This is a genomic window from Nonomuraea guangzhouensis (genome assembly GCF_019396345.1).
GTDB lineage: Bacteria > Actinomycetota > Actinomycetes > Streptosporangiales > Streptosporangiaceae > Nonomuraea > Nonomuraea guangzhouensis.
Map to the genome: position 1 here is coordinate 194,890 of NZ_JAHKRM010000016.1, position 57,082 is coordinate 251,971.

Consider the following 57,082-nt stretch of genomic DNA (forward strand, 5'->3'; position numbering starts at 1 on the left):
GACCAGCCCGAGGCCGGCCTCCATGGCCGCGTACACGTCCCCCGGCGCCGGGCGCTTGCCGCGCACGGTGACCTCGCCGGTGTCGTAGCGGTCGGCGCCGAAGATCGCCCTGGCCACCTCGGTACGGCCGGCGCCCACCAGCCCGGACAGCCCGACCACCTCACCGGCGCGCACCTCGAAGGAGATGTCCTCGAACACGCCCTTGCGGCCGAGCTTGGTGACCTTGAGCAGCGGCTCGCCCGCCCGGCCGCGCTCGCGCGGGAACCGCTGGTCGATCGGGCGGCCCACCATGAGGCGGACCAGTTCGTCCTGCGAGGTGTCGGCGGGCACCTCGGCGACGGAGCGGCCGTCGCGCAGCACGGTCACGCGGTCGCCGATCGCCGCGATCTCTTCGAGGTGGTGGGTGATGAAGACGATCGCCACGCCCTCCTCGCGGAGCCGGCGGACGATGGAGAACAGCTTCTCGACCTCGCCGGTGGTGAGCACCGCCGTCGGCTCGTCCATGATCAGGACGCGGGCCTGGAGGGCGAGCGCCTTGGCGATCTCCACCATCTGCCTGCGTGCGATGCCCAGCCGGCCGACGGGTATACGCGGGTCGCATTCCACGCCCACGCGCGCCAGCAGCTCCACGGCGTGCTCGTGCATCAGCTTGGTGTCGACGAAGCCGAACCTGCGCGGCGGCCGGCCCAGCGACAGGTTCTCGGCCACACTGAGCTCGGGCACCAGGTTGAACTCCTGGTAGATGGTGGCGATGCCGAGCCGTTGGGCGTCGCCGGCCGTGCGGATGTGCACAGGGTGCCCGTCGAGCAGCACGCGGCCCTCGTCGGGGTGGTAGGCGCCGGAGAGCATCTTGATCAGCGTGCTCTTGCCGGCGCCGTTCTCCCCCAGCAGGACGTGCACCTCACCGGAACGTACGGTCAGGTCGACACCATCGAGCGCCAGCACCCCCGGGAAGCGTTTACGCAGGCCCTCGGCCCTGAGAAGCTCCACCATCAGATGGTGTCCGCCAGCGCGACGAAAACCACCAAAAGCTCAGGTAGAACGGCAGGTCTTTACCAGGAAAGTACCAGTCTGGCGTGAACCGTCAGCCCCCCGCCAGCCTTGGTACGAGGCGGAGCGCGTTCCCCGTGTAGACCCGCTCCAGCACCTCACGCGGGAGGTCGAGCCCGGAGATCGTCCAGCGCCCCATCAACGGCGGTTCGTCCGGCGAGTGGGCGAACGCCTCGTCATCGGTCTCCATGAACCGGAAGTGGGTCCGGTAGACCTCCCGGTCCGGCGGGATCTCGTCGGTGCCGAACAGCACTCGGTCCGGGTGGCGCAGCATCAGCGCCCGCGTCGCCCTGGGCTGGCGGCCCAGCTCGGCGATGCGGGCGGCGATGTCGATGTGGAAGTTCGGGTACGTGTCGAGCAGCCGGCTCGCGAAGGCCAGGTTCTCCGGCCAGCAGCCCGCGTGCACGCCGATCACCGTGGTGCCGGGATGCTTGGCGATCATCGCCTCCATCGCGTCCATCAGCCGCGCGAACGGCGGGAACTCCGGCCCGGAGAAGTTCCAGTCCGGGCGGGCGGTCAGCTGTTCGAGCCGCTCGTTGCGCTCGTCGGCGGGCTCGAAGAAGGCCACCGGGTCGGCGGTGTGCAGCGCGATGGGGATGCCCGCCTCGCCGACGGCCGCCCACAGCGGGTCCAGTCGCGGGTCGTCGAGCATCACCAGCTCGCCGCGGGCGTCGCGGACCCGCAGGCCGACGTCCTTCCATACCTTCAGCCCCGCCGCGCCCTCGGCCACCGAGCGGCGTAACTGCGCGGCCAGCCGCTCGCCGAAGCCCGGTTCGGCGGTCTGTGCCCAGTCGACGTGGCAGAAGGTGGCGAACCTGCCGGGGTGGGCCGCGTCGTAGCGCTCGATGTTCGCGGCCAGCTCGGAGCCCCAGCGGCCGTCGAGGTTGACCATGCCGCGCAGGTTGAGCTCGTCCATCAGGTCGATCAGCGCCGGGACGTCCTCGACCATCCAGCCGCCGTCCTCGCTGAGCCACCGGCCCAGGTGGATGTGGGCGTCCACGGCGGGCACGGCGGCGCGGTCGACCTGGTGGACCGCGACCCGCAGTTGGGACACCGGCCGGTATCGGGACAACGGCGGGTCGGCGGGGCACATGGCTGCTCCTCGATCAGTCGCGGATGCCCGCGGGCAGCAGGTCGCCGTGGGCCGCGATCAGCTCGTCCACCAGCTCGCGGACCTTGCGGACCGGAAGCGTGGCGGCGGTGTTGGGGTCGAGCAGCGCGGCCTGGTAGACGTGGTCGCGCCGGCCTTCCAGCGCCGCCTTCACGGTCAGCTCGCTGACGTTCAGCATCGTCCGGTTGAGCGCGGCGACCTGGGCGGGCAGCTCGCCGATCCGCATCGGCTGCACGCCGGCCCGGTCGACGTAGCAGGGCACCTCCACGCAGGCCTCCTGCGGCAGGTTGGAGATCAGGCCGCCGTTGCGCACGTTGCCGTGGATCATCCTGCCGGTGCCGGTCTCCATGGAGTGGATGGCCAGCGAGGCCAGCTCCTCGCCGCGCTCGATCGGCACGCCGGTCCCGGCCGCCAGTGAGCGCTTGTACGACTCGTACTCGTCGAAGCCCTCCGCCAGCCACTCCAGGTAGATGTCGACCGGGATGCGGTAGCGCTCGACCTCTTCCTCGTGGGGCAGGAACCAGGGCAGGTACTCGGATCCATGCTCGCTCGACTCAGTCGGGAAGTAGCCGAAATTTCGGTATACCTCCACGCGGACGCGGCGGGCCAGCTCGGGATCTTCCTCGATCAGCGCGTCGAGCCGCGGGTACAGGTTCTCCCCGCCGCGCTCGAAGCGCAGCACGAAAGCCTGATGGTTCACCCCCGCCGTGACGAACGAGATCTCCTCCTCCGGCACCCCGACCATGCCCGCCAGCGTCCGCTGGGTGTCTCGCGCCGCGTGGCAGACGCCCACCACGTTGCGGAACGGCGTGCCCGCGTAGACCGCCCACGGGATCATCGACATCGGGTTCGTGTAGTTGAACAGGGTGGCGTCCGGTGCCAGCTCGGCCAGGTCGTTGCCGATGCCGACCATCACCGGGATCGTGCGCAGGGCACGGAAGATGCCGCCGATGCCGAGGGTGTCGGCGATGGTCTGCCGTACGCCGTACCGGGCGGGGATCGCGAAGTCCCGCTGGACGGCGGCCAGGCCGCCGACGGCGATCTCGTTGATCACGTAGTCGGCGCCGTCGAGCGCGGCCCGGCGGTCGGCGTGCGCCTCGATCTTCGCGCCGATGCCCAGCTCGCCGACCATCCAGGTGGCCATGGCCTCGGCGGTGGCCAGCCGGGCCTCGTCGATGTCGTGCAGCACGATCGTGGAGGCGGACAGCTCGGGGAAGGTCATGAGGTCGGACAGGAGGTTCTTGGCGAACGTGATGCTGCCGGCGCCGACCAGGACGATGCGGGCCATGGGTTTCTACCTCGATTCAGGGGTGAGCAGTGCCTTGATGGGAAGGGCTTGCCCGTGCATGAGCTGGGTGAAAATGCCGGCGCCTTCGTCGAGGGGGTAGCTGTCGACCCAGGTCAGGTCCCATCCGCTGACCAGGTCGATGGCGGCGGCGAAGTCGGTGCCCGTGTAGGCGAAGGAGCCGAGGACGCGTTTCTCGGTGCGTACGAGGTCGGCGGCGTCGAAGGCGGCGGCGGGGTCGGCCAGGCCCAGCCACACCGTCACTCCGCCGGGTCGTAGGTGGGCCACGGACTGCTCGCGGGTGGCCGGTGCGCCGACGGCGTCGAAGATGACGTCGTACTCGCCGGTCAGCTCGGTGCCGGTGGTGGTGGCGCCGAGCCGGGCGGCGGTGGCCAGCCGTTCGGGTGAGCGGTCGGCGACGTGGATGGACGCGGCCTTGCCGGTGTGGGCGGTGTGCAGGCAGGTGAGTCCGATGGCGCCGGCGCCGATGATGGCGACGCGGGCGCCGGCGGGATGGCCGGCCAGGCGCCAGGCGTGCACCGCGTTGGCCAGCGGTTCGATGATGGCTGCGGCGGTGGGGTCGATGCCGTCGGGCAGCGGGATGACCGAGGCGGTGGGGACGGCGACGCGCTCGGCGTAGCCGCCGGGGCGGTGGATCCCGATGATCTGCCGGTTCCGGCAGATGTTGGGCTGTCCCTGGGCGCACAGGTCGCAGGCGCCGCAGGACAGGATCGGGTTGATGACGACGGGTCGCCCGTCGTCCGTGTGGCCGGTGAACTCGTGCCCCATGATCAGCGGCGGTGTCCGGAAGCCGGGCCTCTTGACGCCGTGCAGTTCGCTGCCGCAGATGCCGGAGGCGGCCACGTGGACGAGCACCTCGCCGGCGCCGACCTCGGGCTCGGGCGCATCTTGCAGCTCCACCACACCCGGACCGGTGAACACCAGGGCCTTCACGCGAGCCCACCGATGGTCGAATGCTGGCGTCTCATAGAGCTCCTGTCTTGATCGCATTCTGTATCGTGGAATGCCATTCCGAATCAGCGATAGCAGATCATTGCGAGGGCGCGGATGTCAAGAGGCCAAGAGGGTCGAGGGTGGCTTTTCGCCTGTTTTGGGCTATTCCGAAGAATGGAACATCTCACCACAAAGCAGAATCATGAAACTTTCAGCGATATGCCGATACTTTCAAATGAGGCCACCTGGACTCTTGACCCTAAAGCTGCTGCTCCATAACGTCCCGATGGATCGAAACTTTCGGGATCGGAGGTTGGGCGCCTGTGTTTCTCTTCAGATCTCTCACCGCGGTGACGGCGCTGCTCGTCGTGTTCCTGCTGCCGACCACTCCGGCGGACGCGTCGGCGCCGCTGCGTGTGCACGCCGCCAGTCGCGGCAAGTTCATCGGCGCCGCGCTGGCCACCAGCCCACTGGCGAACGAGAGCCAGTACCGCACCATAGCGGCCACCGAGTTCAGCCAGGTCACCGCGGAGAACGCGATGAAGTGGGACTCGACGGAGCCGAGCCAGGGCCAGTTCAACTTCTCCGGCGCCGACCAGATCGTCACCTTCGCCACCCAGAACAACCAGCAGGTCCACGGGCACACGCTCGTCTGGCACAGCCAGACGCCCGGCTGGGTGCAGAGCCTCGGCGCGACCGCGATGCGCTCGGCTATGCAGAACCACATCAGCAACGTCGTCGGCCACTACGCCAACAACGCGACCGTGACCTCCTGGGACGTGGTCAACGAGGTCTTCGACGACAACGGCAACATGCGCACCTCGTTCTGGTACAACACGCTCGGCCAGAGCTACATCGCCGACGCCTTCCGCGCGGCCCGCGCCGCCGACTCCAACGCCCGGCTGTGCATCAACGACTACAACGTCGAGGGGATCAACGCCAAGAGCACCGCGATGTACAACCTGGTGTCGTCACTGCGCCAGCAGGGCGTGCCGGTCGACTGCGTGGGCTTCCAGGGCCACCTCGCGATCCAGTACGGCTTCCCGAGCCAGGTCCAGCAGAACATGCAGCGCTTCGCCGACCTCGGCGTCCAGGTCAGGGTCACCGAGCTGGACGTCCGGATGATCATGCCCCGCGACTCCACCAAGGACACCACGCAGGCCACCTACTACCGCGACGTGGTCAACGCCTGCCTCGCGGTCACCGCGTGCGCCGGGATCACGATCTGGGGCTTCACCGACAAGTACTCCTGGGTGCCCGACACCTTCTCCGGCCAGGGCGCCGCGCTGATCTACGACGCCTCCTACCAGCAGAAACCCGCGTACACCGCCGTACACGACGCGCTGGCCGGCGGCACCAGCACGGACACCACGCCGCCGACCACGCCCGGCACCCCGGCCGCGTCGAACGTCACCGCGAACTCCGCCACCCTGACCTGGACGGCGTCCACCGACTCCGGCGGCAGCGGCCTGGCCGGCTACAACGTCTACCGCGAGCAGGGCAGCACCGATCCACAGCTCGGGCAGAGCACCACCGCCTCCATCACGCTGACCGGGCTGAGCGCGGCCACCCAGTACCAGGTGTACGTACGAGCGCGCGACGGCGCGGGCAACCTGTCCGCGAACTCCGCCCTGGCCACCTTCACCACCACCACCGGAGGGGGCGGCGGCGGGCCGTGCACGGCGACCGGCACCGTGCAGACCCAGTGGGCGGGCGGCTACGTGGTGCAGCCGGTGACCGTCACCAACACCGGCTCCTCGACGATCAACGGCTGGACGGTCACCTTCACCCTGCCCGCCGGCCACACCCTGAGCGGGTCCTGGAACGCCACGCTGACCAGCAGCGGCCAGACCATCACCGCGAAGAACCTGGGCTACAACGGCACCCTCGCCCCGGCCGCGAGCACCACCTTCGGCTTCCAGGTCAGCCGCCCGTCAGGTGACACCGCGACGCCGTCCGGCTACACCTGCGCGTCACCCTGACCGCCTCGATCAGTGACGGGGGAGCGGCTCATCGGGTGCCGCGCCCCCGTTCGCACCGTCCAGACTCCGGTCACTGATCCACACCTCGGTTACCTGCCTGTTAGCGTTATCGCGGAGGTGGTGATCCGGATGGCTGGGGGATCGGACGGCAAGGCGCGCACCAGGCCCGCCGTGCTCGGCGACGTGGCCGCGCTGGCGGGCGTCTCGGCGATGACGGTCTCGCGGGTGCTCAACGCGCCCGACCGGGTACGCGCCGAGACCCGCGAGCGCGTGCTGGCCGCCGTGCGCGAGCTCGACTACTGGCCCAACTCGGCTGCTCGTCAGCTGGTCACGGGCCGTTCGGGCGTGCTCGGCGTGGTCAGCATCGACACCACCCTGTACGGCCCGGCCTCCACCCTCTACTGCATAGAGCAGGCGGCCCGGCTGGCTGGTTACACCGTGAGCATCGCCAGCCTGAGCCTGCTCAACCGCAAGTCGATCGAGGAGGGCGTGCACCGCCTCCGGACCCAGTCCGTCGACGGCGTGGTCATCGTCGCGCCCCACGAGTCGGCGGTCGACGGCCTGCGTTACCTGCCGCCCGATCTGCCGGTGGTGGCCGTCGACGCGGGCAAGGACGTCCCGGTGCCGGTGGTCATGGTCGACCAGCGGGCGGGCGCCGCGCGGGCCACCCGCCACCTGCTGAGCCTCGGCCACGAGACGGTCTGGCACGTGAGCGGGCCGGTCGACTGGATCGACGCCAGCGGCCGGATCGAAGGCTGGCGGGGCGTGCTGGAAGCCGAGGGCCGGCCGGTGCCCGAGCTGTTACGCGGCGACTGGAGTCCCCGCTCGGGCTACCAGCACGGCCGGATGCTGGCCGCCGACCCGTCGGTCACGGCCGTCTTCGTGGGCAACGACCAGATGGCGCTGGGCGTCCTGCGGGCGATGCGCGAGGCCGGGCGCCGGGTGCCGGAGGAGGTGAGCGTGATCGGCTTCGACGACATTCCGGAGGCCGCCTACTATTGGCCCCCGCTGACCACGGTCCGGCAGGACTTCCGCGAGGTCGGCAGGAGCGCCTTCCACCTGCTCCTCGACCGGATGGCGGGCGCGGAGAAGGAGACCCAGCGGCTGGTGGAGCCCGAGCTCGTGGTCAGGGAGAGCACGGGCGCCAGCCGTACGAGGTGATCAGCCGAGGCGGATCACGTTCCATGAGACAGGGGGCAGCAGCACGCGGAGCGGATCGTGCTGGATGTCCGGGTTCGGCCGGGGTGCGACGGTGTCCGGCGCCTCGGCCGTGTTGCGGGCGTAGACGTCGGGGCCCGACAGCGTGGTGGCCTCGACTATGCGGACACCGCCCAGCGAGCGCGCGTCGATCTCCAGCGACAACGGCTCGTCGGTCGAGCGGTTGACGGCGAAGATCACGGTCTCGTCGCCGGAGTGCGTGGCGACCGCGTGCAGCAGCGGCACCTCCCCATACTCCTTGGTGTCGTGGCTCGGCGAGGTCGTCTCGACGCGGAGCACGTCGCCGGCGGCGTGCCGGGACGCCTGCGCGAAGGGGTGGAAGGTGGTCTGCTTCCACGCCGACCCGCCGGGCGAGGTCATGATCGGCGCGATCACGTTGACCAGCTGGGCCAGCGAGGCGGACGTCACCCGGTCGCTGTTGCGCAGGAGGGTGATCAGCAGGCCGCCGAAGGCCACCGCGTCCGCCAGGTGATAGTGGTCCTCCAGCAGCGGCGGCGCGACCGGCCAGTCGCGCGGCGGCTCGGCGGCCTGGAAGCGGGACAGGTACCAGACGTTCCACTCGTCGAACGAGAGGTTGATCTTCTTGCGCGACTTCAGCCGGGCCCCGACGGAGTCGGCGGTGGCCACGACCGAGGAGATGAAGTACTCCATGTCGGTCGAGCAGGCCAGGAAGCTTGCCAGATCGCCGTCCTTCTCCTCGTAGTAGGCGTGGCAGGAGACATAGTCGACCACGTCATAGGTCTCCTCCAGCACCGTGGCCTCCCACGCGCCGAAGGTCGGCATCGACGAGCTCGAGCTGCCGCAGGCGACCAGCTCCAGCTCGCCGTCCATCGTGCGCATGGCGCGAGCGGTCTCGGCGGCCAGCCTGCCGTACTCGCGGGCGGTCTTGTGGCCGGTCTGCCACGTGCCGTCCATCTCGTTGCCCAGGCACCACATCCGGATGCCGTGCGGTTCCTTGGCGCCGTTGGCGATCCGCAGGTCCGACAGCGTGGTGCCGGACGGGTGGTTGCAGTATTCGAGCAGGTCCAGGGCCTCGGCGATGCCGCGCGTGCCGAGGTTGAGCGCCATCATCGGCTCCACCCCGGCCTTGCGGCACCAGCGGACGAACTCATCCACCCCGACCTCGTTGGTCTCGGTGCTGTGCCAGGCCAGGTCCAGCCGGCGGGGCCGCTCGGCGACCGGTCCGATGCCGTCCTCCCAGCGGTAGCCGGACACGAAGTTGCCGCCCGGATAGCGGACCGTGGACACACCCAGCTCGCGGGTCAGGTCGAGGACGTCTCGGCGGAAGCCGTCCGCGTCGGCGGTCGGGTGGCCCGGCTCGTAGATGCCGGTGTAGACGCAACGGCCCAAGTGCTCCACGAACGTGCCGAACGTACGGCGGCGTACCGGGGCCACGCGGAAGGCGGGGTCGATGGTGAGATGCGCTTCGTGCACTGTGCAGACTCCTCGGAAGTGATTCCTAAATTGTTAGCGCTCCCATAGGCCGGGTCAAGTGCTCTTGACAGCTCCGGTGTTACCGCAAACACTCGGGTAACCCGAAAAGAGGCTGCTCATGGAAGGTTCCTCATCCGTCTCCCGCCGCCACCTCCTCGGCGGTACTCTCGCCCTTCTCGGTGCCGGCGCCGCCGGCTGCGCGATCCCCATCGGCCTGGGCTCGGCCCAGCGCCGGGTCCGTTACTGGCACTTCCTCGGGGCCAGTGACGGCATCATCATGAACCGGATGGTCGGCGCGTTCGCCAAGGCCAATCCGGACATCTTCGTCGAGGAGAACGTGCTCGCGTGGGGCGAGCCGTACTACACGAAGATCGCGATGGCCGGAGCGGGCGGGCGCTCGCCCGACCTGGCCACCTTCCATCTGGCCCGCCTGTCCGGGATCGGCGCCGGCCGGATACTCGACCCGATCAACCTCGACCTGCTCGCCAAGAACGGCCTGCGGGCCGCCGACTTCAGCCCGCCCATCTGGGAACGCGCCCACATCGACGGCGAGCTGTACGCCGTGCCGTTCGACGCGCATCCCATGGTCCAGTACTACAACACCGACATCTCCCGAAAGGCCGGCCTGCTCGGCGCCGACGGCAAGCTGAAGCCGACCACCGGGACCGACGAGCTGCTGGCCATGCTGCGCACGGCCAAGAACACGCTCGGCGGCAAGCCACCGCTGGTCTTCGACATGCTCGGCCTGGGCACGGTCGGGCCGTGGCGGGTGTGGGAGTCCCTGTACGCGCAGAGCGGCGGCACGCTGGTGTCGGACGACGGCGCCCGGATCACCCTCGACGACGCCAAGGCGCTGGACGTGCTGCGGTTCATGCAGTTGCTCGGCAAGGAAGGGCTGTGCGGCACGCGCACCGATTACGGCGCGTCCGTGGCCGCCTTCACCAACGGCGAGGCGGCCTTCCTGTGGAACGGCGACTGGGAGACCACCGGATTGAAGGAACGCAAGACGCCGTTCAGCATGGCCCGCTTCCCCAACGTCTTCGGCAGCGGCGCGGCCCAGGCCGACTGCCACTCGTTCGTGCTGCCGCACCAGCGCAGCCGGGATCCGGAGACCGAGGAGGCCACCTACCGGTTCATCGCCTACCTGGTCAAGCACAGTGCCGACTGGGCGGTGGCCGGGCACGTGCCCGCCTACCTGCCCGCGCTGGAGGAGCCCTCCTACCTCGCGCTGCAACCGCAGTCGGAGTACCGCTCGGTGATCACCGAGGTCGCCCTGGATCCCAAGGTGTGGTTCGCCGGGTCCGCGTCTCGGTTGTGGATCGAGTTCGGTGGCGCGTTCTCGCCGGTCATCAGCGGGTCGAAGACGCCCGAGCAGGGCCTGGAGACGGCCAAGCAGGCGCTGCGCCGGCTCATGTCAGCCCCCAACCCCTTCCCCGTCAAGGAGGGATGATGGCAGCAACCGTCGCCGCCCCCGCCGCCACCGCTCCGGTCTCCCAGGCCCAGGTACGGCGCCGCTGGACCCAGCACGGGCTGCTGTTCGTCGCGCCCTTCCTGCTGATCTACGTCGTCTTCCTGGTGTGGCCGACCGTGCTCGGCTTCCGCATGAGCCTGTCGAGCGTCAACATCGCGGGCGGCAACAACGAGCTCGTCGGGTTCGCCAACTACGCCGAGGCGTTCAGCGACCCCAGGATGTGGCACTCGCTGTGGAACACGCTGGTGTTCACCGTGCTGAGCACCGTCCCGCTGGTGCTGCTCGGCCTGGGATTCGCGCTGCTGGTGCACAACCTGCGCTTCCTGCAGTGGCTGTGGCGGCTGTCGTTCTTCGGGCCGTTCCTGTTGCCGTCGGCCGTCATCGCGGTGCTCTGGCTGCAGATGATCTACCCGCCCGACTACGGCCTGCTCAACGGCACGCTGGGCACCGATATCCTCTGGCTGGGCGACCCGGACCTGGCGATGTGGTCGATGGTGCTGACCACCGTCTGGTGGACGGTCGGCTTCAACTTCCTGCTCTACCTCGCCGCCCTGCAGTCGATCCCCCAGCACCTGTACGACGCCGCCGCGATCGACGGGGCGACGGCCTGGACCAAGCTGCGCTCGATCACGCTGCCGCTGCTCGGCCGGACGACCGGGCTCATCGTGGTGCTGCAGCTCCTGGCGTCGCTGAAGGTCTTCGACCAGATCTACCTGATGACGAACGGCGGCCCCGAGGAGGCCACCCGGCCGATCATCGAGTACGCGTACGAGGTCGGCTTCTCCGGCTACCGCATCGGCTACGCGTCGGCCATCACCTACATCCTCTTCGTCCTGATCGTCATCGTGTCGCTGGGGCAGCTCCGGCTGCTCCGCAAGCGCGAGGAGGCCCTGTCATGACCAAGCGGTTCAGCCCCTCCCAGATCATCCTGCTGGTGATCGCGGCGGCGCTCGCCATCGTCTGGATCGCCCCGATCGCCTGGGCCGTCGCCACCTCGCTGAAGCCCGAGTCCGAGACCACCAAGCTCCCGCTCCAGTGGTTCGGCAGCGAGATCACCCTCGACTCCTACCGGCTGGTGCTGGCGACCGGCGGCATCGTCAAGTGGGCGATCAACTCGACGGTCACCGCGGTCGTCGTCACCTTCATGACCGTGCTGTTCTCGGCGATGGCCGCGTACGGCTTCGCACGCACGCAGTTCCGCGGCCAGCGGGTGCTGCTGGCGGTCATCCTGGCCGGGATCATGGTGCCGCCGCAGGTGCTCATCGCGCCGCTGTTCGCCGAGATGGTGTCGTTCGGGCTGGTCGACACCTGGTGGTCGATCATCCTGCCGCAGGTCGCGGCGCCGCTGATCGTGTACATCCTCTACAAGTTCTTCCAGGACGTGCCGCCGGAGCTGGAGCAGGCGGCCTTCGTGGACGGGGCCGGGCGCTGGCGGGTGTTCTTCACGATCGTCCTGCCGCTGTCGCGCCCGGTGCTCGCGGCCGTGTCGATCTTCACGTTCATCACGACGTGGAACAACTTCCTCTGGCCGTTCCTGGTCTCGACCGACCCCAACACGATGACGCTCCCGGTCGGCCTGGCCAACGTGGTGCAGGGCACGTTCGGTCTCCGGTACGCGCAGATCATGGCCAGCGTGGTGCTCGCCGGGCTGCCGCTGCTCGTGGTCTTCGTCCTCTTCCAGCGTCAGATCATCCGGGGAGTCGCCCATACCGGCCTCGCCGGTCAGTGACATCATGCCTAGCTATGCACTTCCAGCATTCGGACCAGATGTGGGCTGAGCATCCCGAACTCGCGGCCGGCGTGGTCTTCACCACGGGCATCACGCCGGACGCCGACACCGGTCCGCCGGTCGCCCGATTCGGCGCCACCGCCGAAGCCCGGCTGGCGACCGGCTCGGAGTCCGAGCTGCCGGAGATCCAGGCGTGGCGGCGGACCTTCTCGAAGATGGGGCTCAAGCCGACCCAGTACCGCTGCGCCTCGGAGGCGCTGCTGCGGCGCTTCAGGAAGGAGGGGGCGCTGCCCCGGATCCATCCGCTGATCGACCTCTGCAACGCGGTCTCGCTCGCGTACGCGATCCCGGTGGCCGTGTTCGACCTCGCGGAGGTCACCGGCAGCCTCGAGGTACGGCACGCGGCCGGCGACGAGAGCTACCTGACGTTCTCCGGCGAGACCGAGCAGCCCGAGCCCGGCGAGGTGATCTTCGCCGACGCCGCCGGTCGAGCACATGCCCGGCGCTGGACGAACCGGCAGAGCGGCCGCTCGGCCGTACGGGACAAGACCGCCACCGTGCTGATCGTCGCGGAGGCGCTGCACGACACGGCGGCGGACGACGTCCGCGAGCTTACCGCCGCGCTCGCGGACGAACTGGCCACCCTCTGGCCGGCGAAGCCGGAGACCGCGCTGCTCAGCCCGGCGGCGGCGAGGTTCGAGTTCCCGGCGGGCTAGCCGGTCACAAGAGCTTGTCCAGCGTGATCGGCAGGTCGCGGACGCGCTTGCCGGTGGCGTGGTGCACGGCGTTCGCGATGGCCGCCGCGACGCCCGTGATGCTCACCTCGCCGATGCCGAGCAGGCCCAGGGGCATGGTCGGGTCGGGCTCGTCCAGGTAGTGGATGTCGATCGGCGGGACGTCGGCGTGCACGGCGACGTGGTAGTCGCCCAGGCCCGGGTTCATCACGCGGCCGTTGCGCGGGTCGACCAGCGTCTCCTCCGACAGCGCCATGCCGATCCCCATCACGATGCCGCCCCGGAGCTGGCTGGCCGCGGTCTTCGCGTTGATCACCCGGCCCACGTCGAACACGCCGAGCCAGCGCGACACCCGCACCTCGCCCGTGTCCTGGTCGACGCGTACCTCGCAGAAGTGGGCGCCGCACGCGGCCTTGACCCAGCGCCGCTGGTCGCTGAGGAACTTCGCCATGAACCTGACCTGCCCGGCCACCGCCCCGAGGCCCGATTCGGCCCCGGCCACGCCCTCGACGTACGGCCGCCCTGCCCTGGACAGGATGGTCTCGTAGCTCTCGCCGGCGTCCGGCCGGTCGAGCCGGTAGAGCCCGCCGTCCCTGGCCTCGACCCCGGAGAGCCGCTGCCCGCGCAACGGTGAGTCGCCGGAGCGCTTGGCCAGGCCCAGCACCGCGCCCTTCAGCTTCTCGCAGGCCACCAGCAGGCCGGCCGCGATGCTCGCGGTCTGCGCGGAACCGCCCGCCATCGGCCCGGTCGGCAGGTCCGTGTCGCCGTACTCCACGCGGACCGCCTCATAGGGCACGCCCAGCTCGTCGGCGGCGATCTGCGCCTGCGCGGTCGCGCCGCCCATGCCCATCTCCTGGAAGCCGCAGCGCACCACGACCGTGCCGTCGGCCGAGAGCCGCGCGGTGACGTTGGCCGTGAACTGCACCGACGGGTGGTAGGCCGTGGCCACCCCCATGCCGACGAGCCACCTGCCGTCACGCATCGAGCCGGGCTCCGGCGTGCGCTCGGCCCAGCCGAACCGCTCGGCGCCCAGCGCGTACGCCTCGCGCAGCATCCGGTGCGCGAAGCGCTTGCCGTCGAGCGGGCTGCGCGCGGGCTCGTTGCGCATCCGCAGCTCGATCGGGTCGACGCCGAGCTCGCCGGCCAGCTCGTCGACCGCCGCCTCCAGCCCGAACGTGCCGATGGCCTCGCCGGGCGCGCGCATGAACGTGTTGGGGATCAGGTCCATCTCGACGAGGTTCTGCTGGACGAGGATGTTCTCGGCGTCGTAGAGGTGGCGGGCCGCGTTGGTGACTCCCTCGGGGCCGCCGCCCACCTTCCCGGACCTGGTGACGCTGGTGTGGATCAGCGCGGTCAGCCTGCCGTCCCGGTCGGCGCCGAGCGCGACGCGCTGGGCCGAGGGCGTGCGCCCGCCGACCGTACGGTAGACGCCCTCTCTTGTCAGCATCATCCGCACCGGCCGGCCGGTCGCCCGGGCGGCCAGCGCGGTCAGGATCGTGCCCGGCCAGACCAGGCCCTTGCCGCCGAAGCCGCCGCCGACGTACGGGGCGGTGATGCGGACGTTCCGCTCGGGGATGGCGAACCTGACGGCGAGGTGCTTGCGCGTCCACGCGATCGCCTGACTGGCCTCGTGGACCGTCAGCCGGTCGCCGTCCCAGACGGCCGTGGTCGCGTGCGGCTCGATCGCGTTGTGGTTGTGCGGCGGGGTGGTGAAGCGCAGGTCCACCGACACCGGTGCCGCCGCCAGCGCCGCCTCCGCGTCGCCCTTCTTGCCGCTGCCCGACCCCAGCATGCTGTTCTTCTGCGGCTTGGCGTTGGCCTGCTCCGCGGCGAAGTCCACCGCGGCGGGGAACTCCTGGTAGGTCACCTCGACCAGGGCCGCGCCACGCCGCGCCGCCTCCAGGCTCTCCGCGACGACGACCGCCACCGGCTGGCCGTCCCAGTGCACCTCGTCGGTGTTGAGGTAGTTGACCGACGTCGCGGAGACCATCGTGCTCAGGTCGAGCATGCTCTGCGCGGGCGCCGGCTTCAGCACGGGCGCGTTCAGGTGGGTGATCACCGACAGGACGCCCGTCACCGCCTCGGCCGCCTTGACGTCGATGCCGGTGATCCGGCCGCGCGCGACCGTCGCGTGCACGAGGGCGGCGTAGGCGAGGTCCGGGTACGGGAACTCGGCCGCGAACCGGGCCTTGCCCGTCGTCTTCTCCGGCCCGTCGACCCGGTCGATCCCCCGGCCCACGGCCCGCTCGCGCGGCGGGCTCTGCTTCTCAGTGGTGGTGGTCATGTCGTCCCCCTGTCGCTGAGCCGCCGCAGTGTCGCCACGATCGTCCGTTGGGCCAGCTCGATCTTGAAGGTGTTGTCCGGCCGGCCGACCGCCGGCTCCAGCTCCGCCTCCGCCGCCCGGCGGAACGACTCCTCGGTGGCCGGGGCGCCGAGCAGCGCCGCCTCGGCCTGGCGGGCCCGCCACGGCTTGGCCGCCACGCCGCCGAGCGCCAGCCGTACGTCCGTCACCACCCCGTCCGTGACCTCCAGCGCCGCGGCCACCGACACCAGGGCGAACGCGTACGAGGCCCGGTCGCGCACCTTGCGGTAGGCGGAGGGCGCCGTCAGCTCCGGCACCTCGACCGCGGTGATCAGCTCGTCCGGCTCCAGCGCCGTCTCCAGGTGCGGGGTGCCGCCGGGCAGCCGGTAGAAGTCGGCCAGCGGCACGCGCCGCAGGCCGCGCACGCTCTCCACCTCGACGATGGCGTCCAGCGCGGCGAGCGCGACGCACATGTCCGAGGGATGCGTGGCGATGCAGTCGTCGCTCACGCCGAGAACGGCGTGGTTGCGGTTGAAGCCGCCGATCGCGTCGCAGCCGCTGCCGGGCACGCGCTTGTTGCAGGCCGCCGCGCCGTCGTAGAAGTAGGGGCACCGGGTGCGCTGCAGCAGGTTGCCGCCTACCGTGGCCATGTTGCGCAGCTGCGCCGAGGCGCCCGCGAGCAGCGCCTGCGACAGCAGCGGATAGCGGGTCCTGATCACCCGGTCGGCGGCCAGGTGGCTGTTGCGCACCAGCGCTCCGACGCGCACGCCGCCGCCGGGCAGCTCCTCGATCTCGGTCAACGGCAGCCGGGTGATGTCGACCACCGTGTCGGGCTGCTCGATGTCCTCGCGCATCAGGTCGACGAGGTTCGTCCCGCCGCCGAGGAACTTCGCGTTGGGCTCCGCCGCGATCACGCGGACGGCCGTCGCCACGTCGGGGGCGCTGACGTACGAGAACGGCTTCATCGCGCCACCTCCTTGATGGCCTCGACGATCCCGTTGTACGCGCCGCAGCGGCACAGGTTGCCGCTCATGCGCTCCCTGATCTCGGCCTCCGACAGCCCGGTCGCTCCCCGCTCGGCGTCGGTGACCGCGCTGGGCATGCCCGCCCCGTGCTCGGCCAGCATGCCGATCGCCGAGCAGATCTGGCCGGAGGTGCAGTAGCCGCACTGGAAGCCGTCATGTTCGATGAACGCCTGCTGGAGCGGGTGCGAGACCCCCTCGATGGTGGTGATGTCGCGGTCCTCGTACTGCACCGCGAGAGCCAGGCAGGAGTTGATCCGCTCGCCGTCGGCCAGCACCGTGCAGGCACCGCAGGCGCCCTGGTCACAGCCCTTCTTCGTGCCGGTCAGGTCGAGCCGCTCGCGTAGCGCGTCGAGCAGGCTGACCCATGGTTCGATGTCGAGCGAGCGAGTTACGCCGTTCACCCGCATACGCAGCGTGACCACATGTCCCTCCGGGTGGGTTCGCGTCATATGGGGTGACGTTAACAGGACGGCGTAATCTTAACAAGAGAACGGTGTTTCGTTATCTTGCTCGTATGCTTGGCTCGGAGATGACACGATCGGTATTCGTTCGGGCCAGGCGCCCGGAGCACAAGCAGCAGCGGCGCGAGGCCATCCTCGCCGCCGCGCGGCAGCTTGCCATCGAGGTCGGGGTCCGCAACGTCAGCCTGGGCGGGGTCGCGACGGCGGTCGGGCTGGCGAAATCCAACGTAGTGCGATATTTCGGGACCCGGGAGGAGATCTACCTCGAACTCGCCGTCGAGGAGTGGCTCGACTGGTCGGACGCGGTCGTCGCCCGGCTCGCCACGGCCGCCGCGCCCGACGACGTGATCGCCGCGCTGGTCGACACCTTGACCGAGCGGCCGCTCTTCTGCGACCTGCTGGGCCACGTCTCGATCACGCTGGAGCACAACATCTCGGTCTCGGCGGCCCGCGCCTTCAAGCGCGCCATGATCGGTACGGTCGACGACCTCGGAGCGCGTGTCGCCCTGGCCTACCCCGGCCTGACCACCGGCGAGGGGGTCGAGCTGACCGGGGCGGCCGCCGCGCTGGCCGGCGTGCTCTACCCGATGGCCAACCCGCCGCCCGCCCTGCGGGAGCTCTACGCCCAGGACCCCGACATCGCGGCCCGTTGCCTGCCGTTCCAGCCCACCATGAAACGCATGCTCGCCGCCCTCGCCGTCGGGCTGCCCAGCCAGCGCTGACCGTACCCCCGGTCAGGGGGTGGCGAGGGCCTCGGTCGGGGAGAGGCGGGAGGCGCGGACCGCCGGGTAGAGGCCGGCGACGGCGCCGATGGCCAGGGTGGCCGCGAGCCCGCCCGCTGTCGCCCAGCCCGGGATCACCGCGGGCCAGCCCTGGTACAGCGCGTACCCCATCGTGACCCCGGTCCCGATGAGCACCCCGCCCGCCCCGCCGAGGGCCGAGAGCAGCAGCGACTCGGCGAGGAACTGCGTGCGGATCTGCCCGCGGGTCGCGCCGAGCGAGCGGCGCAGGCCGATCTCCGAGCGTCGTTCCAGCACCGAGATGACCATGGTGTTGGCCACCCCGACGCCGCCCACGAGCAGCGCTACCGCGCCGACGCCCAGCAGCAGCCCGGTGAACGCCTGGCTGGTCGCCTGCTTGGCGGCCAGCGCGTCGGACGGGCGCGAGACGTCGATCTCGTTGGGCGCCTCCGGATTGGCCGTGCCCGCCAGCACCGAGCGGACCGTCTCCAGGCTGGCCTCCTCCGTACGGGTGTAGAGGGTCGTCGGGTAGCCGTCGAAGTCCAGCTCGGCCGCCGCGACGGGCCAGCCGACCAGTACCGCGCTGTCCAGCTCCTCGGCGAGCGGCACCGGGTCGAGTATGCCGACGACCGTGAACCGCTTGCCGCCCACGACCACCTGCGTGTCCGGCCCCGCCGCGCCCACCCCGAGCCGCTGGGCCGCGCTCGACCCGAGGACCGCGGCCGGGTACCGCTCGGTGGCCGCGTTGAGCCAGGTGCCGCTGCGCAGCGTCGCGCCCACCGTGGCGGGCAGGTCGAGCCGGGCGGCGTAGGTGCTGAGGCCGTTGGTCTGCGCCTTGGGCACCTCTTCCGACCGGTAGACCTTGGCGTCGCCGACCTTCGCGGCCGCCGAGACGGCCTGGACCGGCCCGATCCGCTCGATCATCGCCTCCGCCTCGACCGGCATCTTGGCCTGTTCGCCCATCAGCGTGTGCCCGGAGGAGACGGTGAGCAGGTTGGTGCCGAGAGCCGAGAGCGTACGGTCGAGCTCGGCGCCCGACGAGGACGAGATGCCGACCACGCCGATCATCGCCGCGATGCCGATGGCGATGCCGAGCGCGGACAGGAACGCCCGCAGCGGGCGGGTCCGCAGGCCGACGGCGCCGACCCGGAGCACATCGCCCGGCTTCATCCTGGCCGGAGTCAGCTTCGGCAGTCTCGTGTGCTCGATGACGGCTGCCATCAGGCCACCTTCTCTTCGGCCGCGGAGTCGGAGACGATCTGGCCGTCGCGCATCCGTACCTGCCGGGGCAGGCTCGCGGCGATCTCCCGGTCGTGGGTGATGATCACGATGGTGGTGCCGGCCGCGTTCAGGTCGTGCAGCAGGTCCATCACCCCGGTCCCGGAGGCGGAGTCCAGCGCGCCGGTCGGCTCGTCGGCCAGGAGCAGCGGGGGATCTCCCGCCACGGCCCTGGCGATGGCCACGCGCTGCCGTTCGCCGCCGGACAGCTCGTGCGGCTCGTGGTCGAGGCGGTGGCCGAGCCCGACCCGTTCCAGCGCGGCCGCGGCCCGCCGGCGCCGTTCGGCTCGCCCGATACCGGTGTAGACGAGACCGTCGGCCACGTTGTCGATCGCCGGGACCTTGGCGGCGAGGTGGAAGTGCTGGAAGACGAAGCCGATGCGGGTCGCCCGCAGCGCGGAGAGCTGGCCGTCCGACAGTTTCGCCACGTCGTACCCGTCGATGCGGACGGTTCCCGAGGTCGGGCGGTCGAGCGTGCCGACGACGTTGAGCATCGTCGACTTGCCCGAGCCCGACGGGCCGACGATGGCGACGAGCTCGCCGCGCTCGATCTCCAGGGACACCTTGTCGAGCGCGGTGACCCCGCCAGGATAGGAGCGGGTGACGTCCGAGAGGGAGATCATCGGGGCATCCCGACGCTCATGCCCTCGGCGAGGCCGTCGCCGGAGATCTCGACCCGGCCGCCGGAGAACAGACCAGTCTTAACGCCGACATAGCGGGACTTGCCGCCTTCGACGACCTCCACGCCGTACCCGCCTTCCTGGAGTGCCACGAGCGCGGCGATCGGGACGGTCAGCACGTTCTTGCGCTTCGAGGCCGTGAAGGTCACGTCCACCGCGGCCTTGTCGAGGCCCTTGGCCGCCTTCTGCGTGCCGAGGGAGATGAGCGCCTCGACCCGCGTCTCGGGCTCCGCGCCCTGCCCCTCGCCCGGCTCGATGATGGTGGCGACCTCGGTGACCTTGCCGGACACGGTCTTGTTGCCGGGCAGCGTGACCGACGCCTTGGCGCCCTTCTTCGCCACCCGCTGGTCCTCCGTCTCCAGCTTGACCGTGATCACCTTGTCGGTGCCGGTGTAGGAGAGCACCTTCTGGCCGGGCGCGGTGGGCTGGCCGGCCTCGGACTCCAGGCTGTCCACGCGTATCTTGCCGGCGGCGAAGACGACCCGGCCGAGCTCGACGACGCCCGTCTCGTCGAGGTTGCGGTCCTCCTGCCACTCTCTGACCGCGTCGGCGGTGGAGTCGGTGTACTCGTCGTCCACGGTGAAGCCGTCGTAGCCGAGGGCCTTGAGGTTGCGTTCGAGCTGCTCGACGTCCCTGCCTTCGGTGCCGACCCGCAGGTCGCGGTAGGCGGGCGTCTTGCCGTACATCAGCACCACCGGCTTGGTGTCGAGCCGGTACAGGGACTTGCCCCTGGTGATCGTGTCGCCGCTGTCCGGCAGCCAGGTGATCGTGCCCGGCTTCCTGCTCACCGCCGTGGTGGTCGGGCCGTAGCCGAGATCGCCGTCGGCGTCCAGCGTGTCGAGCAGCGTCTGCCTGGTCACCGTGGTGGTGGCGGGCGGCAGGGCGCTGACCGTCTTGTCCGTCGTACGGTCGCCGCCCAGGAGGCCCAGGCCGTTCACGGCCACGCCGGCCGTACCGATGACGGCGACCGCGACGAACAGGCCCGCGACCCGCCTGCCGCGACCGCGGCGGCGGCGCGGACGATCACCGCCCGCCGCCACCTTGTCGTCGAGGGTGGCCGTGCCCATCAGGAGCCGCCCTGGCGCATCCCGGGCATGAACTCCTTGCACTTCTCCTGCGCGGTCTTGAAGTCCGGGTCCTCGCCGGCCGCGCTGTCCATGCGCAGCATGCCGCCGTCAGGGTCGGGGAAGGCCTCGACGCCGTTGTCCCGCATGCACTGGGAGTACTTGCGCATCTGCTCGGCCATCTTGGGGTCCGCCTTCGCGCCCCCATCCATGTTCGGCGCGTACTCCTTGCAGGCCTCCTGCGCCTTCTCCGCCGTCTCCCGGGGGACGCTGTTGTCCAACTTGAGCATGACCCCCTTGCCGGGCTCGGGGTCGTCCATGGGAACGCCGTGCTCGCGCATGCACTGGGCGAACTTGAGCCCCTTCGCCGCCCGGTCCTCGCCGGCCGAGGCGCTGGGCGCGGCGGCCGGTTTGCCGCTGCTCACGGACGCCACGTTGGCGCCGCTTCCCTCGTTCGCGCCGCATCCGGTCAGGGCAAGGGCCAGGGCCAGCGGGATCGCCGCCAGGATGCCTCGTCGCATGTTCTTCTCCTCGAACGGTGGCCGGTCCGTTTCGCCGGCCATGCGAGACGAATGCAATCGGGCGGCGCGTTTCCCCGGCGTTTCCACGGGTGCTAACGCCGAACAAACAACGCATCCGGCACGATCACCCCTGTACATGGCAGAAGAGACAGGGGCCGCGATGCGCGTGTTGGTGGTCGAGGACGAGCGCATGCTCGCCGACGCGATAGCCGAGTGGCTGCGTGACGAGACGCACGCGGTCGACACCGCGCACGACGGGGAGGCGGCGCTGCAGCGGATCGCGGTCAACGACTACGACGTGGTCGTCCTGGACCGTGACCTGCCGCGCGTGCACGGTGACGACGTGTGCAGGGAGCTGGTCGAGTCCGAGTCGACCGCGCGGGTGCTGATGCTCACGGCCGCCGCCGAGATCGGCGACCGGGTGACCGGGCTCTCCCTCGGCGCCGACGATTACCTGTCCAAGCCGTTCGCCTTCCCCGAGCTCGCGGCCCGCGTCCTCGCGCTCGGGCGGCGCTCGCGCCCCGCCGCGCCGCCGGTGCTGCGGCGGGCCGGGATCACTCTCGATCCCGCGCGCCGGGAGGTGTTCAGGAACGACAGGTACGTGCCGCTGTCGAAGAAGGAGTTCGCCGTGCTGGCCGAGCTGCTGCTCGCCGGCGGCGGTGTGGTGTCCGCCGAGCACCTGCTGGAGAAGGCGTGGGACGAGCACGCCGACCCGTTCACCAGCGCGGTGCGCCTGACCATACTCAAGCTGCGCCGCAAGCTGGGGGAGCCGTCCGTGGTGGAGACCGTGCCGGGAGTGGGGTACCAGATTCCATGACCACGCCCACGCTCCGCGGCCGGCTCACCCTGGTGTACGGCACGCTGTTCTTCGTCGCGGGACTGACGCTGCTCGGCGTCACGTACTTGCTGTTCAACCAGCAGCTCCAGCAGAAGAGGACGTCCATCCTCATCAAGGGCACCACTGCCATAGACGGCGACAAGGCCCTCGCCTGGATGCAGCAGCAGGAGAGCATGCTGCGCGGCGCCGCGACCACGTCGCTGCTCACCCAGGGCGCGATCGCGCTGGCGGTGGTCGGCGGCGCGGCGTCAGTGGTGGTGTGGTTGGTCGCCGGACGGGTGCTCATGCCGCTCCGCCAGGTGACCGAGACCGCGCGGCGGATCGCCGCCGCACCGGTCGCCGAGCGCGGCCTGCACGAGCGGATCGCCCTGACCGGCCGGGCGGACGAGGTGAAGGAGCTCGCCGACACCTTCGACACGATGGTCGAACGGCTCGACCACTCCTTCGACGGGCAGCGCAGGTTCGTCGCCAACGCCTCGCACGAGCTGCGTACCCCGCTGACGCTGAACCGGGCGCTGGTCGAGCTGGCCATGCACCGCCGTACGGCCTCGGCCGACGTCAAGCAGCTCGGTGAGAGCCTGCTGGAGATCAACGCCCGGCACGAACGGCTCATCTCCGGGCTGCTGCTCCTGGCCCGCGCCGAGCACGAGGTCGGCGACCGGTCACCGGTGGACCTGGCCGATGTGGTGAGCCACGTGGTCGCACAGGTCGCCGTCGAGGCCGCGGAGTCGAAGGTCACCCTGGAGGAGGCGGCCGGGCCCGCGCCGACCAGCGGGGACGCGATGCTGCTCGAACGGCTGGTGTACAACCTGGTCGAGAACGGCATCCGGCACAACACCGACGACGGCACCGGCTGGGTGCGAGCCGTCAGCCGCATCGCGCGTGACGGCCGGATCGAGGTGGAGGTCAGCAACACCGGGCCCGCTGTGCCGCCGTACGAGATCCCGGCGCTGTTCAAGCCCTTCCGCCGGCTCGGGCCGGATCGTGTGGTCACGGCCAAGAGCGCGGGGCTGGGGCTGTCCATCGTGCGCTCGATCGCCCTGGCGCACGGCGGCGAGGTCTCGGCCCGTCCCCGCGAAGGCGGCGGCCTGATCGTGACGGCCACCCTGCCACGCCAGGTCTCGACCCACCACTAGACCCGGGCCCGCTCACCCCCTAGGGCCCCTAGGATTTTCCTCCAGGCCCCTATGCATTCCCTAGGCCATGTGCGCGGCTGACCTGCGATGGTACGAAAGCGTTCGTGACCAAGCGAAAAATATTATCCCTGACATCCAGCCTCGGCGCGGTCGCGCTCACCGCGAGCCTGGCGACCGCGGCCCCGGCGGGCGCGACACTTGCGCCGGTCTGGGACCACCTGTCCTTTCCTTACGGATACATCGAATCCGAGAAACAACTCAAGGAACTCAACGATGTCGCCGCGCTGAGCGGCACCCAAGCTTGGGCCGTGGGGCAGGTGCGGATGGAGGGCTGGCCGAACCCGCCGGCGGGTGTGGTCTGCCCCGACCTGTTCCGCTGGAACGGTCAGACATGGGTGAACGACCGGCCGGATATCACCTGCCGGGGCGCGCTGACCTCGGTGTCGGCCGCCGCGGCGAACGACGTGTGGGCCACCGGTTCGACCATCGCCTACCACTGGAACGGTACGGCCTGGACCCTCACCCCGTACCCGACCGAACAGAACACCCCTTTCTACCTTGATGATGTCGCCGCGGTGGGCGGCACCGCCTTCGCGGTCGGCAGGTCCTACCAGTCGAGCAGTGAGGTTTCCACGGCGGGTGTGATCCGCTGGGACGGCACCGCCTGGCGGAAGATGAGCCTCCCGCCGCTCGCGGGCAACACCGACCTGAGCGCGGTGCATGCTCTGGCGCCGGACGACGTCTGGGCGGTCGGCACCACCAACCGCTACGGGCCGAGCACCGATGCGCACACCCTGGTGCTGCACTGGGACGGCCGCACCTGGACCCGGCTGCCGGATCCGCCGAAGGAAGCGCTGGTCGAGACCGCCCTGGACGCGGTGGCCGCGCGGCCCGGCGAGGTGTGGGCGGCCGGTCAGCGGACCACGTACGAGGCCAACGGCATTTCGGTCAAGAAGCGCGAGGCGTTCGCCATGCGTTGGAACGGTAGCGCGTGGACGGTGACGCCGACCCCGGCGACCACCGGCTGGTACGGATCCTCCATCACCTCGCTGGCCTGGAAAGGCACCGAGGTGTGGGCCGGAGGCAGCGGGCAGGACGACGACACCGCGCGCAGCGTCGGTGTGCTGCTGCGCTGGAACGGCACCGCCTGGCAGCAGGCGCCGAAACCGCCGCTGCTCGACGACTACCGGATCAAGCAGCTCGGCGCGGTGCCGGGCGGCGGCCTGTGGGCCACCGGCTACGGCACCCGGGAGACCGACGAGCACGCCAAGGGCCAGTTCCTGGCCCGGGTCACCGGCTGAACCCTCCTTACGCGCACCTGATCACACTTGACGACCTCTACGCTTGATCGCCGTATCGCTCAGGGGCGCGGGCCGAAGCCCTGGTCGGCGAGCCAGGTGGCGCAGAGGCCGGGCCAGGCGGACGCCGCCGGTTCGTCCTGGGCGAGCCCGAGCCCGTGCCTGCCCTCGGGGAAGACATGCAGCTCGTACGGCGTGCCGACACGGCCGAGGGCGGTGGCGAACAGCAGGCTGTTCTCGGCCGGGACCCCTTGGTCGGCCGCGGTGTGCCAGAGGAACGTCGGCGGCGTCTCAGCCGTCACGTTGAGGTGCGCGGACAAGGCCGTCGCCTGCTCCTCGGTGCCGTCAGGGCCGAGCAGTTGCCGGCGAGACCCGGAGTGCACGCGCGCCCCGGTGAGGTCGATGACCGGGTACCCGAGGATGACGGCATCGGCACGGTCCCCCTCCTTCGAGGTGGCGAGCGTGGCGGCGAGGTGGCCGCCCGCCGAGAACCCCATGACGGCGACCCGCCCGGCCCCCCGCTCCCGGACGACGCGCACCGCCTGGCGCAGGTCGTACAGCGGGGCCGGATTTAGCGGCTCGCGCCCCGGCTCGGCCCCGGCCACCCGGTATCGGAGCACGTAGGCGTCGATGCCCAGTGTGACCAGCCAGCGGGCGATGACCGCGCCCTCGTGGTCGGCCAGCCCGGAGTAACCGCCGCCGGGACACACCACCACCGCGCCCGTGGCCGGGCCGTCCGCGGCGTACAGGGTCAAGCTCGGCGATTCGGCGGTGGCCGGGCCGGGCGGAGTCTCCGGCCAGAGGAGAACGTCGATCATGCCTGGGGACTCTACTCCCCGGAAAGGTTAGGAAACTTTCCTAAAATGGTTGACTGCGACTCGTCAGGCTCGTTGGATGAGCGGTCATGACCCCCCGTATCATCGCGACCGCCGCACTCGTCGCATCCCTGGCTCTACCTCTCCCCGCTGCCGCCGCCCCGGCCACCTTCACCCACCCCGGAGTCCTGCTCGGCCGCGGCCAGCTCGACTCCATGCGTACCAAGGTCAACGCGGGTACGCAGCCGTGGAAGTCGGCCTACGACCAGATGATGGGCCACTCGCTGGCCTCGCTCACCCGCGCCGCCAAGCCGCGCGCCGTCGTCGAGTGCGGCCCCTACTCCAACCCCAACAACGGCTGCACCGACGAGCGCCAGGACGCGCTCGCCGCGTACACGATGGCTCTGGCCTGGTACGTCACCAGGGACGCCAAGTACGCCAAGAAGTCCATCGAGATCATGGACGCCTGGTCCGCGGTGATCAAGGACCACACGAACAGCAACGCGCCCCTGCAGACGGGCTGGGCCGGCTCGGTCTGGCCACGGGCCGCCGAGATCATCCGCTACACGTACACGAGCTGGCCGAACGTCAACCGGTTCGCCACGATGCTGCGCACGGTCTACCTGCCGAAGGTCATCAACGGCTCCAACAGCAACGGCAACTGGGAGCTGAGCATGATGGAGGCGGCCGTCGGCATCTCCGTCTTCCTGGAGGACCGGACGAGCTATGACAAGGCGATCACCAAGTTCCGCGGCCGGGTGCCGGCCTACGTCTACCTCAGCAGCGACGGCGCGCTGCCCAAGGGCGCGCCCGGCAGCGGCCTCGACACCCGCGACGAGCTCGTCAAGTACTGGCAGGGGCAGACGACCTTCGTCACCGGCCTCACCCAGGAGACCTGCCGCGACTTCACCCACACCGGCTACGGGATCTCGGCCATCTCCCACGTCGCCGAGACCACCAAGATCCAGGGCGAGAACCTCTACCCGGAGGTCGGCGAGCGGCTCAGGCAGGCGCTCGGCTTCCAGTCGAAGTACCAGCTCGGCGCGGCCGTGCCCTCCTGGCTGTGCGGCGGCAGCCTGAACCTGGGCCTCGGCCCGATCACCGAGGTCGGCTTCAACGAGCTCCACAACCGCCAGGGCATCCCGATGACGAACACCCAGGCGCTCACCGAGCAGCAGCGTCCCGCCGGCACCAACCAGCTCTTCGTCGCCTGGGAGACCCTCACCCACGCGGGCGATTAAGCCTTTCCTTAGGTGAGCGTTGACAACATCGCCGCGCAGGAGTCGGCTGAGGGCCCACCACGAGCGAGGGGGTGTCCGGATGCAGGTTCCAGCGCCGTTGGAGTACGAGCGCGCCACCAGCGTCGACCACGCCATCGGGCTGCTGGAACGGCTCGGCGGCTCGGCGCGGCTCATCGCGGGCGGCCACAGCCTGCTCCCGATGATGAAGTTACGGCTCGCCACCCCGGAATACCTGATCGACATCAATGACCTGCACGCCGAGCTCGGCTACATCAGGGTCGAGCCCGGCCAGGTCCGTATCGGCGCGATGACCAGGCATCGCGAGCTGCTGGAGTCGGCCGAGCTGGCCACGACGTTCCCGATCTTCGGTGACGCCGAGCGGGTCATCGCCGACCCGGTCGTCCGCAACCGGGGCACGCTGGGCGGTTCGCTCTGCCAGGCCGACCCGTCGGAGGACCTGTCGGCGGTCTGCACCACGCTGGGCGCCAGCTGTGTGATCCGCAATCGCGAGGGTGAGCGGGTCGTGAGCATGGAGGAGTTCTACCGGGGTCCGTACGAGACCGCGGTCGAGGACGCCGAGATGCTGGTCGAGATCCGCGTCCCGATCCGGCCCAACGGGTCCAGCGCGTACGAGAAGGTCGAGCGGCGCGCCGGCGACTGGGCGATCGTGTCGGCGGGCGCGGCCGTGTGGCTGGACGACGGCGTGATCTCCGACGCCCGCGTCGGGCTCGCCGCGGTCGGTCCCAACACGACGGGCATGCCCGCCGTCTCCGATGCCCTGCGCGGCAGCGAGCCGTCCGAGGCGGTGTACGAGCAGGCCGGAGAGCTGGCGGCGCAGCACTGCGACCCGGTCACGGACATGCGCGGCAGCGCTCTGTACAAGCGCCACCTCGCCAAGGAGCTCACCAGGAGGGCACTGCGCCGCTCCGTCGCCCGGCTCAGAGAAGGGGTGTGACGTGCGCGTATCGATGATCGTGAACGGCGAGGAGGTCACCGGGGAGATCGAGGGGCGCCTGCTCCTGATCCACTTCCTGCGTGACCACCTCGGGCTGACCGGCACCCACTGGGGCTGCGACACCAGCAACTGCGGCACCTGCGTCGTCTGGCTCGACGGCGAACCGGTCAAGTCGTGCACCGTGCTCGCGGCCATGGCCGGCGGCCACGAGGTGCGTACGGTCGAGGACCTCGAACAGGACGGCCGGCTCGACCCCGTCCAACAGGGCTTCATGGAGTGCCACGGCCTGCAGTGCGGGTTCTGCACCCCGGGGATGATGATGACGGCCAGGGCGCTGCTCGACCGCAACCCCGACCCCTCCGAGGGCGAGATCCGCGAGGCGATCTCCGGGCAGATCTGCCGCTGCACGGGCTATGCCACCATCGTCCGCTCGGTGCGCTGGGCCGCGTCCAAGGAGGCCTCATCGTGACCAGCACCGAACACCGGCCCGCCGGATTCGTCGACAACGACCAGAAGCCGCTCGGCCACGGCCGGATGCTCCGCAAGGAGGACCCGCGCTTCATCCGCGGCCGGGGCCGCTACGTCGACGACGTGCAACTGCCGTCGATGCTGCACCTGGCGATCCTGCGCTCTCCCGTCGCGCACGCGCGGATCGTGAGCATCGACGTCAGCGCGGCGCAGGCGCACCCGAAGGTCAAGGCGGTCGTCACCGGCGCCGACCTGGCCGCCCAGGGCCTGGCCTGGATGCCCACGCTCTCCAACGACGTACAGGCCGTCCTGGCCACGGACAAGGTCCGGTTCCAGGGCCAGGAGGTCGCGTTCGTGGTGGCCGAGGACCGCTACTCCGCCCGCGACGCCCTGGAGCTGATCGACGTCGAGTACGACGTGCTCGACCCGGTGATCGACGCTCGCAAGGCGCTCGACCCCGGCGCCCCGGTCATCCGCGACGACCTCGACGGCAAGACGGACAACCACTGCTTCGACTGGGAGACCGGTGACGCGGCGGAGACGGCCGCGGTGTTCGACACGGCCGACGTCGTGGTGAGCCAGGACATCGTCTACCCGCGCGTACACCCCGCGCCGATGGAGACCTGCGGCTGCGTGGCCGACTTCGACCGGGTCGAGAGCAGGCTGACCCTGTGGTCGACGACCCAGGCGCCGCACGCTCACCGGACGCTGTACGCGCTGGTCGCCGGGCTGCCCGAGCACAAGATCCGGATCATCTCGCCCGACCTCGGCGGCGGCTTCGGGGGCAAGGTCCCGATCTATCCCGGCTACGTCTGCTCGATCGTCGCCTCGATCGTGACCGGCAAGCCGGTGAAGTGGATGGAGGACCGCGCCGAGAACCTCACCAGCACCGGCTTCGCCCGCGACTACATCATGCGCGGCGAGATCGCGGCGACCCGCGAGGGCAAGATCCTGGCCATCCGGACGAACGTGCTGGCCGACCACGGCGCGTTCAACGGCGTCGCCGCGCCGACGAAGTACCCGGCGGGCTTCTTCGGCGTGTTCACCGGCAGCTACGACCTGCGGGCCGCCTACTGCAAGATGACCGCCGTCTTCACCAACAAGGCGCCGGGCGGGGTCGCGTACGCGTGCTCGTTCCGCATCACCGAGGCGGTCTACCTGGTCGAGCGGATCGTCGACTGCCTGGCGTACGAGCTGGGGATGGACCCGGTCGAGCTGCGGATGAAGAACTTCATCCAGCCCGACCAGTTCCCCTACACGACCAAGACCGGCTGGGTGTACGACTCGGGCGACTACGAGCCCACCATGCGCAAGGCGATGGAGATCGCCGGGTACGACGAGCTGCGCAAGGAGCAGATCGAGCGGCGGGCCCGCGGCGAGCTGATGGGCATCGGCGTCTCCTTCTTCACCGAGGCCGTCGGCGCGGGCCCGCGCAAGGACATGGACATCCTCGGCCTCGGCATGGCCGACGGCTGCGAGCTACGCGTCCACCCGACGGGCAAGGCGGTTGTCCGGCTGTCGGTGCAGAGCCAGGGACAGGGCCACGAGACCACGTTCGCGCAGATCGTGGCCGAGGAGATCGGCATCCCGCCCGCCGACATCGACGTGGTGCACGGCGACACGGACCAGACGCCGTTCGGCCTCGGCACGTACGGCAGCCGCTCGACCCCGGTGTCCGGCGCCGCCGCGGCCCTGGTCGCCCGGAAGGTACGCGACAAGGCGCGCATCATCGCCTCCGGCATGCTGGAGGTGTCGGTCGCGGACCTCGACTGGGACAAGGGCGCCTTCCACGTCAAGGGCGACCCTGCCAAGTCCGTCACGATCCAGGACATCGCGCTCCGCGCGCACGGCGCCGGAGACCTGCCCGAAGGCATCGAGGGCGGCCTGGAGGCGCAGATCTGCTACAACCCCGAGAACCTCACCTACCCGCACGGCGCCTACATCTGCGTCGTCGACATCGACCCGGGCACCGCCCAGGTCAAGGTGCGGCGGTTCATCGCGGTGGACGACTGCGGCACCCGGATCAACCCGATGATCATCGAGGGCCAGGTCCACGGCGGCCTCACCGACGGGGTCGGCATGGCGCTGATGGAGATGATCGCGTTCGACGAGGACGGCAACTGCCTCGGCGGCTCGCTCATGGACTACCTGATCCCGACCTCGCTGGAGGTGCCCGACTGGGAGACGGGCTTCACGGTGACCCCCTCACCGCATCACCCGATCGGCGCCAAGGGCGTCGGCGAATCGGCCACCGTCGGCTCCCCGCCCGCGATCGTCAACGCGGTCGTCGACGCGCTCAAGCCGTACGGCATCCGCCACGCCGACATGCCGCTCACTCCCTCGCGGGTGTGGGACGCCATGCGCGGTGTGCCCACGCCGCCGATCTGACCCCCTCGGAGTCGTACATGCCGCACACCAAACGCATGGAGGAACTGGTCGCCGGGCGCATCCCGTTCGTCCACGCGGTCGTCGTCCGGGCACAGCTGCCCACGGCGGTCAGTCCGGGCGACGACGCCATCATCCTGCCCGACGGGTCCATCGAGGGGTTCGTCGGCGGGCAGTGCGCCGAGAGCTCGGTGCGTACGGCGGCGCTCGGGGCGCTGTCGGACGGGCGGACGGTGCTGCTGCGGGTGCTGCCGGAGGGCGAGCAGGGCTTTCCCGACTCGCCCGGCGCGCAGGTCGTGGTGAACCCCTGCCTGTCCGGGGGCGCGCTGGAGATCTTCCTGCAGCCGCTGCTGCCGCCTCCGGTGCTCTGGGTCGTCGGCTCCTCGCCGATCGCCACGGCCCTCGCCGCCCTGGCCGCGCCTTTGGACTTCACGGTACGCCTCGCGGCGCCTTTGTCCGGTGCGGCCGGTTCGCTCGGTCCAGCCGGTCCAGCCGGTCCAGCCGGTCCAGCCGGTCCAGTCGGTGCGACCGCGGCCGTCGTGTGCAGTCACGGGCGCGGCGAGCAGGAGGCGATCCGGGCCGCGCTGGACGCCGGTGTCGGCTATGTCGGACTGGTGGCCAGCCATCGGCGTGGAGCGGCGGTGCTGGGGGAGATGTCGTTGACCGACGACGAGCGCCGCCGGGTCCACTCCCCGGCCGGCCTCAGACTCGGCGCCCGCACGGCACCGGAGATCGCGCTGTCGATCCTCGCCGAGATCGTGGCCGCCATCCGTACGGGCGACCTCGCTGACATCGCCATCCGCACTGAGTCTGAACGTCCGCGTCCCGAGGTCGCGATCGATCCCGTGTGCGGGATGAACGTGACCGTGTCCGCCGAAACCCCGCACCTGGTCGCCGACGGCGAGGACGTGTGGTTCTGCGGCCCGGGATGCCGAGACCGCTTCGCGCGGGCGGGCGGGCGGTAAGGACGTGGCGGACAGCGGCGCACCCCAGCCCGACAACAACGCTTTTGGCAGTGCTGACGACATCCGCCGCCGTCTCGACGAGCTCGACTATCTGGTGGACGACGGTACGGCGGCGGCACTGTTCTTCGCCCTCAGCCTCGGCCAGCCGCTGCTGCTGGAGGGCGAGCCCGGAGTCGGCAAGACCACGGCCGCCAAGGCCCTGGCCCGCGCCCTGGCCACCCCGCTGATCAGGCTTCAATGCTATGAGGGCCTGACCGCCGGCGAGGCCCTCTACGAGTGGAACTACCAGCGCCAGATGCTGGCCATCCGCCTGGCCGAGTCCCACCACGACCGGCTGAACGACGCCGACCTGTTCAGCGAGGCATTCCTCCAGGAGCGCCCGATCCTCCAGGCCATCAGGCACCGCGGGCCGCGGCCACCCGTACTCCTGATAGACGAGATCGACCGCGCGGACGACGAGTTCGAGGCGCTGCTGTTCGAGTTCCTCGGGGAGGCGGCGATCACCATCCCCGAGCTGGGCACCTTCACCGCCGAACGCCGCCCGGTCGTCATCCTGACCTCCAACCGCAGCCGCGACCTGCACGACGCGCTCCGCAGACGCTGCCTGTACCACTGGATCGACTTCCCCGCCCCGGAGCGGGTGGCGGAGATCCTCCGGCGTACGGTCCCCGCCGCGAACGACGCGCTGATCCGCTCCGCCACCGACTTCGTCGGCCAGGTGCGCCGGATCGACCTGGACAAGGCGCCCGGCATGGCGGAGACGATCGACTGGGTCTCGGCCCTGTCGTCCCTGGGTGCGACACGGCTGGTCAGAGACGATGTCGTACGGACGCTGAGCACCATCGCGAAGACGCTGGACGACCGCGACGCCATCACCGAGGCGCTCGACCGGCTGGGAGCGGGGAGTAGATGAAGATCGACAATGAGTTCACGGTCAGCGTGCCCATCGAACGGGCCTGGGAGGTACTCACGGACCTGGAGGGCATCGCCCCATGCATGCCGGGCGCCCGCCTCACGGGCGTGGAGGGCGAGGTCTACTCGGGCAAGGTACGGGTGAAGGTGGGGCCGGTCGTCTCCGAGTACGCCGGGACGGTCAGGTTCCTGGAGAAGGACGACGCGGCCTACCGGGCCGTCATCGACGCCAAGGGGCGGGACTCACGCGGCGCGGGCAACGCCTCGGCGGCCATCACCGCCCACCTGCGCGCCGACGGGCCGCGCACGGTCGTCTCGGTGGACACGGACCTGAAGATCTCCGGCAAGGTGGCGCAGCTCGGTAGCGGCATGATCAAGGAGGTCTCCAGCAAACTGCTCGGCCAGTTCGTGAACTGCCTCGAAGCCAAACTCACCACCGAACCGGCCGCCCCAACCCCAGCGCAGTCCACCCCCGCGACCACGCCTGACTCCGCCTCAGCACCCGCCCCCGCACCCACCGTAACCCCCGCTCCCGCGTCCGCCCCCGCTCCCGCGGCTGAGAGCACGTCAGTCGAGCCGGGAACGGAAGCGGAGCGGGCCGAAGCCGGTGAGCGGTCGGACAACGAGGCACCAGCCCCACGTGTCACCACGCCCGAGATCGAGCCGGAGCCGCTGGACATCCTGGGCGTCGCCGGTGGGGCCGTCTACAAGCGCCTGATCCCCCTCGTCGTCGGGATCGTCGTCGTCATCGTGGCAGTGGCCGTCATCTGGGCCGTTGTCTCGTAGCCGGCCCGAGCCACCCACCCCGCCGCCGCGACGCACCGCGCCGACGCCAAGCGCCCCGCCACCGCCAAGCACGCCGCCACCGCCGGGCACCATGCTGGCGGGCGTCGACCGGGCCGCGTTCGCCGCGGCGCTGGCCGTACGGCTGAGGCGGCATGGCGTGCCCGTGGGCTTCACCGGCGTCGAGGACTTCACCCGCGCCCTCACGATCGCGCCCCCAGGCTCACTGTCAGAGCTGTACTGGGCCGCCCGCATCAGCCTGGTGCGGCGGCAATCGGAGATCGAGCCCTTCGACGAGGTGTTCGCGGCCGTGTTCCACGCGGTGGGGCCCGCGTTCGACCCGCACGCCCGCCGCCGCCCCCTCAGCCCGGCGAACGGCACCGCCGACGAGGCGTCCGCACCCCTGCCGACCGTGTCCCACTACGACCCGGGCGGGCTGCCCTGGATGACGTTGCCGACGGTGGTGGCGACCGCGGAGGGTTCGGACGGTCCGGCGGTGCCGGAGCGCCTGCCGAGCGACGCCGAGGGGCTGGCCGACGTACCGTTCGAGCAGCTCGGCGACCAGGAGTGCGAGTTGCTCGGCGCGTGGCTCGCGGCGACCGTGGCCGCCTGGCCGGTACGGCGCAGCCGCAGGCTGGCGGTGTCGTCAAGAGGGCGCGCGATCGCGGTACGCGCCACGCTGGCGCGTGCTCGCCGCACCGGCTGGGAGCCGCTCCGGCTGGCCAGGCAGCGGCCCGTCGACCGGCCCCGGCGGGTGGTCATGCTCTGTGATGTCAGCCAGTCGATGCAGGCCCAGGCGTCGGCGTACCTCCATCTGATGCGGGTGCTCGCGGTGGTGGCGGACGCGGAGGTGTTCGCGTTCGCGACGACGCTGACCCGCCTGACGCCGGTGCTCGCGCACCGCTCGACCACCGCCGCGATCGAGCTGGCCTCCGAGCGGGTGAGCGACAGATTCGGCGGTACGCGGATCGCGACCAACGTACGGGCGCTGCTGGCATCGCACCACGGCGCGAAGGTGCGGGGCGCCATCGTGCTCATCGGCTCGGACGGCTGGGACGCCGACCCACCGCAGGAACTGGCCGCCGCGATGGCCCGCCTACGCCGCCGAGCACACCGGGTGATCTGGATGAACCCCAGGGCCGCCGCCCCCGGCTTCGAACCGCGCGTGGCCGGGATGGCGGCCGCCCTCCCGTACTGCGACCTGCTGCTACCCGCCGACACGTTCGGCTCGCTCCGCACCGTACTCACGGAGCTCACCCGCGCCTGACACGTTTCCTACCAGGGCCAACCTTCACGGCAGGCGTGACAGCGCGACGGACCTTGCACCCTCTGGTCACGGGGGCAGTCCTCCTCGGCTCGCGAACTCCGTCCTGCGTAGAGGATGTTGCGGCAGGCTCCCAAGAGCGGCCCGTAGTCAAGCAGGTGCTTGACAACTCGCCCATTCTTATCCATCATCTGCTTGATGGATAACGAAGGACGGCCGGTTCGCCAGCGACTCAAGGCGGACGAGCGGCGGCGGCAGATCATGGAAACCGCCTTCGACATGCTCGCGGACAAAGGCTTCGAGGGTTTCCGGACCCGCGATGTCGCCGAACGCGCGGGGATCAACAGTGCGACGCTGCACCACTACTTCCTCACGAAGGAGGCGCTGATCGAGGGGGTTGCGGCTCACCTGGAGCAGCTCTACATGCGGGACCGCGCATCCGAGCGGGACGCGGATGAGACCACGCCGACCGCGTTGCGCGAACTACGACAGGAGTTCGACGACGTCGCCTACTTCTGGCGGGAGCACCCACGGACCTGGGCGGTCTCGCGGGAGTTCATGCTTCGGGCGCCGCGCGACCCGGCGGTGGCGAAGGTCATCGGGCGGCTGAACGAACGGTGGTGCGCCGGCGTCGAACGCCTTCTCGCCGAAGGGCGGGACGCGGGCGTGTTCCGCGCCGAACTCGACCCAGCCGCGGCCGCCCTTGCCGTGGTGGGCGCCTTGTGGGGCTCGATCATGCTCACACAGCCCACCCGAACCCAGTTCGACGCCGTCTGCCACGAGATCGAGACATGGCTTCTCAGAAAGGAACAACAGCAATGACACCACTCATACTGGCCGGCAAGGTCGCCGTCATCACCGGAGCCGGCCGCGGCATCGGCGCACGGACAGCGCAGCGATTCGCCCAGTCCGGCGCCAAGGTCGCCGTGAACTACCTGCGCAACCACGCCGCCGCGCAAGCCGTGGTGCGCGCGATCGCAGATGCCGGCGGGGACGCGATCGCCGTGCAGGCCGACGTGCGTGACCCCGACGCCGCGGCGGGCATGGTCGCCGCGGTGACCGAGCGGCTGGGGTCGCCCGACACGCTGGTTCTGAATGCGGACGCGGGCGGCTTCCGGCCAACCCCGGTCATGGGGCTCGACTTCGCCGCATACGAGTTACGGCTGTTGGACGAGATGAAGGCCGCGTTCACCCCGGTGAAAGCTGTGCTGCCGGGCATGCTCGACAAAGGAAGCGGGAGCATCCTCGCGATCAGCAGCGCTCTGTGCCGCGCCCCCGTCCCCGGCTTCTCGCTGCTGTCGGTCAGCAAGGGCGCGCTCGAAGCCTTCGTACGCGCGCTGGCCGTGGAACTCGGCCCGCACGGCATTCGGGTCAACACCATCGAAGCCTCGATGATCCAGGACGAGAACAGCAGCGTCGTTGACGACGAGCAGCAGAAAGAACTACGCGAGTGGATCCCACTGCGCCGCCTCGGCCGACCAGACGACGTCGCCGGCACCGCCACGCTGATCGCCTCCGACCTGGCCGGCTTCGTCAACGGCGCATCCATCCCGGTCAACGGCGGCCAAGTCCTCTACTGAAACCAGGAGCACCCCATGACCGTGATCGAAAGTAACCAAGGCGTGATCACCCAGATCAACGTCTTCGACGTCGACCCGGACAAGGTCGACCTGCTCATCACCACCCTCCAGGAAGCGGCACGAACCGTCACCCACATACCGGGCTGGATCTCGGCCAACCTCCACGTCTCCCTCGACCGCACCAAGGTCACGAACTACGCCCAATGCGCCAGCAAGGAGGCATGGGACGCCGTCATGGAGGTGGTCTACGCCAACGGCTACATCGAGAAACTCACCGCCGTCGCACGACCCAACCCCTGCCTCTACAACGTCGTCTGGACACTCGACCACACCCAAGTGACACCAGGCCCATAGCCAATCAGGCTCCTGCAGATCGTTAATTGATCTTGTTGTCCCACTGCGGGATGGAGCGCGTCCGGGCCCCGGTTGAGCGCCTCCTCCAGCACGCGGTCGGCGCGTAGATTGTCGAGCCGGAGCTGGTGCCGGACGTGCGGCGCTCGCGCAGCACCTCGACGGCTCCCAGGTAGACGTACAAGGTGGTGTCGGGCGGAGGCGAGCGGTCTCCGGTGTGCCGTCGCTCAGCCAGTCGCGGACGTCTGCCTGGAAGCCAGTGGGCAGCGTGGTGGTGCGCCGGTCGATCCAGGCCAAGATCGCTTTGGGACGTTGCTCATGTATGCCGAGCTCGGCTCCGCACGCGCTGACACCTGGACGTGGCGAGCCCGCGGAGGGGACTACCTGCTGTGGGCGGCTTCGAGGTCGGACTGGTGCGCGACGGCCCAGAGGCCCAGGGCGCGTACCGGCTCCAAGAAGGAGCGGCCCAGGTCGGTGAGCGCGTAGTCGACGCGCGGCGGGACTCTCGGATGGACCGTGCGGCTGATCAGACCGTCCTCTTCGAGGGCGCGCAGCGTACGGGTGAGCATGCGGCGGCTGAGCCCCTCCACGGACCTGTCCAGCTCGTTGAAGCCGTGCGCACCGCGCTCCAGGATCGACAGGATCACGACACTCCACTTGTCACCCACCCGACGCAGCACGCTGGTCGCGGGGCAGTTCTCGTGCTCAGCCACGGTGACAGGGACGGTGATGGCTGCAGTGGACATGAATGTGCCTTCTTTCGGACCTTTCGCCAGTTGGCCAAAGATCAGGGTACGCACATCGACCTCCAAGGAGGATTTATCGTGATCGTGGTCAGCGGAGCGTCCGGGCAGCTCGGACGTCTCACCGTCGGGCACCTGCTCCAGCGGGTGGACGCCGCCCGCGTCGTGGCGTTGTCCCGTACCCCTGATGCCATCGCCGACCTCGGAGTGGCCACCCGGTACGCCGACTTCGACGATCCGGCCGGCCTGCCCGGCGCGCTGGAGGGCGCGGAGCGGCTGCTGATGATCAGCATGGGCTCGCTCACCGGGGCGCCTCGCGGGCACGTCAACGCCATCGAGGCGGCGGTCAAGGCAGGGGTGGGCCAGGTGATCTACACGTCGTTCGCCAGGGCGGGCGAGCCTGGCCAGCCCCAGGCGCTCATCCAGAACCACGGGGAGACCGAGCGGCTGCTGGCCGAGTCGGGGCTGACGTTCACGGCGCTGCGGTTCAACCAGTGGCCGGAGATGTGGAACCTTGTCGGCCTGCCCGCCATCGCCGTCGCCACCGGGGTGCTGCCCAGCAATTCGGGTGACGGCCGGGTGGGACACATCACCCGCGACGACAGCGCCGCCGTCGCCGCGGCCGTGCTGGCCGAGGGCGGCTGCGAGGGGCAACTCCTCGAGGTCACAGGGCCGGAGGCGGTCACGGACGCGGACGTCGCCGACGCGCTCGCCCAGGTCACCGGCCGCCCGATCCGCTGCGAACAGGTCTCGGACACCGAGCTGGCCGCGGAGCTGTCCGGACGTGGGCTCCCCGAGATGTACGTTCAGGGATGGACGGGCCTGGGGACGTACAAGCGCGACGGTTGGTTCGACGTGACCACACACGCGGTCGAACGCCTCACCGGCCGCAAGCCCAGCTCGATCGCCGACTACTTCGCCGCTCATCGTGGTAACGAGCAATCTGCGTGACGGACGAATCTGCACACGTTCATTAAGCCTGTCAGCGCGCACGCCGATCACCGCCAGCAGGCCCAGCTCGCACTCCTCCAGCCGGACGTCGACGTGGATGCCATCGACCGGCGCGTGGGCCGGCCTGCTCCCCGCCCCCTCAACGAATACTCAACAAGTTCTCAACACCGCCCGGCGCACCATGCAGACCGCCAGTTGATCAACAGGTCAAAGAGGGCAGCATGCGATTCGGGACCAAGGCGGTAGGAATGCTGGTTGCGACCGGCGCGATCATGGCGGCAGCACTCGTGAACGCGCCGGCCGCGTCGGCTACCCCGTCTCCGTGCTCCGCGTGCGACGCCTCCACCGCCAGAAGGTCGAGCGAACCGGGAAGTTCTCCACGCTCGGCGACACTGCTGCGTTCATCGAGTGGCGTTGAAATACGTTCTTGTTCTGATGGAGGATTCGCGTGAATCGACCCAGGCGCGTACTCGTGACAGTGGTGGCCGCCGGTCTTCTCACCTCCTGCGGAGGAGGCGCGGGAAGCTATGACTCGGGAGGATCGCACGGGCCCCGGACCGGCGCACCGACGTCGTCCATGTCCACGCCCACACCCACGTCCACGTCCATGTCCCCTGAGCGTGTCGCGCCGAAAACACAGCTGTCGGTGCCCAGCCTCTACGACACCTCCCGCGGCTGGGAGTCAGACCTGCCGGGGGACCAGCTCACCCTGCCGCACTCCGGGGCGGTCGCCATCTTCCTGCAGGGCGGCAAGAACGACGGCACATTCACGGTGCTTGATGTGACCAGCGGCCAAAGCCTGTGGAAGAGCGAGGTGAAGGGCCCCGGCCTGATGTCAGCGCTCTCGGTCACCGTGCAGGGAAAGGACTACCTGGTCGCCTCCGCGTCCGGCTTCCAGGGCGCCGATGTGGTCAGCAAGGGCCGGCAGGTCACGACGATCGACATCTTCCCCGCCCGTGCCGCTGGAGATGGCGTCAAACCGGCTCACCATCTCGAGCTGGACGGCGAGGGGGCGGTCGCCAACGGCGGTGGTGGACTGCTGGTGTACCTGGACAACGACGTGGTGGTGACCGTGGATCCGGCCACAGGCGCGACGAAGACGTACGACCTGAGGAAGATGAAACCTCCAGCCAGCGAGTGCAAGCTGTGCTTCGCGTCGACCAAGGCCGTAGCGGTCACCCCTCGCGGGCCGCTGCTGGCTACCAACACTCAGCCCCGCCGCCACTACTGGGTGCCGGGAGCCTGGTCAGGCGGCACTCTCACCACAAAAAGCGATCACAAGATCTTCATTACCCGAGTCAAGGACTCCCTCGTCGCGCAGTGGAGCGACGAAGGCGCGCCCAACGACACGTGGGCCGTCCTGGACCCCGCCACGGGAAAGGTTCGCGCCAAGGTCGACTGCGCGCCGTATCAGCGAGTGACGGCCGACGACTCCAAGGGAGCCTCCCTGTCTGCCGACGGACGCTATCTCGTCCGCAGCCATACAGCCTTCGACTTGGACAAAGGCACCGGCCACTGCTTCGAGGAGACCGACCACGACAAGCCGGTCCATCTCACCGGTGTGACCGATGACGGCGTCGCCTTCGGCATTGGCGCCTCGACTGCTGAGCAGGCGGACCCGCGGGTCACCATCGACCTCGCCACAGGCCAGGTCCAGCTAGGCGACTACGTCGTGGCTCCCTTCGGCGACTACTCCGGATACGGTCTGTTCTGGGATGACTCCACAGACACCATGGTCGCCTATCCACACGCCAAGTGACCCCACGCGTAGGAGACCGGTCGCGCTCAGTGGTGCAGGCGGCCCCAGCCGAGGATGCCCGTGTGCGGCGCATGCCCCTGGATGCACCGCACCTGATGCTGGGCATCGGCCCGCGAGCCTGTACGCCGGCGACGGTGGTGATCGGCGCGGCCTGGGCCGCTGCGCACGCGAAGGAGCCGCCCGTGAACGAACTATTTGCCGCGCTTGAGGAGTACCAGGCCTTCCATCGGAGCGTCATCGCTGAGCTGCCCCGCGTCCACGTGGGGAGCGACGGCAATCCGTGCGACCGCGAGCACGACGCCCTGTGTGTCGGACAGCTTCGTCACATTGCTATGCGGATCGACGTGTTCCTGGCGGATCATGTGCCTGATGATCGGCGCGGACCACTCGACCTGCTCGCCGCATGACCCGGAGTTTCCCGAAATGGCACCCTCAATGGTTCCTCTCACCCCATCCGACCCGCGGCGTTTGGGGCGTTACTGGCTGGCGGCCCGGCTGGGCGCGGGTGGCCAGGGCGTCGTCTACGAGGGCTACGGGGAGGCCGGAGAGCGGGTTGCGATCAAGGTCCCCAGGTACGACAGCGCCGAATCACGCGCCAGACTCGCGAAGGAGGCGGCAGCGGCCCAGCGGGTGGCCTCGTTCTGCACCGCCAAGGTGATCGAGGCACAGGTTGATTCGGCGCCGCTGTACATCGTCAGCGAGTTCGTGCCAGGGCCGAGCCTGAGGCGGGTGGTGGCGGAGTCGGGGCCGTACCAGAAGGACGCGCTGCGTCGGCTGGCGATCGGGGTGGCGACCGCGCTGACCGCCATCCATCAGGGCGGGATCGTGCATCGCGATCTCAAGCCGGACAACATCATCATGGGGCCGGACGGGCCGCGCGTGATCGACTTCGGGGTGGCCCGTGAGGTGGGGCCGACGACGAGCGGGCCGATCATGGGCACGCCCGGATACATGCCGCCGGAGGTGTTCTCGGGGCGGGGCGCGAGCGAGGCGGCCGACCTGTGGGCGTGGGCGATGGTGGTGCTGTTCGCGGCCCGAGGCAAGGACGTGATCGAGGCGGGGGATCCGGCCGCCGTCATCGGGCGGGTGATGGAGTTCGAGCCGGACGTGTGCGGCCTGCCCGAACCCCTGGACGCGTTCGTGGCCGCGGCGCTTGCCCGGGATCCCACGGAGCGGCCGGCCGCCGGGGAGGTGCTGCTGCGGCTGCTGGGCCATGGCGGCGCGGCGCCGCTCCGCCGCGGCGACGACCTGCTCGAACGCGGCCTTACGCAGGCGGGTGCCCTGACCGGACGGCCCGAGCCCGACCTGGGCGCGATCGCGGAAGAGCTCTACGGAGAGCTGACCGAGGCCGAGCGGGCGACCGTGCCCGAGGTGTTCCTGCGGATGATCGACGGCGACGAACTCCGGCCCGTGGGCAGGGACGAGCTGCCGGACTCGCAGGCCGTGGACGCGATGCTCACCCTGTTCGGCGCCGCTGGCCTGGTCATGCGGTCCGGTGCCACATACGAACTGGCCACGCCCGGTCTTCTGCACGCCTGGCCCCGGCTGCGCGACTGGGTGGCGGGCAACCGCGAAGGGCTGCCCGTCCACCGGCGACTCGCCGAGTCGGCCGCGCTGTGGAATGAGCACGGTAGAAGACCGGCCGATCTGCTGCACGGCTCGGTACTCGACCGGACGATGCAGTGGGCCGCCACCGCGCACAAGGACCTCACGCTGGGAAGGCGCGAACGCGAGTTCCTCGACGAGGCGGTGAGCCTGGCCCGTACGAGGGCGAGAAGACGCCGTCTGGTCGCGGCGACCCTGGCCGTACTGCTCGTGGTCGCGCTCGGGGGGCTCGGCACCGCGGAGTACCTGCGCAGGGAGTCGAACCGCCAGCGCGACGACGCGCTGGCGCGGGAGCTCGCGCTGCGAGCCGCCGACCTGCGGCAGAGCGATCCGCAGGTCGCGAAGCTGCTGAGCGTGGCCGGCTGGCGGCTGAGCCCGGAGCTGCCCGAGACCCGCGGCGCGCTCTACGACTCGCTCTCTCAGACCACGACCTCCGTCTTCCTCGACCCCGACTACACGGCCGCGACCGTGCAGAACCTCGGCCAGGACGGCCGCGTGCTCGTGTCCGTGGACGGCGGGACAGCCAGGATCTGGGACGTCACCGGCCAACGGCGGATCGGCGTGCTGTCCGGGGTGAGCGCGGAGGTGTCCCAAGCCGCGCTCGCCCCCGACGGGCACACCCTTGCCCTCCTCGACCACGAGGGGGTACGGCTGTGGGACACGCGCACCGGAAGACCGCTCGGCGCCCCCATCGCCCGTCAAGGCAGGAAATCGGGCGACGGCACGCTGAGCTTCGACGGTTCCGGGCGCTACCTCGCCATCCCCTGGGGAGCGAAAGCCCTGCCCGAATGGTGGGACGTCGCCAAGCGCGAGCGGCTCACCGCTCCCTCGGGAGCCGCGCTCAACGCGATCAGCCGCGATGGCCGCTTCGGTTACGTGGTGAAGGGACATGACGCGGAGTTGTGGGACCTGCGCCGGGGCAAGAGGACGCCGATCCCGAGGCTCGGGCGGGACGAAGGCGTCATCAAGCAGGCCGCCTTCAGCGACGACGGCAAGATGATGGTGACCACGGAGCTGCTGAATTCGGACAGGGCAAGCAGGATCCGTGGGTTCGAGCTGCCATCCGGTGAGGAGATGATGGGCCAGGAGGGCGACGTGGGCACGGAGGTCGCCTTCGTCTTCGGCGACGCTTTCATCGCCGATTGGGGCGGCCAGGACAAGCTGACGTTTCAGCGGCGCTCCACCTATGACACGGTGTACAGCCAGGCCACGCCCGACTTCGTCGGCGGGCTCCGCTTCGACCTCGCCGACCGGGCCGTCCGCTATCTGGACGAACACGGCGCCGTCCACACCGAGGACGTTTCGATGATGTTCGACCCGCCGATCGGCGGCGGCAGCGAGAGCGGGAACGTACGGCTGGACCCCTCCACGCGCGTGCTGGCCGCGATCTGGGACGACGACCGGATGGAGGTCAGGGACGCGGCGACGGGCCGCTCTTTGATGAAACCGATCAGCTGGTCGAGCCGCTCTTCGATGAAACCGATCAGCTGGTCGGGCCCTGGCAGCGCGACCGCCTTCAGTCCCGACGGCCGCCGGCTCGCCCTGGCCGCCGGCGACACGATCCACATCGTGGATACGACCCAGTACAGGGTGTCTGCCCGGCTCAAGCTGGGAGGTGACCGCGAGCAGGGTGCCCAGGCGCTGGCGTTCAGTCCGGACGGACACACGCTGGCCGTGTCGCGCTACGGGGAGCACGGTCGCGTCGAACTGTGGGACCTCGAACGCGGATCTCAACGAGCCGAGACCGGGACGGGCGCGAACGACCTCGCCTTCCGCCCCGACGGACGGCTGCTCGTGACCGGAAACCCGCTCCAGCTCATCGATCCGGAAAAGGGCGCCACCCGGCCTCCCGAACAGGGCACCGGGCAGCTCGCCGGCGCCTTCGCCTTCAGCCCGGACGGCCGGCAGGTGGCCTTCTCCGGGCCCGGCCGACTCACCCTGTGGGACGGCGACATCAGGACCAAAATCGCCGAGTTCCCCGCGGTGCCGGGCAGCGAGGCCACCAGGCTGGCCTGGTCGCCTGATGGGCGCACGATCGCGACGTACGAGCAGGGCTCGCGCGTACGTCTCTGGGACGTGCCGAGCCGGCGACCTCTGGGCCTCGTCTTCGACGGCAAGCAGGCGGCGGACAGCGCCCACAGCGGGTGGGTGGCGTTCTCTGCGGACGGTACGAAACTTCACACCGCCGCCCCCGACGGCACGATCCGTGTGTTCGACGTGGACGAGCGGCACGTGGCCGCGACCCTGTGCGTGCGCGCCGGTCGAACGCTGACCGCCGGTGAATGGTCCCGCCACCTGCCTGACATCGAACCGTTCACGATATGCCCCTAGCCAGTAGGGCAACTAGCCGAGGGCCCTTCGGGGTACTGTGGCGCTCACCGTGGTGCCTTGTCCTTGTACGCCATTGACGGTGAGGCCGCCGCCTATCCCGGCAAGCTCGACCCGTCTGCCACCCAAAGCGGCCTCATACGCCTTGGCCGACGTACCGAGACCGTCATCCCTGACGGTCAAGCGCAGCCCGCCGGAAGCCACGGTGAGGGCGATGGAGACGGTACGAGCCTGTGCCTGCCGTTCCACCTCCTGCAGAACGTCACGGATCGCGCCATGGACGATCTCGGTGATGCGGGCGGGAAGCGGCTGTTTCGGCAGAGCCCATATCTCCACCGTGATCCCGGTCCGCAGTGACCATTCCGCCAGGTGATCCTCCAGAGCGTGTGAGGTGGCCGTGCGACTGCCTGATTCAGAGCTATTGATCATCTGTTTCTTCCACCTAGCGGACCATCTTGAGCCCGGTGTGCCAGACGTACCCGTGGCCCCCGCCGTTCAGTTTCCAGACTTCGGTCCACTTCCAGGTGGGCTTGTTGTCCCAGCAGTAGCCGTGGAACTTGGTGCCCTTCTTGGCCACCCGGTAGCCGGAGCTGAGGCTCTTGCGCTTGTGCACCTTGACCGCCCACTTCGCCTGGACGACGCAGGGCCACAGAAGGGCCGAGGCCTGGGTGGCGCCTTCGGTGGCGCTGGTGGCGTGCGCTGAGGAGACCAGCACGCCGGAGGTGAGCGCGGCCGCCACAGTCAGTGTGGCGATCTTTCCTACGGATCTCATGTCCGGAAAAGTAGGCTTACAGGTGTTGAGGATATGTTGAGAATCCGTCGAGCTTCCTTGACTGGGCCACACGCCAGGGGAGACGTCGTCTGCACAAGGCCCCAAAGCGGGCGGCCTCGTGTGCCAGCTGGTGATGCGTCCGCATGATCGATGCGAAGGCCTTCGGCTCGAAGTCGCCTCCCGCGCCGCTGGTGCGCCAGAGACCGGTCTCGGTGACCGGATGAGCAGGACGAGCTGTCGACCGTGACCGTGGTCCCGATGGGGATCCTCGCGGTCTGCGCGTACGTACCTCGACGACAACGAAGGGGCCGCCACCGACATGTTGATCCGCGTTCGGGACAACATTGTCACCGATGACGTCTATGGTGTCCCACCATATCGGCGGGATCGGATGGACGGAGATCGGTTGTGCGTGGCTGGGGCAGCGGCGGCAGAACGGACAAGCGGGACGAGTTGAAGGTGGCATGGCTGCCTGAGGGCCGCGGGGCGATGATGACGGAGCCGACGTTCCTGCGGGCGCTGGACCGGAAGCGATTATCGGCCGTCATGGTCGCGTTGCGGTCGAAGCGGGGACGGCTGGCGCGGTTGGTGTTCGAAGGAGTGCCCTCATCGGTCGATTGGGAGCGGCTTGGGGGAGCGGAGCGGGTGGCGTGGGTGGTGGTCGCGGCTCGGGCGGCCGGAGCCGAGGAACTGGCCTCGTCGGTGTTGGCCTCCGGGTTGCCGGTGGCGTGGGTGACCCGATGGGCGGCGTTTCCGCCGCCTCAGCTGCCACTTCATGACGACAAGATCTTCGTGCACGCCAACTGCGTGGCGATCGGCAACGTGGAAGGCCGTGCGACGATCGTGTCTGGTGGAAGCGATTGCAGGGTGCGGATGTGGGACGCGGCCACCGGTGCCCCCGTCGGCGCCCCTCTCGACTGCACCGCCGACGACGACTACTACAGGGTGCGCAGCGATGAGGTGTATTCAGTCGCCATCGGACACATCGACGGGCGATCGGTGATCGTGGCCGGTTGTGGCAACACGACCGCAGTCGTGTGGGACCGCCTCACTGAGGAGTCTCCGCGCCGTCGCCGAGTCTGGCGTTCCCTGAGCGAAGGCCGGGCGGCGGTGACGATCTGGCCCGACGATGAACGTGTCCCGCCGGTCATCGTCCGCGGTGGTGGCTTCGACAACACGATTGAGCGTATGGCCGCCGGGTCGGGAGGCCTGCTGGGCGGCCCCATCGACTGCGAGTCGAGGAAGGCGTACTCGGTGGCGATGGGGCTGATCGGCGACCGACGAGTGATCGTCTCCGGCCACGGCGCCGAATTCATCGATGAGGAGGGAGCCGACGGAGAGGTACGTCTGTGGGACGCGGTCACCGGTTCCCCGATCGGTGAACCCCTGCGCGGCCACACCGGTGCTGTCCTGTCCGTGGCGATCGGGGAAGTCGACGGCCGGGCGATCGTCGTCTCCGCGAGCTACGACGGCACGGTCCGGATCTGGGATCCGACGACCGCAACTCCGGTCGGTGAACCTCTGCGAGGTCACACCGCCCGGGTGGAGGCGGTGGCGATCGGGCGGATCGACGGTCGAGCGGTGATCGTCTCCGGCGGTGCGGACAACAAGGTCCGGGTATGGGACGCGGTCACCGGTGCCCCGATCGGACCCCTGCGCGGCCACCTGACCGCGGAGAAGTCGTCCCATCACAACGTGGTGAAGTCGGTGGCGATCGGTCAGGTCGAGGACCGGGCGGTGATCGTCTCCGGCGGCGGTGACGGCATGGTGCGGATGTGGGACACGACGGCGGACCTGCCGCAGGGTCATCTCGACGAGGTGCTCTCGTTGGCGCCCGGAGTCGTCAACGGCCGCTCCGTCATCATTTCCGGTGGGAACGACGGCACGATACGGATGTGGGACGCGACGACCGGTGCTCCGGCCGGCGAACCGCTGGGCAATGGCGTCGGCGCGGTGCATTCGGTGGCGGCGGGGCACACCGGTGACGGCCATGTGCGGCTGGTTGCCCTCAGCTGGGGCAGAGCCCGGATATGGGACGCAGTCAGCGGCGCCCTTGTCGCTGAGCTGCCGAATCAATCCGTCAACAGGATCGCGGTGGGGACGGTGGCGGGTCGATCGGTGATCGTCACCGTCAGTGCCGTCCATGACGACGCCGACAGAACCTGGAAGAAGGGGGTGCAGCTGTGGGAGATGGCCACGGGAACCCCGATAGGTGAGCCCTACTTTGTACCGGATCGCGTGACGTCGCTGACCGTGGTAGAGGTGGGAGGCCGCACGATGATCGTCTCTGGGCGCGAAGACCACTCACTGCGTACGTGGGACGCCGCGACCGGGGCCTCGATCGGCGAAGCCATGCGAGGTCACACCGGCAGCGTGGTCGCACTGGCGGTCAAGGAGGTGGGAGGCCGCCTCTTGCTCGCCTCGGGCGGTGCCGACAAGACGGTCCGCGTGTGGGACCTGATGACCGGCACTCCGGTCGGCGACGCCTTGCACGGTCACACCGCAACGGTCACCTCGGTGGCCTTCGGCGAGGTGGGTGGCGGGTCAGCCGTCGTCTCCGGCAGCCGGGATGACGGCACGGTGCGGATCTGGGACGCTGCCGGTCGCTCTGACCGGTCGGGGCGATCCATCGACCTCGGCGTGCCGGTGACCGGGGTGGTCCCCACCGGACCCGACGAACTGGCGGTGAGCACCGCCATCGGAATCATCGGCTTGAGCCTCGCTGAGCCCTAAGCCAAGCCTCCGCGCGTTCGACGTGAAGCGTACGGCCAAGTGCCTGGTATGCGTCTCGCATGGTCTCCACGGCCGCACGATCGGGGTAGAGCGCCTTGAGAACGCACAATGCCGACGCGGGGTACCCGGCGGCAAGAAGGTCCCGTGCGTGAGCGATGTGTTCATCGTCGTCCCATGAAGGGACAATCTCCACGGCTATGGGGGCAAAAGCTGCCGCTTCGGCGAGCACGCCTATGCCGTCGTCAGTTGACTCGTACCGCCAGCCAAGGGGAACCGTGGGGCGGATTGCCCGGCTCGAACGTGCGCCGGCCGTAATGTCTGGGGAGCCGATGCCGGGATGCAGGCCGAGGGCGCGGCACAGCTCTGTCCATCGCGGATCGTCGGCCGGGGACGGCTGCCCTTGTGTACGTCCCCACGCCTTCCAACTGGCCATGCTTCCGACCAGGAGATTCTCCAGCGCTTGTTTCGTGTTGTCGCCGAGCCAGACCGCGTGGTCGTCGACCGGAGCGAACGACACGCACGGATGGTCGTCGAGATCCAGCTCGGGGGCGAGCACGCCCACCCGTAGTGGAGCCCGTCGCCGCCGTTCCAGCAGAAGGGAACGATCTCCATCGGCTGACTCTGGTAGCCGAGCTCGGATGGATCACTGATGTCCGGCGGTGGATCGAGGAGGACCGTGTCAAGATCGCCGCATAAAAAGGACCCGCACTTCTCCCATGCGAGCTCATAGACCTCCAGGCCGGTCTCGGGATCGAAACCGTCGAGAACGAAGGCCCGCAGCGCGTCGAATGTCGCGGGAAGCCGGAACGACTCGTGTAGGGGGTGACGCATGGCCCGCAGAGTAGCAATTGCCCCGGGCTGAAGACGCTCAACTCCACAGCGTGATGTGAATGGACGGGCGGAAGCGGCCCACGTTCACGCCGGGGCCACGCAGCATGGCCTGGGTGGCGCGGGGTGTGGTGACGAATCGGACCAGCTCGGCCGCCGCCGGTGCCACGCCGCCCTCCGCCAGCGTCATCGTGAACCAGCCGCCGTCGAACCGCAGCGACGGCCCGGCGACGCGCACCAGCCGGCCGTTGGCGAGGTCCTGCGCCACCGCGAACGAGATCGCCGGGGCCACGCCGCTGTTGCGCTGTGCCTGCTCCAGGGCCGCGGCGTGGCTCTGGTAGATCTGCTGGTGGTGTTCGGGCACGTTGAGCTTGCGCAGCATCGTCGGTACGGCGCCGAGGTCGGTCGCGGCCGAGGGGCCGAGCAGCCACACCTGGTCGCGCAGCTGGTGCGTGCCGACGTCGCGCCCGGCGAGCGGGTGCTCGGGCCCGCAGACGACGACGAGCTGGTAGTTCAGGAACGCTCTGCAGGACAGCGTCTCGTCCGCGCCGCCGCCCGGATGGGGGCCGATCGCCACGTCGACGGTCCGCGAGCGCAGCAGCGACCCGAACCGCCGCGGGTCGTGCACGCTCAGCTCCACGTCGAGGTCGGCGGCCCGCCCGGCGAACAGCCCGATCAGACCGGGCGCCGCGTACTCGGCGAACAGGCTCGACGCGGCGACCCGCAGCAGCCTGCGCCCGCGCCCGGCCTGGCCCACCTCGATGATCGTGCGCTCCTGCAGGCTGAGCAGCTCCGCCGCCCTGCTCGCCAGCCGTAACCCGCCGGGCGTGAACGCCAGCCCGGAAGCGGTCCTGGTGAACAGCCGGTCACCGAGCTCCTTACGCAGCTGACCGACGTGCAGGGAGACGGCCGCCTCCGACACATCGAGCTCCGCGGCCGCCTGCTTGACCGACCCGAGCCGCACCACGGCCGCGAACGCGCGAAGCTGCGTGGGCGTCATGAGCAAAAGCTACTGGCCGGACTTCAAAGATCATAGAGCGCGAAAGCCGTCAGTCGCCGGTGACGCTGATCTGGCTGGTCCAGTCGGCGACGATCCGCGTCTTCTTCGACGCCGACGCGGGCACCACGGCCGCGAACCAGCTGGCCTGGACCAGGATGACCCGGTTGCGGAACTCCTTCTTGCCGCTCAGCGCGGCGGGTTCGGACCGGGTGAAGGAGAGTGTCGCGGCTTTGGGGCGGGCGGTGAAGCTCTGTTGCTCCCGTACGCCGTACCAGACGACGGCCCCTCCTCCGGAGGCGCGCAGCCCGTAGATCGACGGGACCACCTGGGTGCGGTCGCGTACGTCCCACTGGCCGCGCAGCAGGCGTAGGTCGGCGAGGCGGTCGGTGGCGGACTGGGTGGTGTAGGGGCCCGCGCCCAGGAGGCGGTTGGCCCGGGCGTCCTTGCCGTTGGTGGCCAGAGAACGCGCGTGCGCGGCGGCTATCACGCGGGGGGCGACGGCCAGCTTCGTGGTGGCGGTGCCGGCCACCGCGGTCGCCCGGCCCTCGTCGTCGACGGCGATGGGCAAGGCGGCTGCCTGGAGCGGTGTGTTCGACCGGGCGACCAGGCGCCAGCCGGCGGCGGTCTCCTGGAGGATGAGCTGGGTGCGGTCGTCCTTGCCCTGCTCGGTGATCTCGGCCAGGAACCAGCGGGCTCCGGTGGGGTTCTTCGCGATGACGAAGCGGGTGCTGGTGAGCTGGGGAAGGGCGCCGGGCTGATCGCCGCGCAGCTTGGCGAGCCGGAGGTCGGCCCGGTCGAGCTCCAGCGCCAGGCCGGTGCTTGACTCCTCCAGTCCGGCTCCGTCCTGCAGCCTGGCCTGTTGTACCTGCTCCCGGTAGCGGTCGAGGACCAGCGCGGCCTCGGCCTGCGTCAGTTCGCCCTGCGCTGGTGCGGCCGGTGAGGCGCTCGCCTGTGGCAGGGAACCCACCGACCAGGCGCCGGCCTGGGGTGGTGTCCCGGAGGTGCTGCACGCGGTGACCATGGCCAAGGCCAGGCCACTCACGAACAGCGGGCGATTCACCGGCACGGATACCTCCGCGACATGCCCGTGGGAGCGTCCTGAGCTGTCTTGATGGTGTACGGCCCGCACCTGGTCCAGGTTCAATCAGCGGGTGCGGGGATGATCTCACACTCCGGCGGCGAACGGGTGCGCCGGGATGGTCGCGGGGCGCTCGTCGTACGCGGGACGGGTCAGCATCGCCTGGGCGAGGCCGGCCTTGACCAGGGCGGCGCCGCGCACGACCGGCAGCAGGGTCAGCGCGAACAGGACGCCGAGCACGGTGTTGAAGACCACGAGGGTGGTGAGGTCACTGCCGAGGCCGAGCAGGCCCGGCAGGTCGCCCTGGTAGCCGGGGATGCGGGCGATGATCCAGCCGTAGAGCGGGAACGTCAGCCCGGCGATCGCCCCCGCCCACCAGACGACGGTGACGGCGAAGGTGGCGATGGCGATGGGGAAGGCGATGATGGTGTGCAGGATGTCCAGCGCCGCCTGTCCGCTGGTCAGCGGGTTCATGGTGCGGCGGAACCAGCCGGCGTCCACCGGTGCCTGACGGTAGCGGGGGCGCGCGAGGCGGCGGCCGAGTACGTCGGGCAGCAGCACGCGCTCGACGTCGGCGAAGTTACGCGCCATGGCGGCGGACGCGGCCAGGATGGGCAGGCCGACGAACGCGACGGCACTGCCCGCTCCGGCCGCCACGCCGGCCAGGACCAGGACGAAGGAGATCACGGCGGTGGGGAAGCCGAGCAGCACGTAGCGGGTGTCGGTGGCGATGCGGTGCCGGAGGGTCGTCATACCGAGAACGCTACGAGCCGCGGCCTTCCAGATCGCTCCCGCTCACTGCCCTATCGGGGTAGTGCTGGCCCCACCACGCGTCCAAAGAGGTTACGGGACGCGTCCGACGCCGCCCAGGACGCCGCCCTTCTCCAGGCCGGGCGGGATGAACTGCTCGTCGTTGCGCCAGTCCTGCGCGGGTACGACGCCCGGTTCGAGCAGTTCGAGGCCGTCGAAGTAGCCGCGTACGGTGTCGCGGTCGCGCCAGATCATCGCGCCCGAGCTGGACTTCCGGTAGACGTCCTGGGCCTCGGCGAGTCGTTCCGGGATGCCCTCGTTCTCCTCGATGTACCCGTGCGAGATGATCAGGTAGCTGCCCGGGACCAGCGGCTCGCGCAGGGTCCGGACGATGCGGGCCACCTCCTCGTCGTCGTCGAGGAAGTGGAACACCGCGACGACGAGGATGGCGACCGGCTGGCTGAAGTCGAGGTGCGCGGCGGCGGCCTCCAGGATGGCCTTCGGGTCGCGCGTGTCGCCGTCGAGGATCACCGTGTCGGGGTTGTCGGCGAGCAGGGCGCGGGCGTGCACCAGGACGATGGGGTCGTTGTCGGTGTAGACGACCTTGGCGTCCGGGATGACGCGGTGCGCGACCTGGTGCACGTTGTTCTGGGTGGGCAGGCCGGTGCCGATGTCGAGGAACTGCCGTACGCCCGCCTTGGCGACCTCCTCCACGGCGCGGATGAGGAAGCCGCGGTTGGCCCGGGCGATCTCGCGGATGTCCGAGCCGGTCTCCAGACTGATCCGGACGATGTGCTCGGCCGCCTCGCGATCGGCGGAGAAGTTGTCCTTCCCACCCAGGAAGTAGTCGTACATCCGAGCGACGCTGGGGACGGTCGGGTCGACCTTCCCGGCGGGCTGCTCATCCTCGGGCACGCTTACCCCCTTAATCACGTATGCCCGCATCTTACGGTGAATAGGGATATCTGTGGTGGTGTGTTAGTCCGGAGCCCAGTACTTCACGAGGAACCTCTCCAGCCGCTTCACCACCGGGGTCCAGGTGCGGGTCAGGGTGTAGCGGCTGACGCGGTGGCCCTTGTAGGTGAGCGTGTACTTGAGGAAGTCGGCTCCCTGCGGCTGGGCCTCGGAGCGGCCGAGGTGCAGCCGCTTCAGTTCGCCGTGCAGTTTGCGCTTCTCGGCGCTGGTGAGGCACTTGTCCACGGTCGGGCCCGTACGGCGGCTCAGCCGTACGCAGCCGTTGGTGTAGACGATCACCCGGTTGTCGAAGCCCGCGAAGCCGCCCTGCTCGCGGAGCTCGACCAGCACCTTCTTGGCAACGGATGCAGTGGGCGAGGCCAGGGCGGCGGTGGGTGCCATGGTGGCGCTCAGGAGGGTGCTCACCAGCAGGGCGAGCGCGATCCGCCAGATTCTCATACCTATAGGACGTCCGGCAGCACCGAATCGGCTCACGATGATCGCCCCAGACCCGCGTCCCGGGCCCGGACGATGGCCTCGGCGCGGTCGGCGACGTGCAGTTTGGCGAAGATGTTCGACACGTTGTTGCGTACCGTCTTCGGCGACAGGAACAGGGCCGAGGCGATCTGGGTGTTCGACCGGCCGGCCGCGACGAGCGAGAGGATCTCCCGCTCACGCGGGGTGAGCTGCGGAAAGGCCGGGTCGTCCGAGCCGGTGGCGGTGCCGGTGAAGAAGTCGGCGACGCGGCGGGCGACGGCCGGGCCGAAGATGGCCTCGCCGTGGGCCACCGCGGTGATCGCGCGGACGATCTCGGCCTGGTTCGCCCCCTTGAGCAGGTAGCCGCGCGCTCCCGCGCGCATCGCGGCGAACAGCGTGGCGTCCTCCTCCGACATGGTCAGCACCACGACCGCGATGTGCGGGCTGTCGGCGACGACCCGCCGGGTGGCCTCGATGCCGTCCAGTCCCGGCATCCGTACGTCCATGACCACCACGTCCGGCTGCAGCTCGGCGGCCCGCTCGACCGCCTCGGCCCCGTTCGCGGCGGTGCCCGCCACCTCGATGCCGGGTATCGAGCCCAGCAGCACCGCCAGGCCGTCACGGTAGACCGGGTGGTCGTCGGCGAGCAGCACCCGGATCGTCTCGTCAGACACCGGCCGCCTCCATCGCCTGCTCCAGCGGGAGCCGCGCGCCGACCAGCGTCCCGCCGCCGGGCGGGCAGCCGACCTCGCAGTCGCCGCCCAGCTCGGCGGCACGTTCGCGAAGCGACAGCATGCCGACGCCGGCCACCACGTCGGGCCCGATGCCCACACCGTCGTCGCGGATCGTCACGTCCAGTCTTCCCTCTCGCACGCTCAGCGTGATCTCGCACCGCGTCGCCTCCGCGTGCCTGGCCACGTTGGTCAGCGCCTCGGACACGATCCGGTAGGCCGCCACCTCCACGGCCGCGGGCAGCATATCCAGCGCCTCGTCGCCGCCGACCACGACCCGGAGTCCCGCCGACCGGAAGCGGCCGGCCTGCTGTTCGATCGCGCCCAGCAGGCCCAGCTCGTCCAGCGCGGGCGGGCGCAGGTCGTGCACCAGCCTGCGTACGTCGGCCAGCACGCCGGTCACCTCCTCGGCCGTCTGCGCCAGGATGCGGTCGGCCTCGGCCGGCGCGGTGACCGCCAGGTTCCTGGCCGCCTCGACGCGCAGCGCCACCGCGCCCAGGCTCGGGCCCAGGCCGTCGTGCAGGTCACGGCGGAGCCTGCGGCGTTCCTCCTCCCGGGCGAGGACCAGGCGGGCGCGGATGCGCTGCAGGTCGGTGCTGAGCTCGCTGGCCCGCGCCGCCGCGGCGGCCTGCCGTACGAGATCGCCGAGCAGCCGCTGGTCGCGTTCGGTGAGGTCGGTACGGCACAGCACCAGCCGCCCCACCACCTCGCCCCGGTAGGCGACCGGCAGCGACACCGAGGGCCCGCGCGGCGAACCGTGCTCCACCACGGAACGCTCCCCGCCGGGCCGTTCGATCTCCACCCTGACGTAGGCCAGCCGGAACGCCTCGGCCAGCGTCCTGGCCACCGCGAGCAACTGCTCGTCCGGGTCGGTGGCCAGCTCCAGCCGCTCGGCCAGCGTCGAGACCGTGGCGTATGGGTCGTCTCGCGATCCGCGCATCAGCCGCCGCACCAGCCGCCACAGCCAGGTGCGCAGCGGCGCGTAGAGCACCGCGACGATCGCGATCGCGGCCAGCGCCGAGTCCCGCTCGCCGAGCACGCTGCCCGCCAGGGTGAACACCGCCACGTCGGCCAGGACGACCAGCGCCGCGAGCACGGCGTAGGTCACGGTGGCGGACAGCAGCCGGTCCACGTCGTACAGCCGGTATTTCGTGACCGCGACCACCACGGCGGCGGAGGTGACCGCGATGGCCAGCCCGAGCAGCAGCGCCGGGATCTGCGGCGGCAGCCGGAGCGGGAACAGCAGCAGGAGCATGTCGGCCAGCGCGGCCCACATCAGCCAGCGGATCTGGGCCCGCCGCTCGGCGCCGGCCGCGCGGTAGCGGCGCACCGCCACCGCGAACGGCACCACCACGCTCACCAGCACCGACACGTACGCGACCCGGAGCGCGACCGCCCAGACCGGGTACGGCAGCGCGACGGCGAACAGGTCGAACTCCAGCCGCTTGATCTCCGGCGGCAGCGAGGTCTGGTGGAAGCGTTCCATCACCGACGTGGGCGCCAGCGCCAGCAGCACCGTCAGCGATCCGGTCAGCACGAGGCTGGCCCTCGACAGCCACCGCCACAGCCGGGCCGAGGGCAGCCGCCCGTCCGGGAACAGCAGGATCAGCAGCGGCAACCCGAGCAGCAGCACCGCCCCGAAGCACGCGTAGAACCAGTACGCCACAGCGGCTCCCGGTGCGCCCGGTGCCACGTAGACGGCGTATATCGCCCAGCTCGACGCCAGCCCGTCCGCCAGCCACAGCAGCCCGAACCCGGTCAGGACCCAGGCCACGGGATGGCGTGGCAGCCGGCGCAGCAGCAGCACGCCGGGCCCGAGCATGGCCAGCCCCGACAGCGCCGCGGGCCAGCCCTGCTCCAGCTCGGAGTCGACCGGGATCCGCACACCGGCGGCCCGGACGTCCAGCGCCACCGTCACCGCGGTGATCGCTACCGCGACCGCGGTCAGCAGGGCGGGGATCACCAGCGCCCGCGTCTTCGTCACGACAGGCATTACACCCGATTTGTCGGCCAATGTCCCGGGACGAGGGTCCCGGGACAACAACGGGACATCTGGCCCTGCCTGCCCGGGTCGGCCCGCCCGGAAGCTGGTCCTCGTTGCCAACCGCTCCGGAAAGGACCCAGATCACCATGGACGCTCACATCACCACCACCCCCGCGAAAGCCCGCACCGACACGACCGCCTCCGGCGAACCGCCCGTCTCCGGCAAGCCGCTCATCTCACCTGGCACGATTCGCGTCCTGGGCCTGACGCTGACCGCCGGCACGCTCGCCTGGGCCACGAGCATCTTCCTGTACGGGACGCAGAACACCGGCTTCGCCGAGCGCTTCGGCGACCTGACCGGACTCCTCTTCCAGGGCGGCGTGTTCGCCCTGCTCACCGTGCAGGCCAGGACCCAGGCCACCGGGATCACCCGGGTCTCCAGGATCATGCTCCGGGTCGAGGCGGTGCTGCTCGCGCTGGCCAGCGTCTGGTCGCTGCTGCACGGCGTCCTGCCCGAGCCCGCGCAGGACGGCCCGTTGCTGGCGATCCTCGACCTCTTCTGGCCGCTGTCGATGCTCGGCATGATGATCATCGGGGTGAAGCTCGCGGTGGCCGGGCGGTGGCGCGGGCCGCTGCGCTGGTGGCCGCTGATCGCCGAGAGCTGGGCCGTCGTGACGGTCCCGCTGTTCATCGTGTTCGGTGAGCAGGCGTCCCGGTGGGTGGGCGGCACGCACCTGATCATCGGGTACGCCACCCTCGGCGCCCTCCTGACCTGGCGTCCGCAGCTGACCCGCTAGCAGCGATAAGTGCGGCTTTTATCCCTTAATAGGGGTCATTCCGATACGATCAGCTACTTGTGGGGAATGCTCGAGCCGTGCTTCTGGAGGATCGCTGATGGCGAAGGTCGACCTTCACCGCCAGGCGCTCGAAGACTGCCAGTCGTCGGCGAACCGGCTGTCCAAGGAGTTCGCCGACCTCGCGGGCCAGTATCCGGCCAAGACCGCCGACTCCACGATGTTCGGTGAGCTGACCGGCGCCGCCTCACTGGCCGCCGTCCTCGACAAGATCGAGAAGGGCGTTTCTGGGGAGCTCGGGCAGGCCCAGCACAAGCTCCAGGGCGTCGAGCGGGCCCTGGAGAAGGTGGTCGACAACGTCCGAGCGGCCAACAAGTCCTCGGGCGCGGATCAGGAGTGAGTGTGGAGCTCGGCGATCTGCCCGGCGGCGACGTGCTGGCGCGCATCCTGAAGCAGGTCAGCGGCGATCCCGGCACGATCCGCGACGTCGCCAAGCGATGGCGCGGCGCGGGCGGCAAGACCGGCGAGTACGTCGGCCGGCTCGGCACCGCCGTCAAGGGCGTCAACACGGCCTGGCAGGGTGATTCCGCCGACGCCTTCGACAAGTACATGAGCCGCTACTCTACGGCCGGCGGCGATCTCTACGACGCCATGACCGACAGCGCGACCGTCCTCGACAACGTCGCCCAAACGCTGGAGACCTCCGCCTCGAAGGTACGCGGGATCTGCGGTGACGTCCTCGACAAGGCCGTTGCGTACAAGACCGCCCACCCCAAGGCCACGCAGGCGGAGTTCGACAAGGCGCTCTCGTCGCACGTCTCCGACGCGGTCGAGGACGCGACGGTGCACCTCAACTCCGCCAACAAGGCCGTGAACCAGGCCGCGAAGACGATCGGCGGCCATTGGGACGACCGGGAGACGACGTTCGCGGCCATCAAGGCGCCCGGCGACCAGACGTTCGTGCCCGGGCCGGGCCACACCGTCCATTGGGACAAGACGCCGCTCCCGGACTGGCAGAAGACGTCGCTGGCGAGTGCGGACGGCAGCGGTGCCGGCCCCGCCCCCGCATCGAGCCCAGGTGGCGGGTCCCCGACGGCCGCGTCTTCCGGGGGCGGAGGTGGCGGCGGGGGCGGGACCGCTCAGGCCGTGCCGTACGTGCCGGGCGGCGGTTCCGGGGCCGACATCGTCAACGCCGCGCGGCAGCACCTCGGCAAGCCGTACGTCTGGGGCGCCAACGGCCCGAAGGCCTTCGACTGCAGCGGGCTCGTCTACTACTCGCTGAACCAGGCGGGCATCAAGATCGGCGACACCACGGCGGCCGGCTACCAGGCGAGCGGGCAACCGATCTCAGGGCCGCCGCAGCCCGGCGACCTCGTCTTCTTCGGCGCCCCGCCCGACCACATAGGGATCTACATAGGCGACGGCAAGATGATCCACGCGCCGCACCCGGGAGCGAACGTCAGGGTGGGAGAGGTGGCGGTCCAGCACGGCCCGATCACCTACCGGCGCATCTCCTGATCCACACTTCTTGCGCTGTTCTTGGGCCATTTTTGGCCTGACACACG

53 protein-coding genes (1 of these 53 cut by a window edge) are annotated in these 57,082 nt (G+C 70.1%); 29 read left to right on the top strand and 24 right to left on the bottom strand.

The features are described from left to right. From KME78_RS31820 to KME78_RS31835, 4 genes are all read right to left on the bottom strand, one after another. Positions 1-993: the 5' portion of a sugar ABC transporter ATP-binding protein gene (locus KME78_RS31820; protein ID WP_219533071.1), read on the bottom strand. Its footprint begins 507 nt before the window's first position; 993 of the gene's 1,500 nt are visible here — the first part of the coding sequence; the start codon lies at positions 991-993; its stop codon lies beyond the left edge, outside the window. 91 nt (positions 994-1,084) lie between these two features. Then, a complete protein-coding gene (locus KME78_RS31825; protein ID WP_219533072.1) occupies positions 1,085-2,143 on the bottom strand; it encodes an amidohydrolase family protein in 1,059 nt (352 codons plus the stop codon). A 13-nt stretch (positions 2,144-2,156) separates the two neighbouring features. Then, positions 2,157-3,449: an alpha-glucosidase/alpha-galactosidase gene (locus KME78_RS31830; RefSeq protein WP_219533073.1), complete on the bottom strand. Its 1,293-nt coding sequence runs from the start codon at positions 3,447-3,449 to the stop codon at positions 2,157-2,159. A 6-nt stretch (positions 3,450-3,455) separates the two neighbouring features. Then, entirely contained in the window at positions 3,456-4,400 is a 945-nt protein-coding gene (locus KME78_RS31835) for an alcohol dehydrogenase catalytic domain-containing protein (RefSeq protein WP_219533074.1), read from the bottom strand. Between the two features lie 323 nt (positions 4,401-4,723). Between KME78_RS31835 and KME78_RS31840 the strand changes: the two genes are divergently transcribed. Continuing rightward, complete coding sequence (locus tag KME78_RS31840) at positions 4,724-6,382, top strand: endo-1,4-beta-xylanase (protein WP_219533075.1); 1,659 nt, start codon at positions 4,724-4,726, stop codon at positions 6,380-6,382. A 129-nt stretch (positions 6,383-6,511) separates the two neighbouring features. Next, the gene (locus KME78_RS31845) at positions 6,512-7,543 is read left to right on the top strand and encodes a LacI family DNA-binding transcriptional regulator (protein WP_219533076.1); all 1,032 of its coding nucleotides are present in this window, start codon (positions 6,512-6,514) and stop codon (positions 7,541-7,543) included. Here the strand turns inward: KME78_RS31845 and arfA are convergent, their stop codons facing one another. Continuing rightward, positions 7,544-9,034, bottom strand: coding sequence for an arabinosylfuranosidase ArfA (gene arfA, locus KME78_RS31850; protein WP_219533077.1), 1,491 nt, complete (start codon positions 9,032-9,034; stop codon positions 7,544-7,546). It lies immediately after the preceding gene. A gap of 118 nt (positions 9,035-9,152) precedes the next feature. On the opposite strand from arfA, the gene KME78_RS31855 reads away from it, so the two are divergent. The 4 genes from KME78_RS31855 to KME78_RS31870 are packed head-to-tail and all read left to right on the top strand — an operon-like array spanning position 9,153 to position 12,950. Next, the gene (locus KME78_RS31855; protein ID WP_219533078.1) at positions 9,153-10,484 is read left to right on the top strand and encodes an extracellular solute-binding protein; all 1,332 of its coding nucleotides are present in this window, start codon (positions 9,153-9,155) and stop codon (positions 10,482-10,484) included. Further along, positions 10,481-11,404 (top strand): carbohydrate ABC transporter permease, encoded by a 924-nt coding sequence (locus KME78_RS31860; RefSeq protein ID WP_246652368.1) that lies wholly within the window; start codon positions 10,481-10,483, stop codon positions 11,402-11,404. The genes KME78_RS31855 and KME78_RS31860 overlap by 4 nt, the downstream gene beginning before the upstream one ends. Further along, entirely contained in the window at positions 11,401-12,234 is an 834-nt protein-coding gene (locus KME78_RS31865; RefSeq protein WP_219533079.1) for a carbohydrate ABC transporter permease, read from the top strand. The genes KME78_RS31860 and KME78_RS31865 overlap by 4 nt, the downstream gene beginning before the upstream one ends. 14 nt (positions 12,235-12,248) lie before the next feature. Further along, positions 12,249-12,950 carry a B3/B4 domain-containing protein gene (locus KME78_RS31870; RefSeq protein WP_219533080.1) on the top strand — a complete coding sequence of 234 codons (702 nt, stop codon included), beginning with the start codon at positions 12,249-12,251 and terminating at the stop codon, positions 12,948-12,950. 4 nt (positions 12,951-12,954) lie between these two features. Here the strand turns inward: KME78_RS31870 and KME78_RS31875 are convergent, their stop codons facing one another. Genes KME78_RS31875 through KME78_RS31885 form a run of 3 tightly spaced genes read right to left on the bottom strand, consistent with a single transcriptional unit; the run spans position 12,955 to position 16,744 of the window. Beyond that, positions 12,955-15,252, bottom strand: coding sequence for a xanthine dehydrogenase family protein molybdopterin-binding subunit (locus tag KME78_RS31875; RefSeq protein WP_219533081.1), 2,298 nt, complete (start codon positions 15,250-15,252; stop codon positions 12,955-12,957). Further along, the gene (locus tag KME78_RS31880; protein ID WP_219533082.1) at positions 15,249-16,235 is read right to left on the bottom strand and encodes an FAD binding domain-containing protein; all 987 of its coding nucleotides are present in this window, start codon (positions 16,233-16,235) and stop codon (positions 15,249-15,251) included. The genes KME78_RS31875 and KME78_RS31880 overlap by 4 nt, the downstream gene beginning before the upstream one ends. After that, positions 16,232-16,744 carry a (2Fe-2S)-binding protein gene (locus tag KME78_RS31885; protein ID WP_246652372.1) on the bottom strand — a complete coding sequence of 171 codons (513 nt, stop codon included), beginning with the start codon at positions 16,742-16,744 and terminating at the stop codon, positions 16,232-16,234. The genes KME78_RS31880 and KME78_RS31885 overlap by 4 nt, the downstream gene beginning before the upstream one ends. Positions 16,745-16,824: 80 nt before the next feature. Between KME78_RS31885 and KME78_RS31890 the strand changes: the two genes are divergently transcribed. Next, on the top strand, positions 16,825-17,478 hold the full coding sequence (locus tag KME78_RS31890) for a TetR/AcrR family transcriptional regulator (RefSeq protein ID WP_219533083.1): 654 nt from the start codon (positions 16,825-16,827) through the stop codon (positions 17,476-17,478). A gap of 12 nt (positions 17,479-17,490) precedes the next feature. Here KME78_RS31890 and KME78_RS31895 read toward each other — a convergent pair whose 3' ends face one another. From KME78_RS31895 to KME78_RS31910, 4 genes are read right to left on the bottom strand one after another with little or no spacing between them, the layout of a single operon-like run. Continuing rightward, positions 17,491-18,717: an ABC transporter permease gene (locus KME78_RS31895; protein ID WP_246652374.1), complete on the bottom strand. Its 1,227-nt coding sequence runs from the start codon at positions 18,715-18,717 to the stop codon at positions 17,491-17,493. Further along, positions 18,717-19,397, bottom strand: a complete 681-nt coding sequence (locus KME78_RS31900) for an ABC transporter ATP-binding protein (protein WP_219533084.1) — start codon at positions 19,395-19,397, stop codon at positions 18,717-18,719. Before KME78_RS31900 ends, KME78_RS31895 begins: the two co-directional genes overlap by 1 nt. After that, a complete protein-coding gene (locus KME78_RS31905; RefSeq protein ID WP_219533085.1) occupies positions 19,394-20,521 on the bottom strand; it encodes a peptidoglycan-binding protein in 1,128 nt (375 codons plus the stop codon). The genes KME78_RS31900 and KME78_RS31905 overlap by 4 nt, the downstream gene beginning before the upstream one ends. Beyond that, positions 20,521-21,039, bottom strand: coding sequence for a hypothetical protein (locus KME78_RS31910; protein ID WP_219533086.1), 519 nt, complete (start codon positions 21,037-21,039; stop codon positions 20,521-20,523). The genes KME78_RS31905 and KME78_RS31910 overlap by 1 nt, the downstream gene beginning before the upstream one ends. Positions 21,040-21,199: 160 nt before the next feature. Here KME78_RS31910 and KME78_RS31915 point away from each other — a divergent pair, with 160 nt between their 5' ends. From KME78_RS31915 to KME78_RS31925, 3 genes are all read left to right on the top strand, one after another. Beyond that, on the top strand, positions 21,200-21,856 hold the full coding sequence (locus KME78_RS31915) for a response regulator transcription factor (RefSeq protein WP_219533087.1): 657 nt from the start codon (positions 21,200-21,202) through the stop codon (positions 21,854-21,856). Continuing rightward, positions 21,853-23,013 (top strand): sensor histidine kinase, encoded by a 1,161-nt coding sequence (locus KME78_RS31920; RefSeq protein ID WP_219533088.1) that lies wholly within the window; start codon positions 21,853-21,855, stop codon positions 23,011-23,013. The genes KME78_RS31915 and KME78_RS31920 overlap by 4 nt, the downstream gene beginning before the upstream one ends. Before the next feature lie 104 nt (positions 23,014-23,117). Continuing rightward, entirely contained in the window at positions 23,118-24,314 is a 1,197-nt protein-coding gene (locus KME78_RS31925) for a hypothetical protein (protein ID WP_219533089.1), read from the top strand. A gap of 59 nt (positions 24,315-24,373) precedes the next feature. On the opposite strand, the gene KME78_RS31930 is transcribed toward KME78_RS31925, so the two are convergent. After that, entirely contained in the window at positions 24,374-25,129 is a 756-nt protein-coding gene (locus KME78_RS31930) for an alpha/beta hydrolase (protein WP_219533090.1), read from the bottom strand. A gap of 86 nt (positions 25,130-25,215) precedes the next feature. Between KME78_RS31930 and KME78_RS31935 the strand changes: the two genes are divergently transcribed. The 11 genes from KME78_RS31935 (at position 25,216) to KME78_RS31985 (ending at position 36,033) form a co-directional block, all read left to right on the top strand. Further along, entirely contained in the window at positions 25,216-26,367 is a 1,152-nt protein-coding gene (locus KME78_RS31935; RefSeq protein WP_219533091.1) for an alginate lyase family protein, read from the top strand. Positions 26,368-26,446: 79 nt separating this feature from the next. Continuing rightward, positions 26,447-27,322 (top strand): FAD binding domain-containing protein, encoded by an 876-nt coding sequence (locus KME78_RS31940; RefSeq protein WP_219533092.1) that lies wholly within the window; start codon positions 26,447-26,449, stop codon positions 27,320-27,322. 1 nt (position 27,323) lies between these two features. Then, positions 27,324-27,791: a (2Fe-2S)-binding protein gene (locus KME78_RS31945; RefSeq protein ID WP_308127216.1), complete on the top strand. Its 468-nt coding sequence runs from the start codon at positions 27,324-27,326 to the stop codon at positions 27,789-27,791. Further along, positions 27,788-30,178, top strand: coding sequence for an aerobic carbon-monoxide dehydrogenase large subunit (locus KME78_RS31950; RefSeq protein WP_308127217.1), 2,391 nt, complete (start codon positions 27,788-27,790; stop codon positions 30,176-30,178). The genes KME78_RS31945 and KME78_RS31950 overlap by 4 nt, the downstream gene beginning before the upstream one ends. 17 nt (positions 30,179-30,195) lie before the next feature. After that, the gene (locus KME78_RS31955) at positions 30,196-31,140 is read left to right on the top strand and encodes an XdhC family protein (RefSeq protein ID WP_219533093.1); all 945 of its coding nucleotides are present in this window, start codon (positions 30,196-30,198) and stop codon (positions 31,138-31,140) included. Positions 31,141-31,144: 4 nt separating this feature from the next. After that, positions 31,145-32,053, top strand: coding sequence for an AAA family ATPase (locus KME78_RS31960; RefSeq protein WP_219533094.1), 909 nt, complete (start codon positions 31,145-31,147; stop codon positions 32,051-32,053). Continuing rightward, positions 32,050-32,838 carry an SRPBCC family protein gene (locus KME78_RS64865; protein ID WP_246652378.1) on the top strand — a complete coding sequence of 263 codons (789 nt, stop codon included), beginning with the start codon at positions 32,050-32,052 and terminating at the stop codon, positions 32,836-32,838. Before KME78_RS31960 ends, KME78_RS64865 begins: the two co-directional genes overlap by 4 nt. Positions 32,839-32,929: 91 nt before the next feature. Next, positions 32,930-34,102, top strand: a complete 1,173-nt coding sequence (locus tag KME78_RS31970) for a vWA domain-containing protein (RefSeq protein ID WP_219533095.1) — start codon at positions 32,930-32,932, stop codon at positions 34,100-34,102. A 195-nt stretch (positions 34,103-34,297) separates the two neighbouring features. Then, positions 34,298-34,921, top strand: a complete 624-nt coding sequence (locus KME78_RS31975) for a TetR/AcrR family transcriptional regulator (protein WP_219533096.1) — start codon at positions 34,298-34,300, stop codon at positions 34,919-34,921. Further along, on the top strand, positions 34,918-35,679 hold the full coding sequence (locus KME78_RS31980) for an SDR family NAD(P)-dependent oxidoreductase (RefSeq protein WP_219533097.1): 762 nt from the start codon (positions 34,918-34,920) through the stop codon (positions 35,677-35,679). The genes KME78_RS31975 and KME78_RS31980 overlap by 4 nt, the downstream gene beginning before the upstream one ends. A gap of 15 nt (positions 35,680-35,694) precedes the next feature. Next, positions 35,695-36,033 (top strand): antibiotic biosynthesis monooxygenase family protein, encoded by a 339-nt coding sequence (locus KME78_RS31985; protein ID WP_219533098.1) that lies wholly within the window; start codon positions 35,695-35,697, stop codon positions 36,031-36,033. Positions 36,034-36,410: 377 nt separating this feature from the next. On the opposite strand, the gene KME78_RS31990 is transcribed toward KME78_RS31985, so the two are convergent. Continuing rightward, complete coding sequence (locus KME78_RS31990; RefSeq protein WP_219533099.1) at positions 36,411-36,776, bottom strand: winged helix-turn-helix transcriptional regulator; 366 nt, start codon at positions 36,774-36,776, stop codon at positions 36,411-36,413. 78 nt (positions 36,777-36,854) lie between these two features. Between KME78_RS31990 and KME78_RS31995 the strand changes: the two genes are divergently transcribed. The 4 genes from KME78_RS31995 to KME78_RS32010 all read left to right on the top strand — a co-directional run bounded on the left by KME78_RS31995 (position 36,855) and on the right by KME78_RS32010 (position 43,419). Continuing rightward, a complete protein-coding gene (locus KME78_RS31995; RefSeq protein ID WP_219533100.1) occupies positions 36,855-37,724 on the top strand; it encodes an NAD(P)H-binding protein in 870 nt (289 codons plus the stop codon). A 607-nt stretch (positions 37,725-38,331) separates the two neighbouring features. Further along, a complete protein-coding gene (locus KME78_RS32000) occupies positions 38,332-39,483 on the top strand; it encodes a hypothetical protein (RefSeq protein WP_219533101.1) in 1,152 nt (383 codons plus the stop codon). 62 nt (positions 39,484-39,545) lie between these two features. Further along, positions 39,546-39,890, top strand: coding sequence for a hypothetical protein (locus KME78_RS32005; protein ID WP_219533102.1), 345 nt, complete (start codon positions 39,546-39,548; stop codon positions 39,888-39,890). A gap of 61 nt (positions 39,891-39,951) precedes the next feature. Beyond that, positions 39,952-43,419, top strand: coding sequence for a WD40 repeat domain-containing serine/threonine-protein kinase (locus KME78_RS32010; protein WP_219533103.1), 3,468 nt, complete (start codon positions 39,952-39,954; stop codon positions 43,417-43,419). Positions 43,420-43,431: 12 nt separating this feature from the next. Here KME78_RS32010 and KME78_RS32015 read toward each other — a convergent pair whose 3' ends face one another. Both KME78_RS32015 and KME78_RS32020 read right to left on the bottom strand, forming a co-directional pair. Next, entirely contained in the window at positions 43,432-43,845 is a 414-nt protein-coding gene (locus tag KME78_RS32015; RefSeq protein WP_219533104.1) for a sensor histidine kinase, read from the bottom strand. A 13-nt stretch (positions 43,846-43,858) separates the two neighbouring features. Further along, on the bottom strand, positions 43,859-44,188 hold the full coding sequence (locus KME78_RS32020) for a hypothetical protein (protein ID WP_219533105.1): 330 nt from the start codon (positions 44,186-44,188) through the stop codon (positions 43,859-43,861). A gap of 408 nt (positions 44,189-44,596) precedes the next feature. Between KME78_RS32020 and KME78_RS67385 the strand changes: the two genes are divergently transcribed. Beyond that, complete coding sequence (locus KME78_RS67385) at positions 44,597-46,921, top strand: WD40 repeat domain-containing protein (protein WP_219533106.1); 2,325 nt, start codon at positions 44,597-44,599, stop codon at positions 46,919-46,921. Here the strand turns inward: KME78_RS67385 and KME78_RS32030 are convergent. The 8 genes from KME78_RS32030 to KME78_RS67390 all read right to left on the bottom strand — a co-directional run bounded on the left by KME78_RS32030 (position 46,893) and on the right by KME78_RS67390 (position 54,723). Next, positions 46,893-47,483 (bottom strand): hypothetical protein, encoded by a 591-nt coding sequence (locus KME78_RS32030; protein ID WP_219533107.1) that lies wholly within the window; start codon positions 47,481-47,483, stop codon positions 46,893-46,895. The genes KME78_RS67385 and KME78_RS32030 overlap by 29 nt on opposite strands. Positions 47,484-47,789: 306 nt before the next feature. Further along, positions 47,790-48,749 carry a LysR family transcriptional regulator gene (locus tag KME78_RS32035; RefSeq protein WP_219533108.1) on the bottom strand — a complete coding sequence of 320 codons (960 nt, stop codon included), beginning with the start codon at positions 48,747-48,749 and terminating at the stop codon, positions 47,790-47,792. 49 nt (positions 48,750-48,798) lie between these two features. Further along, complete coding sequence (locus KME78_RS32040; RefSeq protein ID WP_219533109.1) at positions 48,799-49,815, bottom strand: DUF8094 domain-containing protein; 1,017 nt, start codon at positions 49,813-49,815, stop codon at positions 48,799-48,801. Positions 49,816-49,914: 99 nt separating this feature from the next. Beyond that, the gene (locus KME78_RS32045; protein WP_219533110.1) at positions 49,915-50,580 is read right to left on the bottom strand and encodes a sensor domain-containing protein; all 666 of its coding nucleotides are present in this window, start codon (positions 50,578-50,580) and stop codon (positions 49,915-49,917) included. 90 nt (positions 50,581-50,670) lie between these two features. Further along, positions 50,671-51,492, bottom strand: coding sequence for an SAM-dependent methyltransferase (locus KME78_RS32050; protein WP_308127218.1), 822 nt, complete (start codon positions 51,490-51,492; stop codon positions 50,671-50,673). Between the two features lie 63 nt (positions 51,493-51,555). Further along, entirely contained in the window at positions 51,556-51,990 is a 435-nt protein-coding gene (locus tag KME78_RS32055; protein ID WP_219533112.1) for a hypothetical protein, read from the bottom strand. 32 nt (positions 51,991-52,022) lie between these two features. After that, positions 52,023-52,682, bottom strand: a complete 660-nt coding sequence (locus KME78_RS32060; RefSeq protein WP_219533113.1) for a response regulator transcription factor — start codon at positions 52,680-52,682, stop codon at positions 52,023-52,025. Beyond that, entirely contained in the window at positions 52,675-54,723 is a 2,049-nt protein-coding gene (locus tag KME78_RS67390; protein WP_219533114.1) for a sensor histidine kinase, read from the bottom strand. Before KME78_RS67390 ends, KME78_RS32060 begins: the two co-directional genes overlap by 8 nt. Before the next feature lie 146 nt (positions 54,724-54,869). On the opposite strand from KME78_RS67390, the gene KME78_RS32070 reads away from it, so the two are divergent. The 3 genes from KME78_RS32070 to KME78_RS32080 all read left to right on the top strand — a co-directional run bounded on the left by KME78_RS32070 (position 54,870) and on the right by KME78_RS32080 (position 57,035). After that, on the top strand, positions 54,870-55,520 hold the full coding sequence (locus KME78_RS32070) for a hypothetical protein (RefSeq protein WP_219533115.1): 651 nt from the start codon (positions 54,870-54,872) through the stop codon (positions 55,518-55,520). Positions 55,521-55,617: 97 nt separating this feature from the next. After that, on the top strand, positions 55,618-55,917 hold the full coding sequence (locus KME78_RS32075) for a hypothetical protein (RefSeq protein ID WP_219533116.1): 300 nt from the start codon (positions 55,618-55,620) through the stop codon (positions 55,915-55,917). A 2-nt stretch (positions 55,918-55,919) separates the two neighbouring features. Beyond that, the gene (locus tag KME78_RS32080) at positions 55,920-57,035 is read left to right on the top strand and encodes a bifunctional WXG100 family type VII secretion target/C40 family peptidase (protein WP_219533117.1); all 1,116 of its coding nucleotides are present in this window, start codon (positions 55,920-55,922) and stop codon (positions 57,033-57,035) included. Positions 57,036-57,082 lie beyond the last annotated feature (47 nt).

Bases quoted from the DNA above. Each gene is read 5' to 3' on its own strand.
- KME78_RS31825 (WP_219533072.1), bottom strand. From the start codon at position 2,143: ATGTGCCCCGCCGACCCGCCGTTGTCCCGATACCGGCCGGTGTCCCAA.
- KME78_RS31830 (WP_219533073.1), bottom strand. From the start codon at position 3,449: ATGGCCCGCATCGTCCTGGTCGGCGCCGGCAGCATCACGTTCGCCAAG.
- KME78_RS31845 (WP_219533076.1), top strand. From the start codon at position 6,512: ATGGCTGGGGGATCGGACGGCAAGGCGCGCACCAGGCCCGCCGTGCTC.
- KME78_RS31855 (WP_219533078.1), top strand. From the start codon at position 9,153: ATGGAAGGTTCCTCATCCGTCTCCCGCCGCCACCTCCTCGGCGGTACT.
- KME78_RS31860 (WP_246652368.1), top strand. From the start codon at position 10,481: ATGATGGCAGCAACCGTCGCCGCCCCCGCCGCCACCGCTCCGGTCTCC.
- KME78_RS31865 (WP_219533079.1), top strand. From the start codon at position 11,401: ATGACCAAGCGGTTCAGCCCCTCCCAGATCATCCTGCTGGTGATCGCG.
- KME78_RS31870 (WP_219533080.1), top strand. From the start codon at position 12,249: ATGCACTTCCAGCATTCGGACCAGATGTGGGCTGAGCATCCCGAACTC.
- KME78_RS31875 (WP_219533081.1), bottom strand. From the start codon at position 15,252: ATGACCACCACCACTGAGAAGCAGAGCCCGCCGCGCGAGCGGGCCGTG.
- KME78_RS31880 (WP_219533082.1), bottom strand. From the start codon at position 16,235: ATGAAGCCGTTCTCGTACGTCAGCGCCCCCGACGTGGCGACGGCCGTC.
- KME78_RS31885 (WP_246652372.1), bottom strand. From the start codon at position 16,744: ATGACGCGAACCCACCCGGAGGGACATGTGGTCACGCTGCGTATGCGG.
- KME78_RS31890 (WP_219533083.1), top strand. From the start codon at position 16,825: ATGACACGATCGGTATTCGTTCGGGCCAGGCGCCCGGAGCACAAGCAG.
- KME78_RS31895 (WP_246652374.1), bottom strand. From the start codon at position 18,717: ATGGCAGCCGTCATCGAGCACACGAGACTGCCGAAGCTGACTCCGGCC.
- KME78_RS31900 (WP_219533084.1), bottom strand. From the start codon at position 19,397: ATGATCTCCCTCTCGGACGTCACCCGCTCCTATCCTGGCGGGGTCACC.
- KME78_RS31905 (WP_219533085.1), bottom strand. From the start codon at position 20,521: ATGGGCACGGCCACCCTCGACGACAAGGTGGCGGCGGGCGGTGATCGT.
- KME78_RS31910 (WP_219533086.1), bottom strand. From the start codon at position 21,039: ATGCGACGAGGCATCCTGGCGGCGATCCCGCTGGCCCTGGCCCTTGCC.
- KME78_RS31915 (WP_219533087.1), top strand. From the start codon at position 21,200: ATGCGCGTGTTGGTGGTCGAGGACGAGCGCATGCTCGCCGACGCGATA.
- KME78_RS31920 (WP_219533088.1), top strand. From the start codon at position 21,853: ATGACCACGCCCACGCTCCGCGGCCGGCTCACCCTGGTGTACGGCACG.
- KME78_RS31930 (WP_219533090.1), bottom strand. From the start codon at position 25,129: ATGATCGACGTTCTCCTCTGGCCGGAGACTCCGCCCGGCCCGGCCACC.
- KME78_RS31935 (WP_219533091.1), top strand. From the start codon at position 25,216: ATGACCCCCCGTATCATCGCGACCGCCGCACTCGTCGCATCCCTGGCT.
- KME78_RS31940 (WP_219533092.1), top strand. From the start codon at position 26,447: ATGCAGGTTCCAGCGCCGTTGGAGTACGAGCGCGCCACCAGCGTCGAC.
- KME78_RS31955 (WP_219533093.1), top strand. From the start codon at position 30,196: ATGCCGCACACCAAACGCATGGAGGAACTGGTCGCCGGGCGCATCCCG.
- KME78_RS64865 (WP_246652378.1), top strand. From the start codon at position 32,050: ATGAAGATCGACAATGAGTTCACGGTCAGCGTGCCCATCGAACGGGCC.
- KME78_RS31970 (WP_219533095.1), top strand. From the start codon at position 32,930: ATGCTGGCGGGCGTCGACCGGGCCGCGTTCGCCGCGGCGCTGGCCGTA.
- KME78_RS31975 (WP_219533096.1), top strand. From the start codon at position 34,298: ATGGATAACGAAGGACGGCCGGTTCGCCAGCGACTCAAGGCGGACGAG.
- KME78_RS31980 (WP_219533097.1), top strand. From the start codon at position 34,918: ATGACACCACTCATACTGGCCGGCAAGGTCGCCGTCATCACCGGAGCC.
- KME78_RS31985 (WP_219533098.1), top strand. From the start codon at position 35,695: ATGACCGTGATCGAAAGTAACCAAGGCGTGATCACCCAGATCAACGTC.
- KME78_RS31990 (WP_219533099.1), bottom strand. From the start codon at position 36,776: ATGTCCACTGCAGCCATCACCGTCCCTGTCACCGTGGCTGAGCACGAG.
- KME78_RS32000 (WP_219533101.1), top strand. From the start codon at position 38,332: ATGTCCCCTGAGCGTGTCGCGCCGAAAACACAGCTGTCGGTGCCCAGC.
- KME78_RS32015 (WP_219533104.1), bottom strand. From the start codon at position 43,845: ATGATCAATAGCTCTGAATCAGGCAGTCGCACGGCCACCTCACACGCT.
- KME78_RS32020 (WP_219533105.1), bottom strand. From the start codon at position 44,188: ATGAGATCCGTAGGAAAGATCGCCACACTGACTGTGGCGGCCGCGCTC.
- KME78_RS32035 (WP_219533108.1), bottom strand. From the start codon at position 48,749: ATGACGCCCACGCAGCTTCGCGCGTTCGCGGCCGTGGTGCGGCTCGGG.
- KME78_RS32045 (WP_219533110.1), bottom strand. From the start codon at position 50,580: ATGACGACCCTCCGGCACCGCATCGCCACCGACACCCGCTACGTGCTG.
- KME78_RS32055 (WP_219533112.1), bottom strand. From the start codon at position 51,990: ATGAGAATCTGGCGGATCGCGCTCGCCCTGCTGGTGAGCACCCTCCTG.
- KME78_RS32070 (WP_219533115.1), top strand. From the start codon at position 54,870: ATGGACGCTCACATCACCACCACCCCCGCGAAAGCCCGCACCGACACG.
- KME78_RS32075 (WP_219533116.1), top strand. From the start codon at position 55,618: ATGGCGAAGGTCGACCTTCACCGCCAGGCGCTCGAAGACTGCCAGTCG.